Below are 56,013 nucleotides of genomic sequence, written 5' to 3' on the forward strand. Positions count from 1 at the left end.
ATCTGGCGCTCGTGCAGCGGGCCGAAGTGTGGGACCAGGTGCGCATGCGCCACCTGCTGGACTCGATGCTCGCCGGCTATCCGATCGGGGCAATTCTGCTGTGCCGGGTGGAGGGTGAATCTAAGGTCATTCGGGTCGAGGGAGGGCAGCGCCGCGTCGACGACGGTGACCCGAACGCCTGGCAACTGCTCGACGGCCAGCAGCGCATCAACGCGTTTTTCTCGATGCTCACCGGTGAGGGCCAGTACGGGCGGTTCTATCTGCACATGACCATGCGCCGCGAGCCTCCGGGGCCGACGCAGTCCCGCACGGCGAAGGACCGGGCGCTCGGCTACATCGCATGGCGTGCCGACGACTCCGCCGAGCCGCTGGATGACCGCCACCTGCATGTCGACCTGACTCGCTTCGCCGCCTGGGCCGAACAGCACCGGCCGCTCGACTCGCTTCTGGTCGAGGCTGGCAACGTCGCCCGGCTCCTCACCGAGCTGGACCCCGACTTCGACGCCGTGCTCGCCCCGGAGGCGGCTTCGATCGCGGTCGACCGGCTCCAGCGGCTCATGCATGCCTGGCTTGATCCGGTGATTCCCGTGCTGCGGGCCACGGTTCGGGAGGCCAGCGACGTGCTGGAGATTTTCAGCCGCATCAACCTCGGGGGAGTGCAGGTTGAGGGTGCCGACGTCTACTTTGCCGCGGTCAAGACCTTCTGGCATGAAGCCGAATCGCGACTCGATTGGGTGCAGCTCGCCGCCCTCTTTCTGCCGACTCGCATGGATGCGCTGCGCCTCGTGTCGAGGCTGGCCAGCCGGGGGCTCGGCTAGGGCGATTTGCTGCCCCTGCGGGTCGACCGCCTGGCCGGGCGCCAACGCGAGCCCCTCGTGCACGCCCTGCAGGAGCTCACCGCACAGACGTCGGGGGCTCTCGCGCGGGTCGGCACCTGTGCCGCGTGGCTGCGCGACAACTCCGAGCTCGGCTACGGGCTGCGCCTGGTCACCGCAGACCTCTGGGATGAGGTGCTGGGGTGGGCGGCGGCCAGCAGCCGAACCGATGATGCCTGGTATCGCGAGAACCTGTCGCGCATCGACTCCTACCTCGTCGGCGCGACCATCTTTCGCTACCCGGTCGTCATGGGCGACCGATTTCGCCGCGCCGCCCTGCTCGAAGCGCTGGCCGCAGGCAAGGCCGGGGCCCCTTTTCCTATTGAACAGATTCTCGCCGTGGCGCGATCGGGTGGGCTCACCGGGTCAAGGCAGGCGGTTCTTGGCTTGTGTGACGTGGCCGAGCGGGCTCGCATCGCCGACCAAAACGGATGGCTGCTCACCAGTCTCGCGCAACGCCTCCCCTATGCGCTGGCCCGGCCGATTGACTGGGACCACATCTTTCCGCAGGCGCAGGCTTCCAGGATGTGGACGCGCGGAGACGGCCGACGCAAGCACCACCAGGATCGGAAGCTGGTGAACTCCGCCGGCAACTTCTGGGCCCTGGATGCTGCGGTGAACCGCTCCCTGCAAGACGCGGTCGGCGATGCCAAGTTCTTTCGACTCCGAACGTGGCTGGCCGATGCAGACGTGAATTTTCTCGTGCAGGCTGCTGAGGTGTGGTCGCTGACCGAGGAGGACATTGCGCGCCACTGTGAGGTGGATCGACTGCTGACAGGTGATGAAACGAGCATCGATGCGGCGATGGCGATCTTTCGCGAGGTGATCACGAGTCGATCGGCCCGGCTGCTCGATGAGGCGTTACACCGCTTTCCTCTGGCGCGACTATTTGCCAGCGATGCCACCGACGACGGCCAAGTTGAGATTGGTGCCGACCGTCGCGGGTGAACTCGACCTTGGTGACGAGTGGGTCGGTCGCCAGGAATGGCTCAAGGAAGTTGTGCGGGAGGCGGCGAAGCAACTCCAACTCGAACCGTCGGGCCGCGCGTTGCCCATGGGCCCGAGAAGTGGCTTCGACTATGCCCGGTGGATTCTGATCGGGGAACCAGAGCCCGACACGTATTTCGCCTTCGGAATTGCCAGCCGGCGGGCCGACCGTCGCACTCCGATCTGGATGCAGGTCAACTCGGGCACCGGTGGCTGGCCAACCGTTGACGTGCGCGTCACCGCGTCGGCGCTGGCGCAGCGCGAGACCGAACTTCCGGGCCGGGCACACACGCGCCTCTGGATTCCAGTGGATGCTCCGGCCTACCTCGAGTGAGATGCGTTGATCGCGCACGTCGTCGCCCAGGGCCGGGCTTTCAGGGACGTCGTCGCCGGCGCAGAGCCCGGCCGCTGAGCCCGGGCGCCGCGCGTGCCGTGGTCGTGAGGGTGCTCGGCCTGCTGCATCGTGGCAGGCGTCGCCTGCCACGATGCAGTGGGCTACCTGCGATGCCTGGCCGTTCCGCATCCGCTTGTGTGCGCCGGTGGCACTCGGGTCACCGGTGTTGTGCGCACGCTGTTTCCCGCATAGCATGTTGAGTGCGCACTGCTCTTTGAGCGAAGGAGTTCACATGTCCGACACGACGGTTCGTGCCGAAGTTCAAGAGAGCGTGCAGCACCTGATGGAGGTCGCACAGGCGCAAGGCCTGGATGACGAACTCGTGGTCGCCCTCCTTCGCGAGTCAGCCGAGCTGATCAGCCGCCGACAGCCCCGCGGCGGTGCTCTCTCGACGGAGCAGGTAAACTACCTCGTTGAGTCCGGGGCATTTAGCGAGGGCGAGTTCGCCCAAATTGAGGCCGGCGTCGCCAGAGGGGATCTAGTTCAGACAGAGCGTACGACGCGACTCGCGGCAATCACCGAGACCCTGAGCGCCGCCGAGGTGGCGCTACGGCTCGGTCTTAGCGCCTCGAGAATCAGGCACCGTCAGGCTAAGGGAGGGCTGTACGGGTTCCTGTCGGGTGGGAAGCGTCGCTACCCGACCTGGCAGCTCACCAACGACTCGGCGCAGCCTGTGCTCCCCGGCCTCGCGGCCGTGGTCAAGGCGCTCCCCGGAGACATGCACCCCGCAAGTTTTCAGGGCTTTATGACCACGCCGCAGGCAAATCTGTGTGTCAGTGGTGAACCGATGACTCCGGTGGAGTGGCTGCGGAACGGCGGCAATCCGCAGGTGCTCGTGGGCATTCTGAGCAGTGTCCTGCAGTCGTGAAGGTTCCGGCCTTACCCCCCGCTTCGTTCATCCTTGACCCGAGCTCGCACGTGCGCACCTTCTCGGGGTCGCTGTGGCGTGTCTTTCGCACGGAAGGCGCGCACTCGCTGGCGTGGAACGAGCTGCGCCACTATGGCCCGATCCTGAACATGCGATTCGACCCGCAACCACCGCCTACCGGCACGTACTTAGACATCGGGGTTATGTATGCGGCCACTCGGCCCGTCACCGCGCTCGGAGAGGTGTACCAGGCCACCCGCGTGATCGACCGCTCGATGGGCGGGGCGACGATTGCGTCCTGGATTCCGTCTCGCCCGTTAGTGCTGCTCGATCTCACCTCGAACTGGCCGGTGGTCAACGGTGCGGCGGCGGCGATGATGATGAACGAAAAGGCGTCTACGCAAGCGTGGGCTAGGGCGATTTGTGAGCGACACGGTGACGTGCTGGATGGCCTCTATCACCAGTCCACGATCAATAACGAGCCCCTCGTTACCCTATTTAGCCGCACAGAGAGGGTCTCCGCCTTCCCCGATCGCGTTCGTTTCAGCGCACGGCTCAGTGATGCCACGGCCGACGAGATCGTGGCCCAGGCCACGAAGAACCTGGGCTACGTCTCGCTGTAGGTGGGTGCGCCGCCCATCGGTGGGCATCCGTTGAGTCCCAGCCATCCCGCATCCGCTTTACGGGCGCACAGGGCTTTCTGCACGCTTGCGTCGCACGACGGACGTGGTGACGAGGGTCAGCCCGAGCAGGAGCGCGGCGCTTCCGCCCGAAATCGCCAGCACGGAGGCGTCATAGCCCGTGGAGGCGAGCCCGATGTAGCCCACGTAGGCTGGTTTGGAGCCGACATACCCCTCATCCGGGGGCACAACGACACGGGTCACCTTGGGGCTCGGACCGTCACTGGGAACATACGTGACAGCGGATGCCGCGGCCGGCACGGCGAAGACGGCCAGCGTGGCGAGGGCTGTGATTGCAAAGAGTTTCTTGATCATGGGAATTTCCTGTCAGAACGGTCGGCTCGGCACGAATCGAAGCGGGGTATGCCTCGAACGACTCACACCGTAGTGGTCTGCACCGTAGATATCTACGGGTTCATGACAATTTCTCACTGAAGGTTTTCTGCTGTACCATTTCGGGCCGCTCCGCCGAACTGCGCACGAGTTGATGGGTGGTGAAGGTGCCGCTCGCGGCATCCGAAACTGGCTGACAGATCTGCCCCGCACCCGCCTGTAGGGTGGCAAGACCCCCTCGACCGAAAGCCGCGCCATGCCCGACCTCGTTCTGCGCTCCGTCCGGCAGCCCGGCGACACCACGCTCTCCGACGTGCACATCACCGACGGCGTCATCACGCAAATCACGCCCACCACCACAACGCATGCCCCAACCCTCGACGGCCGCACCGTCATCCCCGGTCTCTGGGACGAACACGTACACCTGACCCAGTGGGCGCTCGCCGGAGCCCGGTTCGACCTCTCCACCGCGGTCTCGGCGCGCGAGGCCCTCGAGCTCGTGCGGGCGCAGGTCGCCGCCCCGAACACTCCACTCATCGGAGTGCGGTTCCGCGATGCGGTCTGGGCCGACCTGCCAACCCTGCGCGGTCTCGATGACGTGACGCAGGGGCATCCGACCGCTTTGATCAGCCACGACCTGCACTGTGTCTGGATTAACAGTGCTGCCGCCGAGCAATTCGGTGTGCACGTCGACGAGTCCGGGCTGCTGCGCGAACAGGCCGCGTTCGACCTCACCATCGCGCTCGGCCAGCTGCCCGACGCCGAGGTCGACGCGCTCGCCGCCCAGGCCGGATCCCGGGCCGCCGCCCGCGGAGTCGTCGGCATCGTGGACTTCGAGATGACCTGGAACCGTTCCGTCTGGCAGCGCCGCTTCTTGAACGGTTTCGATGCGTTAAGAGTCGAGGCCGGCATCTATCTCGCCGACTTCGACCGTGCCGTCGCCGAGCGGATGCACACCGACGACCGCATCGCAGACTCCCGCGGCCTGCTCAGCGTGGGGCCACTGAAGCTGCTCATCGACGGATCCCTGAACACCCGCACGGCCTTCTGCGTCGACGAATACCCGGTCGGCGGGCACGGCATGCTCGCCGTGAGCGAAGACGAGCTCACCGAGATTCTCGTGGCCGCGCGGGGCGCCGGGCTGCTGCCCGCGGTACACGCCATCGGAGACGCGGCAAACACCGTTGCCCTGAACGCCTTCGAGCGCGCTGCCTTGCGTGGCCGGGCCGCCCACGAGGAGCAAGCCTTAGGTGCTGTTGCCGCTGCCGCCATGTCCGGTCGAGCCGCCGGCCAGGCCTCCCACGAGGTCCCAGCCTCCCAAGCTGCAGCCCGGGCGGACCGGCGTGGCCGTGAGCGTCAGGCATCCGTTCGCGGTCGCATCGAGCACGCCCAGTTCCTGCAGCCCGCGGACTTCGCCCGTTTCGCCAGCCTTGGCGTCATCGCGAGCGTGCAGCCGGAGCACGCGCTCGACGACCGTGACGCGGTCGAACTCAACTGGTCCGCCGGCGCCGATCGCGTCTTCGCTCTGCGCTCCCTGCTCAATGCCGGAGCCACTCTCGCGTTCGGATCCGACGCCCCTGTCGCGCCGCTCGACCCGTTCACTGCCATGAGCGCTGCCACATCGCGGGCCCGCAGCGACGGCCGCGAACCCTGGCGCCCCGACCAGGTGATCTCCCGCGCCGAGGCCCTCGCGGCATCCGCCCGCGGACGCACCCGCCTGCACGTCGGCGACGTTGCCGACATTGCCATACTCGACGGCGACCCGCTCACCGTCTCCGACGCCACCTTCGAACGGATGCCCGTGGCCGCCACGCTGCTGGCCGGTCGCGCCACCCACGGCGCCGCCCTCCTGGCCCCGTAGCTATCTATGGACGGGGCTCAGTGGACAACTTTGGTGGGTGCAGGTGGGTCTTCACCCACCAAAGTTGTCCACTGAGTCGATGCCGTCGCGCGTGAACGCGACAAATCCAGTGCGACCTAGCCGAACCGACCCGACACGTAGTCCTCCGTGGCCTGAACGCTGGGGTTTGAGAACATCGTGGTCGTGTCGTCGTACTCAATGAGCTTGCCCGGCTTGCCGGTGCCCGCAATGTTGAAGAACGCCGTGCGGTCCGACACCCGCGAGGCCTGCTGCATGTTGTGCGTCACGATCACGATCGTGTATTCCTGCTTCATCTCTTCGATGAGGTCCTCAATGGCCAGCGTCGAGATCGGGTCGAGCGCCGAGCACGGCTCGTCCATCAGAATCACGTCGGGCTCGACCGCAATCGCCCGAGCGATGCAGAGGCGCTGCTGCTGCCCGCCCGACAACCCCGATCCGGGCCGCGCCAGGCGATCCTTCACCTCGTTCCACAGGTTGGCGCCGCGGAGGGCCTTTTCGGTGAGGTCGTCGGCATCCGTTTTGCTCATGCGACGGTTGTTGAGCTTCACGCCGGCCAGCACGTTGTCCTGAATCGACATGGTCGGAAACGGGTTGGGCCGCTGAAAGACCATGCCCACCTGGCGGCGCACGAGCACCGGGTCAACGCCCGGGCCGTAGAGGTTGTTGCCGTCGATGAGCACTTCGCCCTCAACGCGCGCACCGGGGATGACCTCGTGCATGCGGTTAAGCGTGCGAATGAACGTGGATTTTCCGCAACCGCTGGGCCCGATGAACGCGGTCACCGTGCGGGGCTCAATAACAATCGAGACACCCTCGACGGCGAGAAAATTGCTGTAGTACACGTTGAGGTCGTTGACTTCGATGCGCTTAGACATTTAAGTCCTTTCTAAGAAGAGTTAGCGGCCCAGCTTGGGCGAGAACCAGTGGGCGATGAGGCGGGCGAGACCGTTGAGCAGCATCACGATCAGAATCAGGGTGAGCGCCCCGGCCCAGGCCCGGTCGATGTAGGCCTGCGAATCGGCGCCCTGGTTGGCGTACTGGGTGTACACGAACACCGGGAGTGTCATCATCCGCTCGCTGAACAGGTCGTAGTTCATGCTCGACGTGAACCCGGCAATGATGAGTAGCGGCGCCGTCTCACCGATCACGCGAGCGATCGACAGCATGACTCCGGTCACGATTCCGGCAATGGATGTCGGCAGCACCACCTTAAGAATGGTCAGCCATTTCGGCACGCCCAGTGCAAAAGCGGCCTCGCGCAGTTCGTTCGGAACGAGCTTGAGCATCTCTTCGCTCGAGCGCACTACCACCGGAATCATCAGCACCGACAGCGCGATCGACCCGCCGAAGCCGAAGCGCACACCTGGGTCGTTGAACAGCAGCGCGAACAGTGCGAACGCAAATAGGCCGGCCACGATCGAGGGGATGCCGGTCATCACATCGACGAAGAAGGTAATCGATCTCGCGAGCCGGCCGCGGCCGTATTCCACCAAGTAGATCGAGGTCAACAGACCGATCGGCACCGAAATCAGTGTCGCCACGCCGGTGACCAGCAGCGTGCCGGTGATCGCGTGCAGCACGCCGCCGCCGGCACCGACCACGTTGCGCTGCGAGGAGGTGAAGAACGTCGGCGTCAAAAACGCGGGCAGCCCGTTCACAACCGTCGTGTAGATGATCGAGATCAGCGGCAGCAGGGCGATCACGAACGCGGCCGTCACGAGCGCCGTCATCAGCCGGTCTTTAGCCTTGCGCGAGCCCTCGACCAGCCGGGACAGTACGTAGATGGCCACGCAGTAGAGCACGGTGCCGAACACGGCCGTGCCCACAATGTTGAAGCCGTCGACGGCGCCCGAGAGGTAGAGCATGGTGAAAAAGGCGGCCGACACGGCCCAGCTGGCCAGCAGCACCCAGAGCGACGAACGGCGGGGCAGCTTGCCGGCGGTGAGGGAGTTGGTCAGCGGCGCGGCTTCCAAAACGGATGACATCAGTTGGCTCCCGAAAATGCCTTACGGCTGTTGATAATGACCCGGGCCAGCATGTTCACGAGCAGCGTCACGACGAACAGGATGAGGCCGGTCGCGAGCAGAATGTTCACGCCAACGCCGTGCGCCTCGGGAAAGTTCAGCGCGATATTGGCGGCGATCGTGTTGGAGTTCTGCGCGGTCAGCAGTTGAAAGATCACCTCGGGGCTGGGGGAGAGCACCATGGCCACGGCCATGGTCTCGCCGAGGGCTCGGCCGAGGCCGAGCATCGAGGCGGAGATGATGCCCGGCAGGCCGAACGGCAGCACGGCCATGCGAATCATTTCCCAGCGGGTGGCACCGAGGGCCAGAGCGGCTTCCTCGTGCAGCAGCGGCGTCTGCAGAAAAATCTCACGACAGATGGCGGTGATGATGGGCAGAATCATCACGGCGAGCACAATCGAGACGGTGAAGATAGTGCGCCCGGTGCCCGAGACCGGGCCAGCGAAGGGGGTGAACCAGCCGAACCACTCCACGATGGTGGTGTAGAACGGCTGCACGAGCGGGGCCAGCACGCCGATGCCCCAGAGCCCGAACACCACTGAGGGAACGGCGGCGAGCAGGTCTACGAGGTAGCCGAGGCCCTGCGCGAGCTTGCGCGGGGCGAAGTGCGAAATGAACAGGGCGATGCCGATGGCTACCGGCACGGCCATGAGCAGCGCCAGTATGGCCGAGTAGATCGTGCCGAACACGAGCGGGCCTACGTAGGACCAGAAGTTGGTCACGTCTCCGCTGAAATCCTCGGGCGCCGCGACAAACGCGGGCAGGCTTTCGACGAGAAGGAAGATGGCCACGGCGGCGAGCATGGCGAGGATCAGGCTGCCGGAGATCACGGTGGCCGAGGAGAAGATGCGGTCGCCCGGGCGTTGCCTGGCCTTGATGGTCGTGGCGGCAGCGGTGGTCATGCCGGTCTCCTAAGTAGCGTCGTGCTGGTGAAATTATGTGAAACGGGGGTGCCATGCGGCTGGACGCAACTGGCCGTACACCCCAGTCTGCCCGATCCGTCCTCGCAGATGTGCGAGAAAGGACCGGGCAGGTAGGTAAACGTTGTTACTTGACGGTCGCGAGAACCGCGGCGACCTTGGTTTCAAGTTCGCTCGTCAGTGGTGCAACACCGGCGGCTCCCTCAGCAACGGTCTGGCCGGCAGCGCTGGCGATGTACTCGATGTATGCCTTGACGAGCTCACCCTTGGCCGGGTCAGCGTACTCGTTGCAGACGATCGCGTAGCTCACCAGAACCAGCGGGTACTCGGCCGGGTTGGTGGTCTTGCGGTTCAGGTCGAGCGCGAGGTCATCGGCTGCGCGGTCGGGCACGAGGGGCGATCCGGCGACAACCTCGGCCGCAGCCTCGGGGGTGTAAGCCACGAAGTCGGTGCCGACCATGAGCTTGGCGGTGCTGAGCTTGCCGGCCTGCGAAGCGTCGGCGTAGCCGATGGTTCCCACGCCGTTGGTGACGGCGTCAACCACACCGGAGGTGCCCTTAGCACCCTCGCCGGGGAAGGGGAACGTGTCAGAGGCCTTTTCGGTCCACACGTCAGAGGCGGCCTTGCCGAGGTAGTCGGTGAAGTTCTTCGTGGTGCCCGAGTCGTCCGAGCGGTGCACGGCGGCGATGGCCGTGGCCGGCAGGGTCGCGTCGGGGTTCAGCTTGGCGATGGCAGCGTCGTCCCAGCTGGTGATCGCGCCGGAGAAAATCTTGGCGAGCGTGTCAGCATCGATGTTGAGGTCGGTGAGGCCGTCGACGTTGAAGATCACGGCGATGGGGGAGATGTAGACCGGCAGGTCAACGGCCTTGCTGTCGGGAGCGCAGGACTTGAAAGTGCCGGCGAGTTCGTCGGCACTCATGTAGGAGTCGCTGCCGGCGAAGTCGGTGCCGCCGGCGATGAATGCTTCGCGTCCGCCGCCCGAGCCGGAGGGCTCGTAGTTGATCGTGACGGCGGGGTTAGCGGTCTGAAAGCCGGCGATCCAGGCCTGCTGGGCGGCATCCATTGAGCTGGCGCCCGCGCCGTTGAGGGTGCCGGTGAGCGTCGAGGCCGACGCTTCGTCGGACGCCGGTGCGGCGCCTTCGTTTGCTGCACAGGACGAGAGTGCGAGGCCTGCGGCAATGGCGATGACCGCGGGACGGCCGAAACGCTTGAAGTTCACGTGTGTTCCCTTTCAGGGTTTTGACAAGACTGTGTTTGCTGATGCAAGCCGGTGCTGGCCCGTGAACGAGGCTAGAGATCTGAAGTAACCGCCGACCATCCTGAAGGTAAACAGAAGGTGAACGAGAGATAACGCTTGCTGCCCTGCGGCTCAGGCAGTCGCGGGGTATGTCTCCACGGCCAGAATGCCCGCGGCCGGGTTCTCCGACGACAGGTGCACGATCGAGAACCCTCCGGTGTCCAAATGCGCCGCGTCCGACAGCGCCGCAGACGGCTGCGAGCCCGTCGCCAGCGCGATCTCCCGCAAAATCTCCGGCAGCACCGGCCCGTGGCTGCACAAAACCGCCGTCTTGCGGGCCCGCACCCGCTTGCCGACGACGGTGCGAACATCCGCTTCGCCGGTTTCGAGGGCGTCCTGGCTGATCAGCTCGGATTGCTTGATCGGGATGCCGGTGAACGCAGCCAGCGGAGCCACCGTCGTGACACACCGCGTTGCGGTGCTCGAGAGAATGCGCAGCGGGCGCCAGGCCGTGATCGTGTCGACCAGGCTCGCGGCCTGCTTTACGCCGCGCGCGGTCAGCGGGCGACGCGCGTCGGGACCGTCGCCAGTGCGCGCCGCCGCCTTACCGTGGCGCAGCGCGATCAGCGCGAACGTGCGAGTCACGCCAGCGTCGACCAGCGCAGAGAACGTCTCGAGAATCTCCACATCGGCCGGGTAAGTCAGGTAGGTGCGAGCCTTCTTAATCGTGACCCACTCGATGGCAGCGACCTCGCCGTTCGGCACGAACGTCGATTTCGCGATGGCCTCCGGCGTAATTTCGGCGGCCCAGTAGTGCACGATCTTGGTGCGGCCGTCGGGCATATCGTAGTGCGAGACCCCGAGCGGAACACCGAGCGCGACGGCCAGCCCGGTCTCTTCCTCGACCTCGCGCACCGCGGTGCGGGGCAGAGTCTCGCCCGGGTCAACCTTGCCCTTGGGGATGGTCACGTCACCGTGCACTGTGCGGTGAATGAGCAGCACGTGCATGCGGCCGTCAATCAGGCGCCAGCAGACCGCTCCGGCGGCGTAAACGTCGGTCGATTTCACAGCCACTAGCGACGCCCGGACGGCCGCTTGCGCGCGCTGATCTGCTGCATCAACTTGTTCTGCATGTCGTCCAGGTGTACGCCGTTCTCGTCGACGTCGTGGCGGGTCCACTGGCCGGTTGCGTCGAGCCACCAGCTCGACGTGCGCGGATCCATCGCCCGTTCGAACAGCGCATCGATCTCGACCAGGTGCTCGGGGTCGACCAGCCGCACGAGGGCTTCGACCCGGCGGTCGAGGTTGCGGTGCATCATGTCGGCGCTGCCGATGTACACCTGCGTACCGCCGAGGCTGTGAAAGCTGAAGATGCGCGAGTGTTCGAGATACCGGCCGAGGATCGACCGCACCTGAATGTTCTCGCTCATGCCTACGACGCCCGGCCGCAGGCTGCAGATGCCGCGCACCCAGACGTCGACCTGCACGCCGGCCTGACTGGCCCGGTACAGCGCGTCGATGATGTCCTCATCGACCATCGAGTTCACCTTGATCCGGATGCCGCTGGTCTTACCGGCGAGCGCGTTCTCGGTCTCGATCGCGATGTGCTTCAGCAAAGCCTTCCGCAGGTGCAGTGGAGCCACCAGCAACCGCTTGAACTTCTTCTCAATGGCGTAACCCGACAACTCGTTGAACAGACGGGTGAGGTCTTTGCCGACCTGGGCATCCGCTGTCAGCAGTCCGAGATCTTCGTAGATGCGACTGGTCTTGGGGTTGTAGTTTCCGGTGCCGATGTGGCTGTAGTGCCGCAGCACACCCTTCTCGTAGCGCACCACGAGGGCGAGCTTGCAGTGGGTTTTCAGTCCGACCAGGCCGTAGACCACGTGCACGCCGGCCTTTTCGAGCTTGCGCGCCCAGGTGATGTTGGCCTGCTCGTCGAAGCGCGCCTTGATCTCCACCAGCGCGAGCACCTGCTTGCCGCTGTCGGCGGCGGCGATGAGGGCCTCGACGATGGGGCTGTCGCCGCTCGTGCGGTACAGCGTCTGCTTGATGGCGAGCACGTTCGGGTCGGCCGCGGCCTGCTCCAGAAAGGCCTGCACGCTCGTCGCAAAGGACTCGTAGGGGTGGTGCAGCAGCACGTCCTGCTTGGCGACCGCGGCGAAGATGTCCTGCTCGGCGTTGGGCTCGCTCGGCAACAGTTGCGCCGCCGTGGTCGGCACGTGCTTGGCGAAGTGCAGGTCGGGCCGGTCGATGCGCAGGTCGAACAGGCCGCCGAGGTCGAGCGGCGCGGGCAGGTGGTAGACCTCCTGCTCGGTCACGTCGAGCTCGCGCACGAGCAGGCCGAGGGTGACCTCGTCCATGTCCTCGGTGATCTCGAGCCGAATGGGCGGGCCGAACCGGCGACGCAGCAGCTCCTTCTCGAGCGCCTTGATCAGGTTCTCGGTTTCGTCTTCGTCGATCTCGACGTCTTCGTTGCGGGTGACCCGAAACACGTGGTGCTCGAGAATCTCCATGCCCGGGAACAGATCGCCGAGCTGGTTGGCGATCAGGTCTTCCAGGGCGATATAGCGGATGCGGTCAACCGACTCCCGGCGGTCGACCCGCACGAAGCGTGGCAGCATGGGTGGCACCTTGAGCCGGGCGAACTCCTGCTTGCCGGTCTTGGAGTTGCGCACCCGCACGGCCAGGTTGAGCGACAGGCCCGAAATATAAGGAAATGGATGCGCCGGATCAACCGCGAGAGGCATCAGCACCGGAAAAATCTGGTTAGAAAAATAGGTACGGAGCGAACGACGATCGGAGTCATCGAGGCTCTGCCAGTCGACGACTTCAATCCCGGCCTCGGCGAGGGCGGGGCGCACGAGGCTCTGGAAGGCGAGGGCGTGGCGATCCTGCAGGGCGTGGGCGGCGGCCGAGATGTCACTGAGCACGTCCTGGGCAGCGCGCCCCACGTTGGTTGGCACCGCCAGCCCGGTGAGGATGCGGCGCTTCAGGCCGGCGACGCGCACCATGAAGAACTCGTCGAGGTTGCTGGCGAAGATGGCGAGAAAGTTGGTGCGCTCCAGTACCGGCAGGCTCTCATCTTCGGCCAGTTCCAGAACCCGCTGGTTGAAGGCGAGCCAGCTCAGCTCGCGGTCGAGGTAGCGGTCGTCCGGCAGCGTGGGGTCGACTTTTTCGATGAGTGGGTCAAAGTCGTCATCGAAGTCTGTGAGTCCCGAGTCTGCTTGGGTGATTTCGCCGTCCATCTGACCATCCTGACACCGTTGGTCGCGCCGTCGCGACGAACCGGGTGAACGTCACGCGAAATTATGCCGGGGCCGTTGACTTTGCGGCGTGTCGGGTACCCAGTGTTACGTCGCGCGGTGTCAGTCGGTGGTGCCTCAGCCGGCGAGGCGGCGGTATTGCACGTCGACGGTGTGGTCGGTGAAGCCGAGCGCCCGATACAGGTGCACCGGGCCGAGGCTGTCGGCCTCGACATAGAGCGCGGCGCTCGTGCAACCGGCGTCAGCCAGGCGCTGCAGGCCGGCCTGCATGAGCACCCGGCCGAGCCCGCGGCCAGCGGCATCCGGATGCACCCCCACCACGTAAATTTCGCCGATCGCCCCGTCAACCTTGAGCCAGTTATAGCCGATCATGCGGCCGTCGGCGTCGCGCAGAATCAGAAAGTCGTCGGCATCGAACCAGTCCTCGGCCTGCCGCGCGGCCAGGTCGGCCTCGGTGATCGCACCCTGCTCCGGGTGGCTCGTGAACACCAACGCGTTGAGCGCGACCCATTCGGCGTCGTCAACTCCCACCCGAAATCCCGAAATACTCGCATCGCCCAAAACGGATGCCCCCGCCCCGCTCGCCGAGGCAGCCTCAGCTTCGCCCGCCACCTCGGCTTCCGGCGCAGCGTCAGATGCGCCTGCCCCGGCTTCAGCCGAAAAGAGTGGCTTGCGCAATTCCAGCAGTGTGCGGGCGGCGACGAACCGCAGTTCGATCGCGAGGGCGCGAGCAGCCGGATGATCACCGTGCGACCAGGCGGTCAGCCCGTTGGGCTCGGTCGCTGCGAGTTCACGAAAGGCCGTTCGGCCAAACCCGCGTCGCCGATATTCCGGACTGATCACCAGGTCAATCTCCCCGCGTCCGCCCAGCGCTGCTCCCACGACGATCGTCGCCGCGGCGCCGACGTGACCGTCTCCGTTGGTCGAGCCCGTCAAGGCCGCCATATCGGGCACGTGACCTGTCTCGAATTCGTGGCCGGCAACGCGCACCAAATAGGCGGTCCGAAGACCAGCCTGCAGGTCATACAACGCCTGCTCATTGAACGGCGCGTACCCGTCGAAGGCAAGCGCCCCCGCGGCGACCCGGCGAAAGGTAGCCAGGCCAGCGGCATCCGCTGTACTAAGCGCGAACAGAATTTGGAACTCGTTCATCGTTCTCTTCGTGCACGTTGAACCGGTAGCCGACGTTGCGCACCGTGCCGATGATCGACTCCTGGTCGCCGAGCTTGGCGCGTAGGCGCCGCACGTGCACGTCGACCGTGCGGGTGCCGCCGAAATAGTCGTAGCCCCAGACTTCGCTCAGCAGTTGTTCGCGGGTGAACACCCGTGACGGGTGCGCCGCCAGAAACCGCAGCAGCTCGAACTCCTTATAGGTGAGGTCGAGCGGTTTGCCGTGCACCTTTGCCGAATAGCTCGCCTCGTCGATGACGACGCCGGCGGCGCGAATCGTGTTCGACGGCGAGGTTTGGGCGAGGCGGCCTGCGGTCAGGCGGATGCGGGCATCCGCTTCGGCCGGGCCGGCTGTGTCGAGGATGACGTCGTCGACGCCCCAATCGGGGCTGACGGCGGCGAGGCCGCCCTCGGTGATCACGAGCAGCAGGGGAGTGGAGCTGCCCATCGTGCGCAGTATCTGGCAGAGCGACTTGGCCGCGGCCAGATTGGTGCGGGCGTCGACCAGAATGAGGTCAGAGTCGGGCGCGTTGATGAGCTGGTCCGCTTGGGCGGGAATCAGCCGTGCGCTGTGCGACAGCAACGCCAGGGCGGGGAGTACATCATTGTTGGCCGCCGAGGTCAGGATCAACAACTGCGCCACTCGCGCCCTCCAAGTATCTCGAATTTCATACTAGCGTGCCATGGAACGCGGGCGGTCAGGCACAATAGAGACGTGAGCTGGCACTGGAAAACGATCGCGACCGTGTGGGTATTGGCGATTGTAGGCGCTGTGCTCACCGCGATTCTCGCCACGCCCGCCTCAGCGATCGGCTGGATCGGCCTCACCCTCGCCCTCTGCACGCTCGTCACGCTGGGCCTGCAGATCGCCACCGGCACCAAAGAGGGCTACGTCAAACGGGTCACCATGAGCATCACCGGGGCCATCGTCATTCTCGTGGTGGCGACAATCGTCGTCTCGCTCTGATGCGCCCCCCACTAGACTCGCAGCATGGATCTGTTAGCGCTAGAACTTTTCTTCCTGGGCCTCCTGGGGCTCGCCAGCTTGTCGATCGCCTGGGTGTCCGGCATGGTTGTTTACAAGCTGTACCGGGGGCAGCGGTAAGTACGTATGTTTGACCTTCCGGTCGGTTTGCCGTCCGAACTTGTTCCGCTCTCCTGGTTGATCGGAGTCTGGGAAGGCTCCGGCGTGCTCGAATACAAAATCGGCGAGGAGTCGGTCAGCCGCACCTTCGGCCACCGCATCAGCTTCAGCCACGACGGCCTGCCGCACCTGAACTACAGCTCCTACACCTGGCTCGAGCCCGAATCCGCAACGGATGCCGCCGCTCGCGCGGCAGCGTCTGAAATGGATGCCGCCGCTCGCGCCGCCGCGTCTGAAACGGATGCCGCCGTGCCCGCTGAAACGGAGGCCGCCGTGCCCGCTGAAACGCCCGCGTCCTCCGAAGCGGGCGCGGCCGCATCCGCTGAAACGCGCGCCGTGAACTTGCCGCCCGAGCTGATGTCGGACGAAAGAACCCCGCTGGTCACCGAAACCGGATACTGGCGGCTCAGTCGCCATCAGGGCGACGGCGACCCCGGACCCGGCATGCTGCCCCGCACCGGGGAGCGTCCATTCACGTCGGCTGCGGCCGTGGAAACGTTGCGCAACCGTGATGGTGGCTTCGACATCGAGGTCACCCTCGTGCACCCCGGCGGCGTCGCCGAGCTCTACCTCGGGCAGGTCAAGGGTCCGCGCATCGACCTCGCAACGGATGCCGTGCTCCGCACCGCGGGCGCCAAACCCTACGCGGCCGCCACCCGCCTCTACGGCCTCGTCGACAATCACCTGCTCTGGGCCTGGGACATCGCCGCCCTCGGCCAGGACCTCCGCACCCACGCCTCCGGCCGCCTGGCTCGCGTCCAGTAGCCCTCCCCTTTGGGGACGGGGCCCAGGCCCCGTCCACGGGCCCAGTTTATAAACTGGGCCCATGGTCATAAGGTGGGCCCGGTCGCCCGCGGACACGCCTGCCGGGCGCGTTCCGAGGTATGCGCGCGCGTTCCACGGGACCGGCACATCGTGCACGTACCGCCCATTTTCTGGACGGGGCCCATGCCCCGTCCCCGGGCCCAGTTTATAAACTGGGCCCGGGGTCATAAGGTGGGCCCGTTCGCCCGAGCAGTCGCCCCACCCCGAATAAATCACGCACCCGTACTGTTGATACGGATGGAACCCCCAGCCGCCGTCAACCCGGCCGGCAGAATTGAGCGACATGACAGCCCCGGTAACAACCGTCTCCCCGCTGCTGACCCTGCCCGGCGCGGTGCAGTCCGAAGGAATCGACACCGGCGTCGCCGCCCACTATGGCAACCCCATGATCGAGCAGCGCACCCTCGCTGCCGGCCGCGCCATTGTCGACCTCTCGCACCGCGGCGTGCTCTCCGTCGCCGGCCCCGACCGCCTCACCTGGCTCAACTCGATCGCCAGCCAGGAGCTGAAAGCCCTGAAACCCGGCGAATCCACCGAGATGCTGCTGCTCGACCCCACCGGACGCCTCGAATTCGCCATCCGCGTGCTCGACGACGGCGTCGAAACCTGGCTCCTCCTCGAAGCCGCCGAACTGCCCGCCCTGCACACCTTCCTCGACCGCATGAAGTTCATGCTGCGCGTTCAGGTCGTCGACCACACCCTCGCCTACGCCACGATCGGCGCCATGACGGATGCCCCCGCCACCGTCGGCCTCGCCGCCGCCGCACCCAACGACGTGCCCCTGACCTGGCTGGACCCCTGGGCCTCCGTCACCCGCGGCGGCCACCAGTACGCCGAGACCCCCGTACATCCCGGAACCCTCTGGACCTACACCGAAACCCTCGTACCGCGCGCGAGCCTGCCAGCCCTGCGCGATGCCCTCGCCGCCGGAACCCTGACGGTAACGCCCGCCCTCGCCGCCGCGCCCGCCGAAACACCCGCGCTCGGCACGCCCGACACCCGGACCGCGCCGGCCCGCGAGACCAGCGCCGCAACATCCGCTTCACCAGTGAAACCCGCCGGACTCCTCGCCCTCGAAGCCCTGCGCATCGCCGCCTGGCGCCCGCGCCGGGCCCGCGAGGTCGATGAGAAGAGCATCCCACACGAGCTGGACTGGCTGCGTACCGCCGTGCACCTGAGCAAGGGCTGCTACCGCGGGCAAGAGACCGTGGCGAAGGTGCACAACCTCGGCCACCCGCCCCGCCGCCTCGTCATGCTGCACCTCGACGGCTCAGAGGGAGTGCTTCCCGCCCCGGGCGACCCCGTGCAGGCCGATCGCGTCCGGCCCGAGCAAGAAGCCGAGCGGGTCACCGTCGGCGCCATAACTTCGAGCGCGATCCACTACGAGCTTGGCCCGATCGCCCTCGCCGTGATCAAGCGCACCATTCCGGCCGCGTCGACGCTGTACGTCGAGTCCGAGGGAATCAGCATCTCGGCCGCCCAGGAAATCATCGTGCCGCAGTCCGCCGGATCCGTCGCCGACATCCCGCGCCTGCCCCGCCTCGGAGTGCGCACCGCGCACTAGCCTGCGGTTGCCTCAAATTCAGGCTACGGACTATATTTTCGCGCCTTCGGCGAGAGCTTGACGTAGACGGGTATCGGCGGCACCGTTCAAAACTGCGGAGATTCTCGTTCGCAGCCCCTGATGAAACATGGCAGATTGGGCCTGATCCCTCCGAAATCTCCGCAGTTTTGTCAGCCAACACGACGAGGGTGGTGCCGCGCGCGCAATCACGCGGGTGGCGGCATCCGTTGTGGCCGCACGTACTGCTGCAGCCAACGCCTGCCCGCACGAACACCGACCGCCCTCGATAGAGTGGGCACATGTCTGCCCCCTACACACTCGTCCTCCTCCGTCACGGCCAAAGCACCTGGAACCAGCAGAACCTGTTCACCGGCTGGGTGGACGTTCGCCTCAGCGAGCAAGGCGCCACCGAGGCCGCGCGCGCCGGCGTGCTGCTGAAGGACGCCGGCTTGCTGCCCGACGTGCTGCACACCAGCCTGCTGTCCCGCGCCATCCAGACCGCGAACCTCGCGCTCGAGGAAGCCGACCGCATGTGGATCCCCGTGAAGCGCTCCTGGCGCCTCAACGAACGCCACTACGGCGGGCTGCAGGGCCTCGACAAGGCCGCCACCCAGGCCAAGTTCGGCCAGGACCAGTTCATGCTGTGGCGCCGTTCCTACGACACCCCGCCGCCCGTGCTCGACGACTCCAGCGAATTCTCGCAGGCGCACGACGCCCGCTACGCCGGCCTCGGCCCCGACCTGCCCCGCACCGAATGCCTCAAAGACGTCGTCGAGCGGATGCTGCCCTACTGGCAGTCCGACATCGTTCCCGACCTGCAGGCGGGCAAGACCGTGCTGGTCACCGCGCACGGCAACTCGCTGCGGGCCCTGGTCAAGCACCTCGACGGAATCAGTGACGCGGACATCGCCGAGCTGAACATTCCCACCGGAATCCCGCTCGTCTACCAGCTCGGCGAAGACCTCATGCCGCTGGCGCCGGGGCAGTACCTCGACCCCGAGGCGGCAGCCGCCGGAGCGGCCGCAGTAGCAGCCCAAGGCAACAAGAAGTAGCCGGCATAGAAGGCCCCGGAGTAGGACCTCCGGGGCCTTTTGTGTGCCCGCAGGTTATGAGCGCGCCCGAAACTGGTGCGAGCTACGCCCGTTACCGTAGCGGCCACCGATATCGGGCGCGGTCATGCGTGCCGCGCCGCCAGGGTGAGGGCACCCATATCGGGCGCCCTCACCCGTGCCGCAACCGGGCGGGAGCATCCGTTTCACGCGAAAGGCCCCGCGAGCGGATGCTCCGGGGCCTCTCGCGTGCCAGAAATCAGACGTTGTCGTCCTGGTGCCAGGCCCCGGTGCCGAGGTACTGCACCTTCTTGGCGATGGACACCGCGTGGTCCGCGAAACGTTCGTGGTATCGGCTGGCCAGGGTCGCGTCGACGGTGTCGGCCGCGAGTCCCTTCCAGGTCTCGCCGAGCACGGCGTCGAACACGCTCAGGTGCAGGGCGTCGACCTTGTCATCCTCGTTGCGAATGGTGTCGGCGAGGTGCATGTCCTGGTGGGTGAGCAGCTCGGTGAGCATGTTCGCGATGACCACGTCGAGGGCGCCCATCTCGGCGAAGGTGCCGCGCAGCCCCTTGGGGATGACCTTGTCGGGAAAACGGTACCGGGCTAGCTGGGCGATGTGGGTGGCGAGGTCGCCCATCCGCTCGAGGGAGGCGCTGATGCGCAGGGCGCTGACCACGATGCGCAGGTCGCGGGCGACCGGCTGCTGGCGCGCGAGAATGGTGATGGCGAGCTCGTCAAGCTCGACCGTGAGCTCGTCGATCTTCTCGTCTTCGGTGATGGCCTCTTCGGCCAAACCCACGTCGCTTTCGTTGAAAGCGCGAGTGGCCTTGTCCATGGAGATCGCGACGAGGCGCGAAATTTCCACGAGTCGCTGCTGAACTTCGGCGAGTTCTTGTTGAAATACATCGCGCATGGGGGTGTTCCTTCCTTGCCGCGCGAACACGCACGATCGGTTTATGATGTCGAATTCAGGTTAACGGCAGGTGCCGCAGACTTGAACACTTTCTAAAGTACAGGCTCCCGCACACCCACGCTGCGAACGACGGCCGAAGACTGTCAGTAATCTGTAGAGATGGAATCGACGTGGCTGGTGTTGCTGTCGCTGGCACTCGGACTCGGTGTTGGCGCCGGGTTCGTGTCGCTCGTGCACGTCGCCGAGCGTCACGGTCGCCGCGCCTCTGAGGTAGTGAACCCAGCGGTACCGGACGGTATCGATCAGGTGCTCGACGCCCTCGAGACTGCCGGGGTCGTTCTCGACCCGTCGAACAACGTGATCAAGACCAGCCCGGGAGCCCTCACCCTCGGGCTGGTCTGGAACCAGCAGCTCGTGCACCCCGAACTGCTCGAACTGGCCCGCCGGGTACGGCTGACCGGCGAGCCGATCAGTGAAGACCTCGTGCTCTCCCGCGGCCCGTTCGGCGACGCGAGCATGCGCTTTCGGGTGCGCTTGGCCCGACTCGGCACACGCTACGTGCTGCTTCTGGCCGAGGACCGCACCGAAGCGTTTCGCCTCGACGAGGTGCGCCGCGACTTCGTGGCCAACATCAGCCACGAGCTGAAAACCCCCATCGCCTCCGTCGGGCTGCTCGCCGAGGCGCTCGACAAGGCAGCGGATGAACCGGAGCAGGTTCGCCGGTTCGCCAACCGGTTAACGACAGAGTCGGCCAGGCTCGGCCGCCTCACCCAGGAGATCATCGAACTCTCCAGGCTGCAGGCGCAGGACGCCCTTGCCGAACCGGAGATTCTCAAGGTCGACGACATCGTCGCCGCCGCGGTCGACCAAAGCCGGGTGGTCGCCGAGGCCGAGCGCATCACGATCGTCATCGGCAAGAAGTCCGGCGCCCTGGTCTTCGGTGATGAGGCACTGCTCACCGTGGCCGTGCACAATCTGGTCGCGAACGCGGTGAACTATTCCCTCGAGGGGTCCCGGGTGGGCGTCGGCGTGCGCCTGCAGAAGGGCATCGTCGAGATCACCGTGACCGACCAGGGCGTCGGAATTGCCGAGGCCGACCTCGATCGGGTGTTTGAACGCTTTTTCCGAGTCGACCAGGCCCGGTCCCGGCACACCGGCGGTACCGGCCTCGGCCTGTCCATCGTCAAGCACGTCGTGCAGAACCACGGCGGCGACATTCGAGTCTGGTCGCAGCCCGGCAGCGGATCCACCTTCACCATTCGCCTTCCAGAGGCGGCGAAGCCCGTCGACACTATCCAACCGAAACGAGCCGTCCGTGCGGCGGCAGGAGACACACTATGACCCGCATCCTCTTGGTTGAAGACGAGAGCGCACTGAGCGAGCCGCTCAGCTTTCTGCTCGAGCGTGAGGGCTACGAGGTCGTCGTAGCCGAAGACGGCCCGAGCGCGATCAGCGAGTTCGACCAGAACGGCACCGACCTGATTCTGCTCGACCTGATGCTGCCCGGCATTCCGGGTACCGAGGTGTGCCGGGAGATTCGTACCCGGTCGACCGTGCCGATCATCATGCTCACGGCGAAGGATTCCGAAATTGACATCGTCGTCGGGCTCGAGCTCGGCGCCGACGATTATGTCACGAAGCCGTATTCCACCCGCGAACTGGTCGCCCGCATTCGCGCGGTGCTGCGACGGCACGAAGACCAGAGCACGGCCGATGTGGACACCATGCTCACGGCCGGCACGGTGCGCATGGACGTGGAGCGGCACGCCGTCACCGTCTCCGGCGAGCTCGTCAACATGCCGTTGAAGGAATTCGAACTGCTCGAATTTCTGCTGCGCAACGCCGGCCGGGTGCTTACCCGCGGCCAGCTCATCGATCGGGTCTGGGGCACCGACTACTTCGGTGACACCAAGACGCTCGACGTGCACATCAAACGCATTCGCTCGCGCATCGAAACTGCGCCCTCCGAGCCGGTGATGCTCGTCACCGTTCGCGGGCTGGGTTACCGGTTCGAAGCGTAGCCCGAAAGACAGCTCAGGCCGCCGACCCGCAGGGGGGCGACGGCCTGAGCTAGAAGAACGTTACGCGGCGGGCGTGGCCGTCGGTGTTGGTGTTTCGGTGGGAGTCTCGGTCGGTGCGAGCGTGGGCATCAGGGTCGAATACTCGCCCTGAGTGCCAGAAAGAACGGGCAGCAGCAGTTCGATGCCGGTCTCTTCGCCGTACTGGAAGAACACCGGAAACAGCGAGCCGGGCTGGCTGCCCATGTTTTCCAGCACCACCGAGGGGGCGCCGTCGGTGCCGAACGTCACGGTGGTGTTGGCCTCGACTGGGATGTCCTGCGACACCGTGCCGGTGCTGGACTTGTACTGCACGAGCACCTGCTGCAGGGTGTCCGTCGGATTAACAACGGAGACGATGAGGTTGGCCAGTTCGCCGTCGGCGGAGACCAGTAGGGCGTTGCGAACGTGGATTTCGCCGACGTCTCCGCTCACGCCGTCACTCGCGTTGTACTGAATCGAGGTGGCCTGCGGTGCGAAAAATCCGCACGCGCTCGTGCCCAACAGAATGCCAGCCGCCAAGACGACGGATGCAGCGATGCGCGCTCTCACAAGACCTCCACTTACTGAAAGCAGCGCGCGACAGTGGCCGACGCTGCAAAATTCTCTTTGTCACTAGCTTAGCGGCGTGTGTGAGCGCACGATTGTCGGCCGGTGCCTCGCGGGGGCGCGCGTACTGTAGCACCTCGAAGCTGTGGTATCTTAGAAGTTGCTGAAGGGATCACATCCATGCTGTTTCAGGTTGGCGAAACCGTCGTATATCCCCACCATGGTGCCGCAATGATCACCGAGGTGAAGACCCGCATCATCAAGGGCGAAGAGAAGCTGTACCTCAAGCTGAATGTCACCCAGGGTGATCTCACCATCGAAGTTCCCGCCGAAAACGTCGACCTCGTCGGCGTTCGCGATGTGATCGGCCAGGACGGCCTCGACAAGGTGTTCGAAGTGCTACGCGCACCGTTCACCGAAGAGCCCACCAATTGGTCCCGCCGGTACAAGGCCAATCTCGAAAAGCTGGCAAGCGGCGATGTGATCAAGGTGTCAGAGGTCGTGCGCGACCTGTGGCGCCGCGACCAGGACCGTGGTCTATCTGCCGGCGAGAAGCGCATGCTGGCCAAGGCTCGCCAAATCCTGATCAGCGAGCTGGCCCTGGCCGAAAAGACCGACGAAGAGAAAGCGTCCACCGTTCTCGATGAGGTCCTTGCTTCCTGACTATTCTTTCGTGAGGGGCGGCGCCGTGAGGCGCCGCCTTTTGCATGTTCCCTCGCACTTCACCAGATAGATACCCTCCAGATATGACTGTTTCCACCGATTCGCCGGCAGAGCCCCTCCGCGGCGCTCGACCCGAACCCGCCTCCGCTGTCGCCGCGACGCCCACGGTCGCGGTCATTGTGGTCGCTGCCGGCAGCGGAACCCGCCTCGGCCACGCCGAACCCAAAGCATTCGTGCTGCTGCATATGCGCCCGCTGCTCGACCATGCCTTAGATTCCATTTTCGGCATGAACGAGCCGGTGCAGATCATCGTGGTCGCCCCCGTCGATCGGGTAGCGGATGCCCGCGCCATCGCCGTCCGCGCCGCCGCCCGCCACGAGGCGCCCACCGGGTTCGTGACCGTGGTCGCCGGGGGACGCACCCGTCAGGACTCCGTGGACCAGGGCATGAACGCCCTGCTGCCGAGCGTCGACGTGGTGCTCGTACACGACGCCGCCCGCGCACTCACCCCTGCCGCACTGTGCGACGAGGTCGTCGCCGCTGTGCGCGCCACCGGGCACGGCGTCATTCCGGGCCAGCCCGTGGTCGACACCATCAAGCGTGTCGCCGAATCCGGTGCCATTCTTGGAACCGTCGATCGGTCGGAACTCTCCGCAGTGCAGACCCCGCAAGGGTTTCCCCGCGCCATGCTCGAGGCCGCCCGCGCCTGGGCCGTGCAGAACGGCCGGTTCGAAGCGCTCACCGACGACGCAGCGCTCGTGGCCGACGCCGGGAATCCGGTGAGCGTGATCGGTGGGCATCCGCTGGCCTTCAAGATCACGACGCCCGAAGACCTCGAGCGCGCCGATCTGATTCTGCAGGCTGCCGCCCCGCAGCCCACACTGCTTCCGCGCATCGGCACCGGCGTCGATGTGCACGCCTTCGCGGCCGACGACACGACGGAACTCTGGCTGGCCGGATTATATTGGCCGGGGGAGAGCGGACTCAGCGGACACAGCGACGGCGATGTCGCGGCCCACGCCATCTGCGATGCCCTTCTTGGAGCCGCCGGACTCGGCGACATTGGCAGCGTATTCGGCACGGCCGATCCGCGCTTCAGCGGTGCCCACGGCCACGTTTTTCTCGAGGAAACCGTGCGCCTGGTTGCGGCCGCCGGCTACCGGGTCGGCAACGTTTCGGTGCAGATCATCGGCAACCGCCCCAAGTTCTCACCGCGTCGGGCCGAAGCCGAAACGCGGCTCTCCGGCATCCTCTCTGCACCGGTCAATATCGCCGCGACCACCACGGATGCGCTCGGCTTCACCGGACGCGGGGAAGGTATCGCCGCGACGGCAACCGCGCTGCTCTACGCTGCCCCCGAGCCGGGTCAGACCCCTGACCTAAACTGGGAGGCGTGACCATGCAACTGTACGATTCGAAGGCGCAAGCCTTGCGCGACTTTGTCCCCCTCGAAGCGGGCCAGGTCTCGATGTACGTGTGTGGCCCCACCGTGCAGTCCAGCCCGCACATCGGTCATCTGCGCAGCGCCTTGGTCTACGACCAGTTGCGTCGCTGGCTCAGCTACCGCGGCATGAATGTCACCTTCGTGCGCAACGTCACCGACATCGACGACAAGATCCTGATCAACGCGAAGGGCTCGAGCGAGCAGTGGTGGGCGCTCGCGTACCGCTACGAACTCGAGTTCACCGCTGGCTACCAGCGCCTCGGCATTCTCGCCCCCACCTACGAGCCGCGCGCGACGGCGAGCATCACCGAGATGCAGACCCTCATATCCACCCTGATCGAGCGCGGCCACGCGTATGCTGCCCCCGACGCGTCCGGCGACGTCTACTTCGACAGTGCCAGCTGGGCGGCCTATGGCGCGCTCACGCACCAGTCGCCCGGCAATATGGAAGCGGCAGCGGATCCCTCCCCGCGCGCCAAGCGCGACCCCCGCGACTTCGCCCTGTGGAAGGGCTCCAAGGTCGGCGAACCCGACTCCGCAGCCTGGTCGTCGCCGTGGGGCCAGGGGCGTCCGGGCTGGCACATCGAGTGCTCGGCCATGGCCGCGCGCTACCTCGGCGACCACTTCGACATTCACGGCGGCGGACTGGATCTGCGGTTTCCGCACCACGAGAACGAACTGGCCCAATCGAACGCGGCCGGCAGCGACTTCGCGAACTACTGGGTGCACAACGGTCTGGTCAACGTGAACGGGCAGAAGATGAGCAAGTCGCTCGGCAACTCGGTGTTCGCGGCCGAACTGCTCGAACAGGCCCGCGCCATCGTCGTGCGCTACTTTCTGGGCGCTGCCCACTACCGATCCACCATCGACTACAACGAGGGCTCGCTGGCCGAGGCCGAAGCCGCCCTCGAACGGGTCGAGAGTTTTCTCGACCGCGCCGATCGTCGGCTGGCCGGAACCCGGTTCGCCGGCACTGGCGTCGAGGTCGTGCCCGATGATTTCGCCGCGGCGATGGACGACGACCTCGCCGTTCCGCAAGCGCTCGGCGTGCTGCACGACACCGTGCGCGCCGGTAACGCCGCGCTGGATGCCGAAGACCTTCACGCTGCGGCATCCGCTCGCAGTGAAGTACTCGCGATGAGCGAAGTGCTGGGAATCAACCCTTTGTCGCCCGGCTGGGCCGTGGCAACAGACGAACCGGCCATGGTGGCCCTGAGTGCGTTGGTCGAGCGACTGCTCGGCGACCGCAACGACGCCCGCGAAAACCGCGACTATGCGGCCGCAGACCGAATCCGGGACGAACTCGTCGCCGCCGGAATTACCATCGAAGACACCCCGTCGGGTGCCCATTGGAGCTTTGACTGATGAAGAATCTTGACCGCAAATCGCGCACTGGATCGGTGCGCAAGGGCAGCCGCGGAGCCCAGGTCGGCTCCGGCGGCCAGGGCCGTCAGGCGCTCGAGGGCAAAAAGCCCACCCCCAAGGCCGAAGACCGTCCGTACCACCCCGCCGGTAAGCGCAAGGCGGCCGCCGAGCGGTTCACTGCTGCCGGTGGCTTCAACTCGCGCCCCGCAGCGGATGCCTCCGCCAACCGTGGCGGCTCGCGCGGCGGCACCCCGGCTCGCGGCAGCGCCCCCCGCGGTGGTGCCCGCGGCGCGTCGCAGGGTGCACCCCAGCGCGGCACCGGCAACACCGGCGGTGGCGGATCCTCGACGCGTCGCGCCAAGCAGATCGACGAGCACGAGATTGTCACCGGTCGTAACTCGGTGCTCGAGGCGCTGCGCGCCAAGATCCCGGCGCTGACCCTCTACATTGCCGCGCGCATCGAAATGGATGAGCGGGTCAAAGAGGTTCTGCTCATGGCGACCAGCCGCAATATCCCCATCCTCGAAGTCATGCGCCCCGAACTCGACCGTCTCGCCGGTCGCGACGCCGTGCACCAGGGCCTCGCCCTCAAGGTTCCCGCGTATGAGTATGCGCACCCGATGGAGCTGCTCGAACTCACGATCAGCCGCGGCCACAAGCCGTTGTTCGTGGCCCTCGACGGCATCACCGACCCGCGCAACCTGGGCGCGATCATCCGCTCGACCGCTGCGTTCGGCGGCCACGGAATCATCGTGCCGCAGCGTCGCTCGGTCGGCGTCACGGCCTCAGCCTGGAAGACCAGCGCCGGCGCCGCGGCGCGCACGCCCGTCGCCATGGCGAGCAACCTCACCCAGACGCTGAAGGCGCTCAAGGCGCAGGGCGTGTTCGTGCTCGGACTCGACGGTGGCGGCGACGTGTCGCTGCCCGACCTCGGCATCGGCTTCGCCGAACGCCCGATCGTGATCGTCGTCGGCAGCGAGGGCAAAGGCCTGTCTCGCCTCGTCACCGACACCTGCGACGCGATCGTCTCGATTCCGATCAGCGCGGCGACCGAGTCGCTCAATGCCGGAATCGCCGTCGGCGTCACCCTCTACGAGGTGGCCCGTCTCCGCGCCCAAATCAAGCAGGCCAAGCAGGCTGCCAAGCTCTCCTAGTCCCCGCCGCGTGGTCGGGGCCCAGGCCCCGTCCACGGGCCCAGTCTATAAACTGGGCCTGTGGTCATAACGTGGGCCCGATGACCACCGCGATGGCGTGAACGTCCCGACCGGTGCTTGTCCTCCACAGCGGATGTTTTGCCCCACTGTGCACAGATCAGTCGCTGTCCCAGCGTCCACCTCCTGACAATGGTGACACTGAATCATGCTTGACATTCTGGATGTCCCCAATGCCCACAACGACGGTCTGATTCTCGCCGAGTCCCTCTGGGCAGCGGGCCTGAACACGCGCGCCGTGCGCGCATTGCTTGCGAATGGTGAGCTGGTGCGCATCCGGCGCGGTGTCTACACTCTGGGCGCCACGTGGCGCGGCGCCGAGAGCGACGACCGGTATCGACTATTCGTTCGCGCGACTGTGGCCACGGCCGAGCAGCCGCTCCTCCTCTCGCACCTCTCGGCGGCAGCGCTGCACAATCTGCCGATCATCGGTCCGTGGCCGAACGTCGTGCACGCCATCAACAACGAAACCGCCGGGGGCAGTAGCGCCCGGTTCACAACGAGCCATCGGAGCGTGGTGGAGCCCGAACAGGTGGTGATCGACGGATGCGCCGCCACCACACTCGCGCGCACCCTCATCGATGTCGCAGCCACCTCGAGCTTTCTCGTCGGCGTCACGATGATGGACCACGCCCTGCGCGTCGAGGCGGAGCGCGCCGAGAACGAACGCCGAATGGGCATCCCCGGTGCTGCGGCCCTCGCCAAGGAGGATCTCTACGCCGAACTGATGATGGTGAATCCGAGACGTGGAGGCCCGAAGGTGCGTCGGATCATAGACTTCTCGAATTTGCTTTCCGCTAACCCTGGCGAGTCGATGAGCCGGGTGCGCATGGCCGAGCTGGGCTTCGAGATACCCGAACTGCAGGTGCGCTTCGTAGTGCACGGGCGGGAGTACTGGGTCGACTTCTATTGGCCTAGAGTGCGCAAGATCGGTGAGTTCGACGGCAAAATCAAATACACGCGGGGCGCAATATTGGGCGACCGCCACCCCGGCGAGGTGGTCGTCGTCGAAAAGAATCGAGAGAATCTCCTGCGCCCAGAAGTCAACAGCTTCGACCGTTGGGACTGGGACACGGCCTACTCGCCCCGCCTATTCTACGAATTCCTGATTCAGCACAACGTTCCGCGCGCGTAATCAGGCAGCGGATGCGCCCCGCGCGCAACCGGGACATCGCGCGTCCTCGTCGTCACGGCGTTCGGGTCCACCTTGTGGACCGGTTCATGAACCGGGCCCGTTGATGGGGCCCGGGCCCCGTCCGCACAGACTGCGGCCCGGGCCCCGCGGGGGTGAATGCCCGTGTGCGCACCGACCGCGCGCGCCTGCACCTCTGTGGGCCCAGCTTGTGGCCCGGGGCCCAGTTTATAAACTGGGCCCCTGGACGGGGCCCGGGCCCCGTCCAGGATGGCGAGGCTAGACCTTGAGCATCCAGTCGTCGGCATCGTCGGGGTCAGAAGACGTGTCGTCGCCGAGCTGCGTGCGAATCGGCAGGGTGATGGCCTCGGTGACGGGGTCCATCACGGTGGCCTCGTCCCGGCGGTGGCGCAGCACATCCTGCACGTAGGACGTGACAGCCTCGGCGAGCGGGATGTCCCGGGATTGGTTCTGCGCCATGTACCAACGGTGATCGAGCAGCTGGTGAAACACCTGCGCCCGCTCGAGCTTGCCCTGCAGCTCCTCGGGAATGGCCCGCACCACCGGCTCGAACACCCGTACCAGCCACTCGTGGGCGACCATCTCCTCGTCCGCGGCCGGCGAACCGTAGGCGGCCCGGTACGAATCCAGGTCGTTCAGCAGTCGGCGGGCCTGGTTCTCTTCGGCGTCGAGGCCGGTCAAGCGCAGCAGCCGGCGCTGGTGGTGGCCGGCGTCGACGACCTTCGGCTGAATCCGCACGCTCGAGCCAGCGCTGTCGGTCTTGATCGCCAGTTCCTCGATGTCGAAACCGAGGTCGTTCAGGCGTTGCACGCGCTGGGTGATGCGCCAGCGTTCGGAGTTGGAGAATGACTCCGAGCCGGTGAGCTCTCTCCAGAGCAGTCGGTAGGCGGCGACGATTCCGTTGCTGACCCGAATCGGGTCGAGCTCGTCGGCGACCCGGCCACCGGCTTCGAGGTCCATGAGCTCCCCGGCGATGTTCACCCGAGCAATTTCGAGGTCGTTTTCGCGCTGGCCGTTCGACAACCCGCCCGAATACAACTGCCCGGTTTCGGCATCGACGAGATAGGCGGCAAAGGCACCGGCATCGCGGCGAAACAGGGTGTTCGAGAGCGACACGTCGCCCCAGAAGAACCCGATCATGTGCAGCCGCACGAGCAGCACGGCGAGGGCGTCGACCAGCCGGGTAGCGGTATCCGGTCGCAGGGCGTTCGAATACAGGGCGCGGTAGGGGAGTGAGAACTTGAGGTGACGCGTGACCAAAACCGAATTCAGCGGGTCGAGGTCGGCATCCGTTCTGTTGGTGATGACGGCGACCGGCTCGACGCAGGGGATCTCGAGGTTGGCCAGGGTGCGCAACATGTCGTACTCGCGCTTGGCCATCTCGCTCGTGGTCTCTTTGATGGCGACCACCCGCCCACTCAGGTGGGCGAAGCGCACGAGGTGGCGCGAAATGCCCTTGGGCAGCGAGGCGATGTTCTCATTCGGCCAGGCATCGAGGGGCAACTGCCACGGCAGGTCGAGCAGGGCAGGGTCGGCAGTGGCCGCGATGATATTGAGGGAACCGCTCATGGTTGGAGCCTAACCGGCGGGAGGGAGCGAGCCCCTCCCGCCGTTCATGGAGACTAGTCGGTGACGGCGCCGCCGAGGCGCAGGCCGCTTTCCGCGTCGAACACGTGCAGGTGGTTCGGGGTAGCCGTGAGGTACACCGTCTCGCCGGCGTTCGGGTGCGAGCGGCCGTCGACGCGAGCGACGATGTCGGTGCGCTTGCCCTCGATGGTGGAGTGGCCGTAGAGGTAGCCGTCGGCGCCGAGTTCTTCAACCAGGTCGACCTCGATCTGCAGTCCGTCGCCAGCGGTGGACGACATCTGGATGTCCTCCGGGCGAATTCCCACGGTGACCTTCTTGCCGGTCGAGCTGGCGAGCGTCTCGCGCTGCACCGGAACGGTCGCGGTGCCGAACTTGATGCCGCCATCGACGGTGTCGGCGAGGAACAGGTTCATCGCGGGGCTGCCGATGAAGCCGGCCACGAACACGTTCTGCGGCTTCGCGTACAGGTCGCGGGGCGAACCGACCTGCTGCAGGATGCCGTCCTTCAGTACCGCAATCCGGTCACCCATGGTCAGGGCCTCGGTCTGGTCGTGGGTCACGTAGACGGTCGTGACTCCGAGGCGGCGCTGCAGTGACGCGATCTGCGTACGCGTCTGCACGCGCAGCTTGGCGTCAAGGTTGGAGAGCGGCTCGTCCATCAGGAACACCTGAGGCTGACGAACGATCGCGCGGCCCATGGCAACGCGCTGGCGCTGGCCACCAGAAAGTGCCTTCGGCTTGCGGCTAAGGTAGGGCTCGAGGTCGAGCAGCTTGGCGGCTTCGAGCACGCGGGCGGCGCGCTCGTCCTTGTTGATGCCGGCGATCTTGAGCGCGAAGCCCATGTTCTCGGCGACGGTCATGTGCGGGTACAGCGCGTAGTTCTGAAAGACCATGGCGATGTCGCGGTCTTTTGGCGGGACATCGGTCACGTTGCGGTCACCGATAAGAATGTTGCCATCGTTGACCTCTTCGAGGCCGGCGAGCATTCGCAGTGAAGTGGACTTGCCGCAGCCGGACGGGCCGACCAAAACCAGGAATTCGCCATCGGCGACCTGCAGGTCGAGCTGGTCAACAGCCGGCCTCGTGGAACCAGGGTAGAGCCGGGTTGCCTTGTCAAAGGTCACTGAAGCCATGATTATTACTCCTTCACCGGCAGGAACGTGCCGGACGATCCGTTGTGAATAGGATTTGTGCGTCGCGCGCCAAAGAGCGCGACATTTCCATTATTACACGACGGATGCCCCGGCGCCGGTCCGCCCCCCGTTTGGTCGTTTCCCAGTCAGGGGATCTACTATTCCAGAGGTGCCTTCACGTGCGCCCCTACTTCTCGAAAGCGAATTTTTATGACTATTGGCGGACCAAGCGACAGCAGTCCCTCAAAAAACCGGCGGCGTGACGCCGCCCGGGTCAAGGCAAAGCAGCTACGAGTCAGCCAAAAGAAGAAGGACCGCCGCAACAAACTGTTCTTGCAGGGCGGCATCGCTATCGCCGCCGTTGCCATCGTCGTTCTGGTCTCCGTCATCATCGTGAATTCGATCAAACCGTCAGGTCCGGGCCCGAAAAATATGGCCAGTGACGGCGCTCTTATCGGCGAGGGCATGGTCACCGCGCTGACGCCCGCGCTGCAGCCCGACGCGAACCTGCGGGCATCCGAACCGGATACCTCCGGCGCCGTCGCCAACATTCGCATCTATGTCGACTACCTCTGCCCGCTCTGTGGCGACTTCGAAGACGCCAACAACGAACAGGTCGCCAACTGGGTCGATTCTGGAGCTGCGACCGTTGAAATTCACCCGGTGGCCATTCTCACGAGCAAGTCCGCCGGCACCAAGTACTCCCTGCGGGCGGCGAACGCTGCAGCCTGCGTCGCCAACTACTCGCCAGATGATTTCTTCGCCTTCAGCTCGGCCCTGTTCGTTGACCAGCCGGAAGAGACGTCGCCCGGCCGCAGCAACGACGAGATTAAGGCCGTCGTGAAGGATTCCGGCGTGAGCACGGCGGTCTCCAACATCAACTCCTGCATCGATGACGGCACCTATGAATCGTGGGTCAAGGCGGCAACCAATCGCGCGCTCGACGGCCCCATACCCAATTCCTCGATCAAGGCGATCACGAGCGCCCCCACCGTGCTCGTCAATGGCAAGCCGTACACCGGGTCGATCGAAGACCCGAAGGAGTTCGCGTCCTTCGTGCAGGTGGCCCTCGGTGAGACGTACTCCACCTCGACGCCGACGCCCGAACCAACACCCGGCGGGTAGTTACCAGCGGATGCCCCACGCGCATCCGTTTGGCTGTTGCCCGTGGCGGCCCCGAAATCATTTAGGATGGTCTTTCGAGGCTTTGGCCTCATGCCGGCCTGGCGCAATTGGTAGCGCACCACTCTTGTAAAGTGGGGGTTACGGGTTCAAGTCCCGTGGCCGGCCCCACAAACCCCTACTCCCAACTGGGAAGTAGGGGTTTTTGTCTGCCGGTTCGACGCTCTCTCCCCAGGGCCGCACACGGCCTCCACGTACACTGATGGCTGGGGTTTTAAGAGCGCATGCCCGCCCCCGCGCACCCGCGCCCCGAAAGGAAATACGCATGAGCCTGATCCGGCTGAACGACGTCAGCATCCGCTTTGAGAACACGCAGATTCTGCGCGAAGCGTTCTTTCGCCTCGAACCCGGTGACCGGGTCGGCCTGATCGGCAAGAACGGCTCCGGCAAGTCCACCATTCTCAAGCTGATTCTCGACCAGGTCTCGCCCGATACCGGCGAGGTGACGCTCGAGGACGGCATCAAGGTCGGCTACTTCTCGCAGTTCTCCGAACTCAACGGCGCGCAGACCATCACCGAGGTGCTCGACGAATTGTTTGTGGCGGTGAAGGCGGTCGAGGCTGAACTCGCCTCCATCGACGCGGCAATCGCCCTGGACTCCTCGGCCAGCTATGACCTCGACCGGCTGATCACCCGCCAGGGCGAACTTTTCGAAGAGATGGACCGCCTGGACGGCTGGGACTACAAGCGCCACATCGACACCGCCCTGACCACCCTCGGATTCGACGAGGCACACCGCGTCTGCTCGATCGACGAGCTCTCCGGCGGCTGGCGCAACCGGGCGGCCCTGGCCAAGATCGTGCTCGAGGCGCCCGACGTGCTGCTTCTCGACGAGCCCACCAACTACCTCGACGTGGCCGGCGTGGAGTGGCTCGAAGCCTGGTTCAAGAGCTTCAAGGGTGCCGCGATCGTGGTCTCGCACGACCGCAAATTTCTGGACGCCGTCGTCACCCGCATCATCGAGGTCGAGAACTATCACCTGCACGAGTATCCAGGCAACTTCGGCGAGTACATTGTGCAGAAGCAGTTTCGGCTGAAGACCCTCGAGGCCCAGTTCGTGCACGAATCCGAGCTGCTCGCTTTTGAAGCCGAGGGAATCGCGGACCGGCGCGAAGCAGCCAAAGCCGAGAGCCGTCAGCTCGGCAACCAGCTCGCCCACATCAAGAAGTCGCGCACGCCGCGCCCGGTCGACCAGATCATCACTGAGATCTACGGCAACCTGCACGTCAAGGACGTGCTCTGCCGGGTCGACGGTCTCGCCAAGAGCTATGGCGACAAAGTGTTGTTCGAGAACCTCAGCTTCGAAGTGCGTCGCGGTAACCGCATCGTCGTGCTCGGCAGCAACGGCAGCGGCAAAACCACCCTGCTGCGCGTGCTCACCGGCGAAGAGACGGCCGACCGGGGTGACGTCGCCTGGGCCAGCGGCGCCGGCGTCGTCTCCTACAACCAGATTCTCGACGAACTCGACCCGAGCGACACGGTCAGTCACGCCGTGAATGCCATGCCCGGCAGCCTCGCGTTGACCGCAACGAAGAAGTCCGTCAACCGCTTTCTGACCATGTTCCAGTTCAGCGAGGCCGACCTCAAGCAGAAGATCGGCGCCCTCTCCGGCGGGCAGCGCGCGCGAGTAGCGATGGCCCAGTGCCTGCTCTCCGGAGCGTCGGTGCTGCTGCTTGACGAACCGACCAACCACCTCGACATGTCGAGCACTCAGGTGATGGAACGCGCGCTCGTGCACTTTCCCGGTGCCGTTGTGGTGGTCAGCCACGACCGGTTCTTCACGGACAAGATCGCCAACCGCCGCCTCGTTTTCGGCAGCGACGGAGCCGCTCCCGGCGAGATCGAGGTCCGCGCAGCCTGACCCGCGCTGTCTACACTTCCCGGGCCCGGGCCCGGAAACTGAGCCCACGATAGATCATGGGCCCGGTGTCCGAAGGTGGGCCCGGCGGAACTCAGCGCCCGGCACCTCGTAGTATTACCAGGTGACCCAGGCCCGCGCGCAGACCCGAACGGATTCCTCGGTCGCGCCAGCATCCGCTGTGCCGGTCTGGCTGGCCCTGGTTTTCTCGGTGCTGATCGGGGCGCTGTACGCGGTGCAATCGCGGGTGAACGGCGAACTCGGGCACCAGATCGGCGACGGATTCACCGCAGCCGTCATCTCCTTCGGCTCTGGCCTGGTCATTCTGAGCCTCGGCCTCGTCGTGTTTCGTAGCGGGCGCCGCGGCCTGCAACTGGTCGCCCGCGGTGTGAAAACGAAGCACCTCTCCTGGTGGCATCTGCTCGGCGGCCTGGCCGGTGCCCTGTTCGTGCTGTCCCAGGGCCTCGTCGCCGCGCCGCTCGGCATCGCCCTGTTCACGGTGGCCGTCGTGGCCGGCCAGACCGTGAGCGGCGTGCTCATGGACCGTTTCGGCATCGGCCCCGGTGGGCGTCGAACCCTGCACGCGTCCAAAATCGTCGGTGCCGGGCTCGCCCTGGTGGCTGTCGCGTTCACGGTGAGCGGCGAACTGCACAGCAGCGGCGCGCTCTGGTTGCTCGCACTGCCGCTGATCGCTGGCATCGGGCAGGGCTGGCAGCAAGCCGTGAACGGTCAGGTGCGGGTCACCGCGCAAAGCGCCCTCACAGCGACCTTTCTGAATTTTCTCAGTGGCACCATTGCCCTCGTGCTCGCCGCGCTCGTGCACGGCCTGCTGGTCGGCTTCGCGCTCGACCTGCCGAGCAACCCGTGGCTCTATACCGGCGGACTGATCGGCTGCATCTTCATCGCCGGGGCCGCGCTCGTCGTGCGTACCACCGGGGTGCTCATTCTGGGACTCTGCATCGTCGCCGGGCAGCTGCTCTGCGCCCTCGCGCTGGATTTGCTGGCGCCGTCGGCGGGACATCCGCTTGGCCTGACGACCATTGCCGGCACGGCTCTCGCCCTGGTGGCCGTCGTTATCGCCGCAGTGCGCTGGCACCGCCCCGGCCACGCACGGGGCACGGCGCGAACACCGGGCCATTCTGACGAACCAAGCGAACGGCTGTGACTGTGAAACGAATTTTAGTGGTCGAACACGAGGCTAATGCTGGTGTGGGGCTGGTCGGGGAGCGAATCCTCGCGGCCGGCATCGACCTGGTTCGGGTCGGCCCGGATGCCGGGGCCCCGATCCCCGGTCGTGCCGACGGCTTCGATGGTGTCGTCGTACTCGGCGGAACGACCGGGCCGACGGACGACGAACGAGCAGCCTGGCTGCCCCGGGTTCGTGAACTCATCGCCGACTGTCTCCAGAGCGAGGTCCCGCTCCTCGGGATCTGCCTGGGAGCCCAGATGCTCGCCGTCGTAGCCGGTGGAACGGTCGGACGGGCGCGGCGCGGCGCCGAGATCGGCCTCAGCGGTCTCGAGCTGACCGACAGTGCCGCCGCGGATCCCTTGCTTCATGACCTGCCGTCGCCGCTCCGGGCGCTGCAGTGGCATTCGCTCGAAGTACACGACCTGCCGGCGAACTCCGTGTCGCTATGCACCAGCGATCGCTGCCCCAACCAGGCTTTTCGTGTCGGCCCCGCGGCCTGGGGGCTACAATTCCACCTGGAGGCTTCGGCGGCGACCGCCGAAGCATGGGCTGAAAGTGACAGCGACGATTTGCGTGCCGCCGGCTACCTGCCGGAACACGTCATCGACCCCATGCGCGAGAACGAAGACGACCTTCGGCGGGTCTGGTCAGAAGTCGCCGATCGATGGATAGGCCTGGTCTGACTCACAGAACCCCGAGAAACTCCTCGGGGTCGATCGACAGCCGCACGCCCGGCTTCGAATCCTCAGGAATGCCGCCGACATAGAGCCAGCCGAGCAGCTCCTCGTTGTCGCCGAGGCCGTGCAAGACCCGCACCGGGCCGGTGCGCACGAGTGGGCCGGTGCGCCACATCGCGCACCACCCCGCGTCATCGAGAAGCAGCGACAGCAGGTGCGCGACCCCCGCCGCAGCAGCATCCTGTTCCCAGTCGGTCACCTTGAAACTGGCCCGACGCGACGCGACGACCGCGATCAACAGGGGCGCCCGCAGCGGCTTAGCCGCCAGCTTGAGCGCATCACTACCCTCACAAGCGCATGCCGCCACAAACGCCGCCCCCAACCGCTCGCGGGCGTCGCCGCGCAGCTCCAACAGCCGCCACGGACGCAGCGCGCCGTGATCGGCCACCCGCGCCGCCGCGGCAACGAGGGGCAGCAGCTCGGCTCGGGTCGGTGCCAAGGCGCTCACTTTTGAGTAGCTGCGCCGATGATTGACGGCCCGAAAGACAACCGAGGTGGCAGCATCTGTTGTCGACAGCACCGCTCTACTCAGCGGGCGTGAAGTTGAGCGAGATCGAGTTCATGCAGTACCGGTCGCCGGTCGGCGTGCCGAATCCGTCGGGAAAAACGTGTCCCAGGTGTGAGCCGCAGTTCGCGCAGCGCACCTCGGTGCGCACGCTGCCCAGGGAACGGTCTTCGAGCAATTCGACCGCTTCGGGCCGTACCGACTCGTAGAAGCTTGGCCAGCCGCAGCCGGAGTCAAACTTGGTGCCGCTCTTGAACAGCTCGGCGTTACACGCACCGCAGGTGTAGGTGCCGGAGCGCTCTTCGTCGAGCAGTTCGCCGGTTCCGGGGCGTTCGGTTCCGGCTTCACGCAAAACCTTGAACTTCTCCGGGCCCAGCTCGGAGCGCCACTCGTCGTTTGACTTCTTGATTGTGTAGTCCATGGTGGATGTCCCTTCGATCTGGCCGTCCGCACCCGGACAACCTCTACCCAGCCTAAACTCGTGCAGCGAAACGCGCATTCCTGGCCGATAGGTTTCGCAGCGTTTGCACGGCGACCGGTCGTTGGACTGGGCCGTTCCGGGCGTGCCGGAGGCAACATCCAGCCGCCCGCAAATAGGATGAGCCCGTCGGATAACCCGTCGAAACTGCCCCGGGGGAGAGATAGATCAATGAGTGAGAGCACACCGGCCCCCGCGCAGCGCACCACTCTGCCCGCCGGCAGCGCCCCGATTTCGACCCAGCTCAGCGAGCGCGACGAAGCCGTGCTCGCCTTTGAACGGCAATGGTGGCGGCACGTCGGCGCCAAAGAAGAGGCCATCCGCGCCACATTCGGCCTCTCGGCCGCCCGGTACTATCAGCTATTGGGGGCACTGGTCGATTCACCGTTGGCGCTGGCCTTCGACCCGATGCTCGTGAACCGACTGCAGCGGATGCGTTCCGCACGATCCGAGGCGCGCGCCAGTCGTTCGCTGCCCACCCACGACTAGTACCTGACCGCTTTCCGCCAGAACCGGGCCGTTACACATCGCTCGATTCCGGCCTGGCTGGCCAACCAAGGATTCAATCACCATGGCGCGAAAATTTGCGAAAGACCGTTTCGACACCCACACGCATGCCCTCGACCGGGTGGGTGCTCACCGTGCTCCCGGTAAGAAGGGCCGCGGCTGGATCGGGTTCTGGTGGGCGCTCGGCGCCACCGTGCTGTTGATCGCGGTTGGCGTGGTCGGAATCTTCGCGATCAACAATCGCCTCGACTTCTCCAATATTCCGGGTCTGTCCTCGGCCAGCTCGACTCCGATCCCCACCGAGACCGTCATTCCAACGGCTGAAGCCACCGTCGACCCGGCGCTGACCGTGAATGTGCTGAACGGCTCCGCGGCGAACGGTGTCGCAGCATCCGTCAGCGACACGCTCACCGCCGCCGGCTGGGTAGTCAGTGGCACCGGCAACGCGAGCACAGACACCGAACCGACCACCGTCATCTACTACGCCGATGCCAGCCTGGAAGGCGCCGCCCGCGGCATCGCAGCCTCACTGCCCGGCTCGACGATCGTCGTTTCGTCCAATTTTGTTGACACAGGTGCCAGCCTGACCGTCGTCGTCGGCAACGACTACGTCATTCCTGCGGGCTGATCTTAACTCGAAACTGCCGACGTACTGGGCGTTACCTGATTCGTCAAGCCCCTTTTCTTCTGCGGCCACTTCAGTATTATCTGGTTTTGGTCAAACATTTTGTTCGGGCAATACCCGCCCGGATCAAGAACGCTCGCCCAAGGTAACTTGCACCAGTAGGTAACTTGCAACAGAAGACTTGCTCTCGGGGATTTGCTGCTCGTTCAGAATGAACGCAGTCTCTGCGGCAGGGCCCGGAACAGCCAATGGGCCGTGCCGTCGAAATTGAGCAAGGAGTAACACATGGCGAACGGAACCGTTAAATGGTTCAACGCTGAAAAGGGTTTCGGCTTCATCACTGTCGATGGGGGTGGGCAGGACGTCTTCGTTCACTACTCCGCCATTGACATGAGCGGGTACAAGGTGCTCGAAGAAGGCCAGCAGGTCGTCTTTGAGGTCGGTGCCGGAGCGAAAGGCCCCCAGGCTGAATCGGTTCGACCGGCCTGACCCACCCCCTAAACGGGGTCTGTCCCCCACCTAACGCCGCCCGCTGCAACGGGCGGCGTTAGTGTTTACCGGTGACCAAGAAAAAGACAGCCCGCACAATTCGACCGCTGAAGACCGCGGGTCTGCTCGCTCTGATCGTTCCAGCATTGCTGCTGAGCGGATGCACCGGCAGTAGCGCGACGCTGACCAAGACGCAGACGGCCGAAGCGTGGACGTCGAACTATGTCGCCCCCGCCGCTACGGAAATCGCCCCGCTCAGCGGCCTGACCGTTGCGGTCGGGTCGTCGGCACGTCCCTCCCTCGCGGCCAAGATCGACAACCACGTGGCCGCTCGCCCGCAGGTCGCGATCGACCGTACCGACCTGGTGTTCGAAGAGCTGGTCGAGGGTGGTATCACCCGATACGTCGCCGTGTGGCAGTCCAGCATTCCCGACCAGGTCGGCCCGGTGCGCTCGATCCGTCCGATGGATCCCGACATCATTGCGCCGTTCGGCGGCCTCGTAGCGTTTTCGGGCGGGCAGCAACGATTCGTCGACGCGATGAACGCGACCGGTCAAATCAGTGCCATCTTCGACTACGACACGACCGGGCTATTTTCTCGTTCCAAGGCTACAGCGGCCCCGCACAACGTTATCCTCGCGGCCTCCGAATTCGTCAACCGAAACGCGACCGTCGCACCGCCCACCCAGCAGTACGGCTATGCGCCCGCGCTCGCCGGGGCATCCGCCGTCGTGGACGGCACCCCGATCTCGGTGATCAACACCCGATTCTCCAACTCCAGTGCCCGCAGCTGGACCTGGAACGCCGAAGCCGCCGCATACCTGCGCGCGCAGGACGGCGCGCCCGATCTGACTCCGGAAGGCGCGCAACTGAAGGCAACGAACGTCGTCGTGGTGCGGGTGAATGTGACCGTCGACCAGAGCATCCCCAAGACCGAGCTGATCGCGTCGGGGGAAGCGTCGATCTCCAGCGGCGGAAAGACCATCGCGGCCACCTGGAGCAAGGACTCCCAGAGCATGCCGATCCGCCTCGTCGATGCCAATGGAGTGACAATTCGGCTGGCACCGGGCAATACCTGGTTTCAGCTCGTACCCAACGGCACCGGCTCGGTCGACCTCGTTCCCTGAGGGTCTGCAGATAGCCCGGCGTCGCCCCCGATGCTCGCTTGCACTCTCGACCCCAGAGTGCCAGAATCGTTTTAGCACTCTCGTCATCTGAGTGCTAACCCCATCATCGTTTGGAACGTCCGGGAGGGACGAGTTACACATATGGCAAAAATCATTGCATTCAATGAAGAGGCCCGTCGTGGGCTTGAGCGCGGCCTGAACATTCTGGCCGACACCGTCAAGGTCACCCTCGGCCCGCGCGGACGCAACGTCGTTCTGGAGAAGAAGTGGGGCGCCCCCACGATCACCAACGACGGCGTGTCAATCGCCAAGGAGATCGAGCTCGACGACCCGTACGAGAAGATCGGTGCGGAGCTCGTCAAAGAGGTCGCCAAGAAGACGGATGACGTAGCCGGCGACGGCACGACCACCGCAACCGTTCTCGCCCAGGCCCTGGTTCGCGAAGGCCTGCGCAACGTCGCTGCCGGCGCCGACCCGATCAGCCTGAAGCGCGGCATCGAGAAGGCTACGGCCGCTGTCATCGCCGAGCTCGTCGCCAGCGCCAAGGAAATCGAAACCAAGGAAGAGATCGCCGCAACCGCGTCCATCTCCGCCGGAGACACCGAGATCGGCGCGATCATCGCCGAGGCCATCGACAAGGTCGGCAAGGAAGGTGTTGTCACCGTCGAGGAGTCGAACACCTTCGGCACCGAGCTCGAGCTCACCGAGGGCATGCGCTTCGACAAGGGCTTCCTGTCGGCGTACTTCGTCACCGACCCCGACCGTCAGGAAGCGGTCTTCGAAGACCCCTACATCCTGATCGTCAACTCCAAGGTCTCCAACATCAAGGACCTGCTCCCCATCGTGGACAAGGTCATCCAGACTGGCAAGCAGCTCCTCATCATTGCGGAAGACGTCGATGGGGAGGCACTGGCCACGCTCGTTGTGAACAAGATCCGTGGCATCTTCAAGTCCGTCGCCGTCAAGGCTCCGGGCTTCGGCGACCGTCGCAAGGCTCAGCTGCAGGACATCGCCATCCTCACCGGTGGACAGGTCATCTCGGAAGAGGTCGGCCTCAAGCTTGAGAACGTCACCCTCGACCTGCTTGGTAGCGCCCGCAAGGTCGTCATCACCAAGGACGAGACCACGATCGTTGAGGGTGCCGGCGACGTCGAAGCCATCGCCGGTCGCGTCTCGCAGATCCGTGCCGAGATCGAGAACACCGACAGCGACTACGACCGCGAGAAGCTCCAGGAGCGCCTCGCCAAGCTTGCTGGCGGCGTTGCTGTCATCAAGGCTGGAGCCGCAACGGAGGTTGAGCTCAAGGAGCGCAAGCACCGCATCGAAGATGCAGTGCGTAACGCCAAGGCTGCCGTCGAAGAGGGTATCGTTGCCGGTGGTGGCGTTGCACTGATTCAGGCCGGCAAGACCGCATTCGAGGGCAAGGCAATCCTTGACCTCGTTGGTGACGAGGCGACCGGCGCGAACATCGTGCGCGTTGCCATCGACGCCCCGCTCAAGCAGATCGCACTCAACGCCGGCATGGAGCCGGGCGTTGTCGCCGACAAGGTGCGCAACCTGCCCGTCGGATGGGGCCTCAACGCCGCCACCGGCGAGTACGTCGACATGATCGCTGCCGGAATCAATGACCCGGTGAAGGTCACCCGCTCCGCGCTGCTGAACGCATCGTCGATCGCCGGACTGTTCCTCACCACCGAGGCCGTCGTCGCCGACAAGCCCGAGAAGAACTCGGCTCCGGCCGGCGACCCCTCGGGTGGCATGGACTTCTAAGTCCCGCCAGCAGTACACGAAAGTGGGCGTCTTCTTCGGGAGGCGCCCATTTTTTGTGCGTTCCGCGTCGAGCCATGAGTTCGGTCCACCCGACAGAGTCATCCTTGCGAGGTAGCACGTAGCGACTCGGAACGGACGACCGCCCGGTAGTGACCCAGCAGGCTGGAGATGTGAAAATGATCCAGCTCCTCCCCGTTCTCGCCGCCGCAGCGCTGACCGCCCTCGCCCTCACCGGGTGTTCGAGCATCATCGAACAGGTCCAGCGCGAGAAGTCGCTCGAATTCGCGTCTGTGCCGATCCTCACCGAGGAATGGGACCAGCCTGCGGACTGGCTGCCCGCCGATGCGACCCAAATCACGATCCGGGAGGAGGCGGCCGGCGGCGGTCCGGCCATCCTGGCGGTGACAACCAACTCGGATCTCGACCCCATGCAGTGTGCGGAGACCGACCGGCAGTCGGCACCGACCTACGCCGAAGACTGGTCACCGGATGACGTGTACGTGGATCGTGTCTTCGCCTGCGCCAACTGGGCCGTAATCAAGATCGCCGACGGCTGGTACGGCTGGACGCCGAACGACCCAGACGAGATGGCTGTGTCCCCCGCGCAATGACCACCGGTCATTCACCGTCTACGGTTGAGTCATGATCCGCAGCCTCTCCCGCCCGCAACTCCTGGTGGATGCCGTGATGGCCGTGATCGCGCTCCTCGCGCGTACAGTGCTCGGCTACGACGGGGTCGTGGCGTTCTGGATGACTGTCGGTATGGCCGGTGCCCTGTTCCTGAGACGGCTCAGTCCGGGTATCGCGCTCGGGCTGGTGTGGTGCACTGTAGCCGTTCAACTCTCCGCGTCGTTGCCTCCCGATATCGCGAACGCGGCCGTTCTTCCCGTGCTGTTTGCCACGGCTGCCTACGGTTCCCGAACCGTCAGGTGGGCCGGTCTCGCATCGGTGCCCATCGGTGCGCTGATCGCGACCGTGTACGTGCTATTCCTTCAGTCCGGCGGCTTCGACGGGCTCACCAGTCTCGTTCTGCAGATACGAACGGGCGAGGCCTTCCAGGCTGGAGCCCCAGGGGTGATCGGTTTCGTCTCTGCCGCGGCGTTGTTCGGGCTGAGCTGGGTTCTCGGGTTGCTCGTGGCTACCTGGCGAACCGCGCGGGACGGCAGGGCTGCTCTCCGTTCGGCGGCGGCTGAGCAGGCCGACGCCCGGCGCGAAGTGGCGGTGGAGCAGGAGCGAACCCGCATCGCCCGCGACATGCACGATGTGGTGGCGCATTCCCTCGCCGTTGTAATCGCTCAGGCCGACGGCGGACGCTACGCGCGTGCCGCCGACCCCGAAGCAGCGGATGAGGCCTTCCGCACCATCGCAAGCACGGCCCGGTCAGCCCTGGCCGACGTGCGAGTACTGCTGGGCCAGTTGCGCGCCAACGATGATGCCGATCCCGGTAGCGACCGGTCAGACCGGTCCGTCGTGGCCGCACCACAGCCTACCCTCGACGATCTCGACCGGCTCATCGACCAGTTGCGCGCTTCGGGCCTCATGATTGAGCGCATCGCTTCCGGGCCGGCTGCTGCGCTCGGACCGGGGCAACAGCTCGTGATTTACCGAATCGTGCAGGAATCACTGACCAACGTGCTTCGTCACGGCGACTCCGCAATAGGCGTCCGCATCGGCTTCAGCTGGGAGGCACATGCCGTCATCCTCACCGTGGACAGCGGGCTGCGGGGGTCACGGCCGGTCGGTGCCGCGCCGCACGGGCACGGCCTCGACGGCATGCGCGAGCGCGCGGTTCTGGCCGGAGGCTCCTTCGAGGCCGGCGAGGTGGGCGATCGTTTCGTCGTGTGCTTGACACTGCCGACGCTGACAGCGTCGCTTCCGCACACCAGAGGGGCGATGCCCGCATGACCACTCCGATTCGCGTTGCCCTCGTCGACGACCAGGCACTGTTCCGTGCCGGACTCCGACTGCTGATCTCGTCGCAGGTTGACCTCGAGTGCGTGGGCGAAGCTGCAAACGGGGCCGACGGCATCCGCCTGGTCGAGTCGGCCAGCCCCGACGTGGTGCTCATGGACATACGCATGCCGGTCATGGACGGCATCGAAGCAACCTCTCACATCGTGAACGCGTCGAGAGCGGCCGGTGGGGGTGGCCCCCGCATCATCGTGCTAACCACCTTCGACCTCGACGAAGCCGCAGCGCGCGCGATTCGTGGGGGCGCGAGCGGTTTCGTGCTGAAAGACGCCGATCCGGAGTTTCTGCTCGCCGCAATCCGCACCGTGCACGCGGGCTCGTCTGTCATCGCCGCCGCGCAGATCATCGAGCTGTTCGAGCACTTCGACCAGAAACGGATGCCGCCGGCCCCGCCGGTCGCCTACACCCGTCTCACCCCGCGCGAGCAGGAGATCTTCGCGCTCGCGGCCCGGGGGCTCAGCAACGCCGAAATCGCGGCGACGGAGTTTCTCAGTGAGGCGACAGTGAAGACACACATCAGTCGAACCCTGGCCAAGCTTGAACTGCGCGATCGCGTGCAACTGGTGGTCTACGCCTACGAAAACTCGCTCATCGCCTAACTCCCAGTCATCCCTGCGATGTAGCAGCACCATCCTGGGGTCGGACGCGCGGATTGGGGCGGTTCTCCAGACTGGAAGACATGAAAACTACAACGACTGACCTCGGCCTCGTCGCCCGGGTGACCCAGCTGCATAAGTATTACGGGGCCACGAACACTCGGGTGAATGCCCTCACCGACGTGAGCGTCGGAATTCGCCGTGGCGAGTTCACGGCCATCATGGGCCCGAGCGGGTCGGGCAAATCAACCCTGATGCACATCATGGCCGGCCTCGACACCGCGAGCAGCGGATCGGTGTGGCTCGGCGACAGCGATATCTCCCGCCTCGATGATTCGAGCCTGACCGTTCTGCGGCGGCGGCGGGTCGGCTTCATCTTTCAATCCTTCAACCTGGTGCCCACGCTCGACATCAGCGGAAATATTCTGTTGCCCTTCGAACTCGACGGACGAGCGCCCTCGATCGACGAACGGGCGTGGATCGACCGGCTCGTGGCGGTGCTCGGGCTCAGCGATCGACTGCGGCACCGCCCGCACGAACTGTCGGGCGGCCAGCAGCAGCGCGTGGCGATCGCTCGCGCTCTGGCGACGCGGCCGGACCTGGTGTTCGCAGATGAGCCGACCGGCAACCTCGATTCCCGCACCTCGCGGGAAGTGCTCACCCTCCTTCAAACCGCGAGCCGAGAGTACGGGCAGAGCATCGCCATGGTGACGCACGATCCGGTCGCTGCCAGCTACGCCGATCGCATCATCGTTTTGAACGACGGCCGCGTGGTCGACGATCGTGGTCGTTCCACCCCCGAACAGATCAGCTCGATCATGCTCGGCATGGAAGCCCTCTCATGAATCTCACCGTGCACACAGTGCGCGAACACGCTCCGAGCATCCTGGTGGCAGGCCTGTCGACGGCGTTCGGCGTCAGCCTGATCTCCATCACCGGTGTTCTCACCCAGGTCATCCGCGATTCCGGCGTTGACAGCGCCACACTCACCTTCATCCTCTCGTTCATCGCCGTCGTGTTCGTCGTCATCGCCCTCTACGTGGGCGCCTTGGTCACGGCGAACACCTTTGCTACCATCATCGCCGGTCGGGTGCGTACGATTGCCCTGCTGCGGCTCATCGGCTCGAGCGCAGCCAGGCAGCGCCTCGCCGTCGCCCGGGAAGGGCTCACCGTCGGGGTGGTCGGGGCCTTGATGGGGGGAATCGCTGGCGTGCTGTTTTCCCTCCTCGTCGTCTATGCCGGGGTGCGGTCCGGCGCGCTCCCAGCCGGGAACTACAGTTACCTCACGGCCACGATGCTGCTGCCGGTCCTGGCCGTCGCCCTCACCACGACCGCGGCCTCGTGGGCAGGATCGCGGCGCGTACTGTCAGTCTCGCCGATGGATGCCCTCGGTGCGGCCGGTGAGTCATCATTCAGCGAGCAGACCGCCCGGCGAGTTCGCAACAGGGTTGCCCTCGCTGTGTTTGTCAGCGGCGACCTGATTCTGGTTGCGGGCGTGCTGGTCGGCCTCGTGGATCCGCTCGGCGTGCTCATCGGACTCGTCGGCGGAATATTTTCGTTTACCGGCGTTGTGCTGGGAGCCTCTGTCATCATGCCGCGCGCCCTGCGCCTCATCGGCCGGGCGTTCGGAACCAGCGCCACGGCCCGCCTCGCTCGCGAGAACGCGGTGCGCTACCCCGAGCGGAGCGCTCGCACCACGATTGGGCTCGTCATCGGAGTCACCCTGATCACGACGTTCGCCGTGACGGTGGCGAGCTACCAAAGCCTCATCGAGGCGGCTCAAGAGTCAATGCCCGGGGTCTACGCGGGCGTCGACCCGCTGCTGGCCATTACGGTGACAGTGTTCTCGGTACTGATGGGGTTCAGCGCCCTGATCGCTGCCATCGGAATGGTGAACAACTTCTCCCTCAACGTGCTGCAGCGCACCCGGGAACTGGGCCTGCTGCGCGCGCTAGGGTTCACAGCGCGTCAGATCCGCCGCATGATTCTCATCGAGAGCGCGCAACTCAGCGCCGCGGCGGTGGTCGTCGGCCTTGTGCTCGGTACGTTCTACGGCTGGGCCGGGGCGCAGTCGCTCATCGGCGGTATCCAGGGCTCACCGGGCATCGTGGTGCCGACGGTGCCGCTCGTGCTGCTCGCGGTTATCGTTGTCGCGGCGGTTGCCCTCACCGCGGTGGCGTCGCTGGTGCCCTCCCGCCGGGCAACCCGCATCACCCCGGTCGTGGCCCTCGCGACCGAGTAGGCGTAGCTGGCCGAGCAGGTGCAGGCGTTCGCCTCATCGTGCGAACAGTCGGGTGTTGGCCTGCTCGGTCTCGGCGTACTGCTGCCCGGCCACGCTCAGCGCCTGGTTGAGCACGGTCAGGCTTTCCTCCAGCTGCTGGTGCATGCCACGCCACTCGGCGAAGGCGCTCTGAAAGGCGGCGGAGGCCTGGCCGGTCCAGAACCCTTCGAGACTGGTCAGCTGAGCGTTGAGATCGCCCACATCGGCCTGCACTCGCGCGATGGTGCCGCGGGCGGTGCTCGCGGTGCTCTGCACCGCATCGCTGTCGACCTGAAAGCTCGTCATGGTGTGCCCTTCTCCTACATAACAGTGGTTGGTGACTGTGAGAGTAGAAGAGGAGCGGCAGCATCCGCTTGTCAGGCCCGGATCTGTGAGCGGATGTCGCCACCCGTACCCTGGGGAGGAGCCCCTACGGGATGACGGGCTGGGCGTGCTGCGGGGCGCTCGGCGTTCCGGCGAGGGGCAGCGAGATACGGAAGGTGGCGCCGCCGCCGGGAGTGTCGACGACATCGACGGTGCCGTTATGGCTCGCGACGATCGCGGCGACGATGGCGAGTCCGAGGCCGCTGCCGCCGGTTTCGCGAGCGCGAGACGAGTCGGCGCGCCAGAATCGCTGGAAGATCTTCTCCCGAATCTGCGGCGGAATTCCCTCGCCGTGGTCGATCACGGCGATGGAAGCTCGCTGGGCGTGCGAGTCGACCATCACCTCGAGCTCGATCGGGCTGTCCGAGGCGGTGAAGCGCATCGCATTGCCCATCAGGTTGGTGATGACTTGCCGAATCTTGTTCTCTTCGGCCATGACGATCGGCGGCAGTTGCGGCTCCACCGGCAGTACAGTCAGGTCAGCCTCGGGCAGAACGACGGTTCCTCGACGCGGTTTGCGGGTGCGCAGCCGGGCCAGGGTGGCGCCGGCGAAGGCGATGGCTCCGGTCGGCGTGCCGGTTCCGGACGGCCGGGTGATGGCGCCGGTGGTGACGCTCTCCGACGAGTCGTTTTCGAACGGCACAATTTTGCCGGAGTCGCCGTCAACGTGCCCGTCGAGATCGCCATCGAGCGGCCCGACAACAGCCGGGGGAGTGAGTACGGTGACCTGGCGGCCCGGGGAGCTCGCCATGGCATCGAGGGCGGCGTCACGGGCCAGGGGAACGAGGTCGACCGGGGTCAGCGCGAGCGGCTTGGTCTCGTCGAGGCGAGCGAGTTCGAGCAGGTCCTCGACCAGGCCGCCCATGCGAATGGCCTCTTTCTCGATGCGTTCCATGGCCTGAGCAACATCTTCGGGGGTTTGCAGCGCGCCCATGCGGTACAGCTCGGCGTAACCGCGCACCGAGACGAGAGGGGTGCGCAGCTCGTGGCTGGCATCGCCGACGAAGCGGCGCATCTGGTCGATGGTGCGGGCTCGGTCTTTGAAGGCGCGGTCGATGCGGCTGAGCATGATGTTGAGCGAGCGGTTGAGGCGACCGACCTCGGTGTTTGGGGTGGCCCCGCCGAGCCGCTGGCTGAAGTCGCCGTCGGCGATGGCCGCGGCGGTCTGTTCCGCCTCACGCAACGGCACGAAGGTGGTCGTGACGAGCACCCGGGTGAGCATGGCACCAATCAACACGACCCCGGCGCCGAAGCCCAGAAAGATCGTGAGATAGGTGGCCATGGTGTTCTCGGTCGGCCGCAGCGAAACGGCCATGACGAGGGTGCCGTAGGTGCCGGTGGGGCTGATCACCACGGGCACCATGATGGCGTGAAACTCGGTGTCGTGGGCAGCGTCCCAGAGTGTCTGAATCTGCCCGTCGAGCTGCGACACCCGCTTCAGGTCGAGCGGCATACCCACCACAGGCAGCTCAGCGTGGTCGCGTTCCTGCCAGGTGCGGGTGATCAGGGCGCCGTCCTGGTCATACAGTGCCACGAAGTAGTCCGACGCGACGCCCTCGGTGTCACCCTGCGAGAACACGCTCGACGAGTAGCCGCTGAGCGCGGTCTGCGTGTCGACCTGCAGCTGCGTGTCGACCTGGGTCACCACATACTGCTTGAGCATGGCCATGGTGCCGATGCCCGAAACGAGCAGGCCGAGCGTGAGCATCAGCACCGTGACACCGGTGATCTTGGAACGGAGGGAGATGCTGCTCCACCGCCTGGACAGGGTTTCGTGCATAAGTGAATTTAGTCTACGAAAGCTCGCTGTGCCTAAGCCCCATGGATCATGCCTTGGCAGCCTTGAGCATGTAGCCGAAGCCACGCTTGGTCTGGATGAGCGGTTCGCTCGAGTGCACGTCGACCTTGCGGCGCAGGTAGGAGATGTAGCTCTCCACGATTCCGGCGTCACCATTGAAGTCGTACTCCCAGACGTGGTCGAGGATCTGCGCCTTTGACAGCACCCGGTTGGGGTTCAGCATGAGGTAGCGCAGCAGCTTGAACTCGGTCGGGCTCAGCTCGATGGCCTCGGTGCCCACGAGAACCTCGTGGGTGTCCTGGTCCATGGTGAGCTCGCCGGCGCGGATCACGGCATCCTCGTCGGCGTGCATGGTGCGGCGCAGAATGGCCTTGATGCGCGCGACGATCTCGTCGAGGCTGAACGGCTTGGTCACGTAGTCATCGCCGCCGACCGTTAGTCCGGTGATCTTGTCCTCGGTGTCGTCTTTTGCCGTGAGGAAGAGGATCGGTGCGGTGTAGCCGGCCGAACGCAGGCGCTTGGTGACCCCGAAGCCGTTCATGTCGGGGAGCATGACGTCGAGAATGATGAGGTCGGGTTCCTCCTCGAGCACGGCGGAGATGGCCTGTGCACCATTGCCAACGGCGCGCACGGCGAAGCCGGCGAAACGGAGGCTGGTGGTGAGGAGATCGCGGATATTGGGTTCGTCATCGACGATAAGGATGCGGGGGCCGTCAGTCATGCCACTAGTATCTGCGCGTTAGCTGGAGCTTTGCTGAGAGTGGGCGGTACGTGGTGGGATCGGCGGGCGGTGATCCGTCGTGCGGCACGAATTACCGACATGATGGGAGGAACGATCGACGTGTTTCAACCTGAGGACCGATATGACCCGCACCAGAATCAGTTCGGCCCCGGCCTTGACGCTGCCACAACTGGATGCCCCGCGCCGGCTGATCGGCGGCCGCACCTTCGACTTCGATCGTGAGGTGGCCGTGATGGCCATCATCAATCGCACGCCGGACTCGTTCTATGACCAGGGCGCAACGTTCGCTCTCGACGCATCCGTTCTGGCGGCCCGTCAGGCTATTGCCGACGGGGCCGACTGGATCGATATCGGCGGTGCGAAGTTCGCGCCCGGGCCGGCCGTGCCGATCGAGCAGGAGATCGACCGGGTGGTTCCGGTGGTCGAGGCCCTGCGCGGTTCCGGGGTCGTCATCTCGGTCGACACCTTTCACCCCGCCGTGGCCGCCGCGAGCATCGCCGCCGGCGCGCACGTGATCAACGACACGACCGGGGTGCATGACCCCGCGATGGCCGATGTCGTTGCAAACAGCGATGCCACCCTGGTGATCACGCACAGCCTCGCGGCGCCGCGAATGCCGTACCCGGCGCCGCACTACGACGATGTCGTGGCCGAGGTGAGCGCGTTTCTGCTCGCCAGGGTCGACCGTGCGGTCGGGCGCGGGGTGCCGCCCGAACGCCTCATCATCGACCCTGGCCATGACCTCAACAAGACCACCCGGCACTCGCTCGAACTGACCCGTCGGCTCGGTGAGATCGCCGGCCTCGGCCTGCCCACCCTGGTGGCCGTGTCGAACAAGGATTTCGTGGGGGAGAGCCTTGACCGTGAGCGCGGCGAACGGGTCGAGGGGTCGCTGGCCGCCATGACGGTCTGCATTCTGCAGGGCGCCCGCATCGTGCGCATGCACAACGTGCGGGCCGCCGTCGACGCCGTGCGCATGACCGAGGCCATCCTCGGGTTTCGCGAGCCTGCCTACGAGCGTCACAACCTCGCCTGATGGGTGCCGAAGTGCCCTCGCGGGCTGAGTCGTCGGTGCGGGCCGAACTACCTCCGAGCTCTGAGTCTTCCGTACGCGCCGAACTGCCGCCACGGGCCGAATTGATCGAGCGTTACCGGGTGGCTGACCGCTCGGTGCCGTGGGTGCGCGTGAATTTTATCGCGAGCCTCGATGGCGCCGCCACGGTTGACGGCCTCAGCGGTGGCCTGAATAACGCCGACGACAAGCTGGTCTTCGACACCATGCGGCTGCTCACCGACGTGATTCTGGTCGGCGCCGGAACCGTGCGGGCCGAGGGCTACGGCGGCATTCTCCTGTCAGAGGATGACGCGGCCTGGCGCGTGCAAGCGGGCCTGGCCTCCCAGCCCCCCGTTGCGATTGTGTCGGGGCGGCTGGATCTTGAGCCGGGGCATCCGGTTTTCGTTGATGCGGCGACCCGGCCGATCGTGCTGACCCATGCTGCCGCACCGGCCGACCGCCGGGCCGCGCTCGCCGCAGTGGCCGACGTCGTCATCTGCGGCGACGAGGCGATTGACCCACGCCGGTTGGTGGCGGAGCTCGCGGCGCGGGGCCTGCCGCAGATTCTGTGCGAGGGCGGTCCGCACCTGTTCGGCGATCTGGTCGCGGCGGACCAGGTCGACGAGCTCTGCCTGAGCCTCGCCCCGGTCCTCGTCGGAGGTTCCGCCGGGCGTATCGCGGTCGGGGAGGCCGCGGCGACCCGAGCCATGGAACTGCTGCACGTGCTGCGCGCCGGCGACATGCTCTTTTTGCGCTACCTGCGCCCCGCCGGCTGAGCGGGGGCGGCTGAGCGCGCGGGCTGATCGCGTGCTGGTGGGCGGCCTGCGCCGGGCCGCACTGGCTGGGCCCACCTTATAACCCTGGGCCCAGTTTATAAACTGGGCCTGTGGACGGGGCCTGGGCCCCGTCCACAGCCACCGGGGGACGCGGGTGTGCGCGGGGCTGGGGGGGGTGATCCGCTCGGCGAGAGGTGAGTTGGGGGCGGGCCGCTCACCGAGCCGTGAGTTTGGGGGCGGGTCGGCGCAGGAAACTCACGGGTCGGCGAGGCCGCTGGACAAAACTGCCCGCGGGTCAGACAGCGAGGGGGGCCGTGAGGCTCTGGGCGTCGAGGATCGTGTAGCTGTAGCCCTGTTCGGCCAGAAAACGCTGGCGATTCTGCGCAAAATCCTGGTCGACCGTGTCGCGGGCGACCAGCGTGTAGAAGTTCGCCGACAAGCCGGACTCCTTGGGTCGCAGCAGCCGGCCGAGGCGCTGGGCTTCCTCCTGGCGGGAGCCGAACGAGCCCGACACCTGGATGGCCACGGTCGCTTCGGGGAGGTCGACCGAGAAATTCGCGACTTTCGAGACGACGAGCACCTTCACCTCGCCCACCCGGAACGCTTGGTACAGCCGCTCGCGTTCGTCGATCGGCGTGGCGCCGGTGAGCTGCGGGGCGTTCAAGACCTCGGCGAGTTCGTCGATCTGGTCGAGGTATTGGCCGATCACGAGGATGCGTTCGCCTTCGTGCTTCGCGATCAGCGCCTGCACCACGCCGAGCTTGGCCGGTGCGGTCGCGGCCAGGCGATAGCGCTCGTCGTCGGCGGCAGCGGCGTAGCTGAGCCGCTCGGACTGCGGCAGGTCGATGCGCACCTCGTAGCAGTTGGCCGGGGAGATGAAGCCCTGGGCCTCGATCTCTTTCCACGGGGCGTCGAAGCGCTTCGGGCCGATCAGGCTGAACACGTCGCCCTCCCGGCCATCCTCCCGCACGAGCGTGGCGGTGAGGCCGAGGCGGCGACGCGCCTGCAGCTCAGCGGTGAGCTTGAACACGGGCGCGGGCAGCAGGTGCACCTCGTCGTAGATCACGAGGCCCCAGTCCATCGCGTCGAGCAGTTCAAGGTGCGCGTACTCGCCCTTGCGCTTCGCGGTGAGAATTTGATAGGTCGCAATGGTGACCGGCTTGACCTCTTTCACCTGGCCGGAATACTCGCCGATCTCCTCTGCGGTCAGGGTGGTGCGCTTGAGTAACTCGTCCCGCCACTGGCGCGCGGAAACCGTGTTGGTCACCAAAATGAGCGTGTTCGTCTTCGCGGTCGCCATGGCTCCGGCTCCGACGAGGGTCTTGCCCGCGCCACAGGGCAGCACGACCACGCCGCTACCGCCGTCGAAGAAGCTCGCGACGGCCTTGTTCTGGTAGTCGCGCAGCGCCCAGCCGTCTTTCAACAGGGCGATGTCGTGCGGAGTTCCGGGCGTGTACCCGGCGAGGTCTTCGGCCGGCCAGCCGAGTTTGACCAGCTCCTGCTTGAGCTGTCCGCGTGCCCACGCCTCCACCAGGTATGTCTCCGGTGACGGATGCCCGATCAACAGTGGCGCGATTCGCTTGGCTCCGGCGATTTCGGTGAGCACGGCCTGGTCGCTGCTGTGCAGCACGAGGGCGCCCTCGGAATCGCGCTCGATGACGAGCCGGCCGTAACGCCCGACGGTCTCGGTGATGTCCACGCTGACCGTTTGCGGTATGGCGAATTTGGAATATTTCTCGAGCGTTGCGAGCATATCCGACGCATCGTGCCCGGCCGCACGGGCATTCCACAGGCCGAGCCGCGTGATGCGGTAGGTGTGGATGTGTTCGGGCGCGCGTTCCAGCTCGGCGAAAACGGCGAGGTCGTGACGAGCATCCTCGGCAAGAGGGTGGGCGACTTCGAGCAACACCGTGCGGTCACTTTGGACAATCAGGGGGCCATCAGACATAGCGCCCAATCCTACTCTCGTCAGTGCGCGGTCCTGTCCAGGGGCTGGTCATTGCGCACGCATTCATGACTCTCGTCAGTGCGCGGTCCTGTCCAGGGGCTGGTCATTGCGCTCTCACTCTCGTCCGGTCGTCGGTCGCGTCCAGCGGATGCCCGCGCGCAGGCCGGTCAGGGCGCCGGTGTGATGCTGAGGATGCTCTTGAGCGGTAGGGTGCGCTCGATATCGGCACGGCGGTCCCGGGCCCGAAAGCGTCCGTTGCTGACGCTGGCCGGTTCGAGCAGGTAGTCCACCACAGCGCCGCCGGGCATCGCAATGCTCACCAGGATGGTCTGCTTGGCCTTGATGGCGGTGTCGAGCTGGCGGGTGAGCCAGGCATCCGCTACCGAAATACCACTTTCGGCGCCGAGTCGTAGCTTCTCGACCAGGTTGTGGGTGGTATCAACCGTCGGCGTCAGCGTGACGTGGGCGATCTGGTGGCGGCGCAGGTGCACGATCTCACCGAGGTCGTCTTCGGCGGCGACCGGATAGCGCGCATCACTGAGTGCCCAGAACACGGCATCACCGGCGAAGCGGCTGAGCAAGTGTTCGCTGTCGCCGGCGCGCACGAGAGTGAGTGGCGCCAGAGTTTGGTCGACGGCGATCGTGCCGAGCAGCGCGGCATCCGCTGAGCAGACGTAGCTCAGAAAAACGGTCTCATCGCCGACCGGAGCGACCGGAGCGACCGGGGCGCCGGTGAGACTTCCCACTCGCACCCGACCGTACCGCGAAGCCGACTCCTTGATGAGGTAATCGACCGGCTGCGGAATGCCGGTGAGCGAGATCGACGCGAGAAAAGCCAGCAGCGAGTCGGCGTTCTCGCCCGCGGCCAAGGCGCGATTGACGGATGCCGCGGTGATGCGATAGCTCGACGCCAGCTCGCGGCTCTCCACGTCGGCCATCCCGCGCAGGCGGGAGTCGATGGACGGTGCGAGCGGTCCGGGCGCGACGATCGAGAGGTCGTGCTGCAGATACACCGCGCCGACCTCGGTCGGGAGCGCGATCGCCATGGTGTCCACGGCCGCCTCGAGGTCGCCGCGCAGTACGCTCGCGCCGGCCGTGCTGGTGGTGTCGTGGGCGGTGATACCGAGCAACTCGGCGTCGCGGGCGAACTCGGTGAGCTGTGCGAGCATCCACTCGCCGCCGGCCGGGTACAGCCAGGCGATGAACGTGGTGAGGCCGTCTCCCCAGAGCAGCCCGGCCTGACGCGGCAGGATATCGGCCACGATCGGCGGGAGCGCCGACTGCCAGGCCGCGGCCAGCGCCGCCCAGCGCGCGGTCGTGCGTTCGAGCAGCCAGCCTTCGCCCGCCTCGGTCTCCATCCAATAACCGTCGGAGCGGGCGAGCAGGTCGGCCCGCGATGCCAGGGCCAGGATCGGGGCCACCAGATCGACGTCGACGGACATCACGGCGGACAGTCGCTTGGTGTCGGGCAGGCCTAGCCCGCCCCGGCTGAGCTGCCGGGCAGGCTCGCGGCTGAGCTCGTTGACCAGCTCGGCGATCGATGACACGACCGCGAAGGCGCGTTCGGCGGCCAGCTGGTCGATGAACGCGACCTCGGTTTCGGGGACAGCGGTGAGGGATGCCGGGGGCAGAGCGACAGCGAGGTCGGCGGCACCCGGCAGGCCCTGGGCCGGCCAGCGCGCCAGGTGAGCCGACACGGCGTCGTAAGGAATGCAGCATCCGTCGGCGTGATCGGCGAGGAGCTGGGCGTGCAGGGTGTCGACCCGACTGGTTACCTCGGTCAGCGTGACCTCGGTCGACCCCAATTCGCGCAACCGGTTCGTCACCGCTTGGAGGGTGGGAACGGAATTGTTGCTCGTGAGCTGCCCGGCTACCGCCAGAACAGCGATCGTCGAACGGTCGAGGTGGCTCAAGGCCAGTTGCACATTGCCCGGGTCAAGCAGGGCCTCGGCCAGATCGAAGAAGTCATGGATGCCGCTCGCAGAAATGCCGCGCACCCCGATAACGCGCCGCAGCTCGGCATCGGGCAGGACCCGAAGTCTCGATGCGAGGCCGAGCATTACTCGCGGTCTCGTCGAGCTTCGCGGCTGCGGCGAACTCCCACAGAGATCATGAGCGCGATGATGAGCACGAAGCCGAAGGGCAGTCCGTAGAGCGGAAGGATGAAGATTGGTGGCCAGATACCACGGCTGAATCCGTCATTGGCGCCGACGCCCATCGCCGTTGCGATGATCACCATGACGAACGCCAGAATCGACAGCCCCACCACGCTCGCCACCATGTAAGCGAGAACGCGCTCAAGCCGGCTAACGGGGTGTGGAGTTTGATTGGTCACCTGCTAAGGATACGGGCACGCCGGTGCCATAACCGAATATGCTTGGTTCACACCCCGCGCACTTCTGTGCGCCCAAAACTCAGTGAGGTTCAGATGCCCACCGGCAAGGTCAAGTTTTACGACGAGGAGAAAGGCTTTGGCTTCATCACATCCGATGACGGTCAAGAAGTCTTTCTCCACGCTTCCGCCCTGCCCTCCGGCGTAACCGTCAAGGCCGGCGCGAAGCTCGAATTCGGCATCGCCGACGGCAAACGCGGCGCCCAGGCGCTCTCGGTACGAGTGATCGAGGCGCCGCCGAGCCTGAGCAAGTTCAACCGCAAGCCAGCCGACGATATGGCCATCATTGTGGAAGACCTCGTGAAGCTGCTCGACGGTATCGGCACCAACCT

The 56,013-nt window shown here is 65.7% G+C and carries 54 protein-coding genes, 1 tRNA gene and 2 pseudogenes (2 of these 57 running past the window's edge); 36 read left to right on the top strand and 21 right to left on the bottom strand.

Features of this window, described 5'->3' with window-relative positions; translation table 11 throughout:
- The 5 genes from CXY78_RS09280 to CXY78_RS09300 form a co-directional block, all read left to right on the top strand.
- Positions 1-818 carry the 3' portion of a DUF262 domain-containing protein gene (locus tag CXY78_RS09280; RefSeq protein ID WP_104089117.1) on the top strand. The gene continues 73 nt to the left of window position 1, outside the view, so 818 of the gene's 891 nt are visible here — the last part of the coding sequence; its start codon lies off the left edge, out of view; it ends in the stop codon at positions 816-818.
- A 6-nt stretch (positions 819-824) separates the two neighbouring features.
- A complete protein-coding gene (locus CXY78_RS09285; protein WP_104089118.1) occupies positions 825-1,823 on the top strand; it encodes a DUF1524 domain-containing protein in 999 nt (332 codons plus the stop codon).
- A complete protein-coding gene (locus CXY78_RS09290; RefSeq protein WP_104089119.1) occupies positions 1,804-2,196 on the top strand; it encodes a hypothetical protein in 393 nt (130 codons plus the stop codon). The genes CXY78_RS09285 and CXY78_RS09290 overlap by 20 nt, the downstream gene beginning before the upstream one ends.
- A 292-nt stretch (positions 2,197-2,488) precedes the next feature.
- Complete coding sequence (locus CXY78_RS09295) at positions 2,489-3,124, top strand: hypothetical protein (protein ID WP_104089120.1); 636 nt, start codon at positions 2,489-2,491, stop codon at positions 3,122-3,124.
- Entirely contained in the window at positions 3,121-3,747 is a 627-nt protein-coding gene (locus tag CXY78_RS09300) for an RES family NAD+ phosphorylase (RefSeq protein ID WP_158253303.1), read from the top strand. The genes CXY78_RS09295 and CXY78_RS09300 overlap by 4 nt, the downstream gene beginning before the upstream one ends.
- Positions 3,748-3,804: 57 nt before the next feature.
- On the opposite strand, the gene CXY78_RS09305 is transcribed toward CXY78_RS09300, so the two are convergent.
- A complete protein-coding gene (locus CXY78_RS09305; RefSeq protein ID WP_104089124.1) occupies positions 3,805-4,119 on the bottom strand; it encodes a hypothetical protein in 315 nt (104 codons plus the stop codon).
- A gap of 274 nt (positions 4,120-4,393) precedes the next feature.
- Between CXY78_RS09305 and CXY78_RS09310 the strand changes: the two genes are divergently transcribed.
- The gene (locus CXY78_RS09310; RefSeq protein WP_092341816.1) at positions 4,394-5,998 is read left to right on the top strand and encodes an amidohydrolase; all 1,605 of its coding nucleotides are present in this window, start codon (positions 4,394-4,396) and stop codon (positions 5,996-5,998) included.
- A gap of 116 nt (positions 5,999-6,114) precedes the next feature.
- Here CXY78_RS09310 and pstB read toward each other — a convergent pair whose 3' ends face one another.
- The 8 genes from pstB to CXY78_RS09350 all read right to left on the bottom strand — a co-directional run bounded on the left by pstB (position 6,115) and on the right by CXY78_RS09350 (position 15,276).
- On the bottom strand, positions 6,115-6,894 hold the full coding sequence (gene pstB, locus CXY78_RS09315) for a phosphate ABC transporter ATP-binding protein PstB (RefSeq protein ID WP_092341817.1): 780 nt from the start codon (positions 6,892-6,894) through the stop codon (positions 6,115-6,117).
- Positions 6,895-6,915: 21 nt separating this feature from the next.
- On the bottom strand, positions 6,916-8,004 hold the full coding sequence (pstA, locus tag CXY78_RS09320) for a phosphate ABC transporter permease PstA (RefSeq protein ID WP_092341818.1): 1,089 nt from the start codon (positions 8,002-8,004) through the stop codon (positions 6,916-6,918).
- Positions 8,004-8,945 (bottom strand): phosphate ABC transporter permease subunit PstC, encoded by a 942-nt coding sequence (gene pstC / locus CXY78_RS09325; protein ID WP_092341819.1) that lies wholly within the window; start codon positions 8,943-8,945, stop codon positions 8,004-8,006. Before pstC ends, pstA begins: the two co-directional genes overlap by 1 nt.
- Positions 8,946-9,090: 145 nt before the next feature.
- Positions 9,091-10,182 carry a phosphate ABC transporter substrate-binding protein PstS gene (gene pstS, locus CXY78_RS09330; protein ID WP_092341820.1) on the bottom strand — a complete coding sequence of 364 codons (1,092 nt, stop codon included), beginning with the start codon at positions 10,180-10,182 and terminating at the stop codon, positions 9,091-9,093.
- 150 nt (positions 10,183-10,332) lie between these two features.
- Positions 10,333-11,268, bottom strand: coding sequence for an NUDIX hydrolase (locus CXY78_RS09335; protein ID WP_104089212.1), 936 nt, complete (start codon positions 11,266-11,268; stop codon positions 10,333-10,335).
- A 5-nt stretch (positions 11,269-11,273) separates the two neighbouring features.
- Positions 11,274-13,445 carry an RNA degradosome polyphosphate kinase gene (locus CXY78_RS09340; RefSeq protein WP_104089125.1) on the bottom strand — a complete coding sequence of 724 codons (2,172 nt, stop codon included), beginning with the start codon at positions 13,443-13,445 and terminating at the stop codon, positions 11,274-11,276.
- 135 nt (positions 13,446-13,580) lie between these two features.
- Complete coding sequence (mshD, locus tag CXY78_RS09345; protein ID WP_104089127.1) at positions 13,581-14,615, bottom strand: mycothiol synthase; 1,035 nt, start codon at positions 14,613-14,615, stop codon at positions 13,581-13,583.
- Positions 14,584-15,276, bottom strand: coding sequence for a response regulator transcription factor (locus CXY78_RS09350; protein ID WP_092341823.1), 693 nt, complete (start codon positions 15,274-15,276; stop codon positions 14,584-14,586). Before CXY78_RS09350 ends, mshD begins: the two co-directional genes overlap by 32 nt.
- Before the next feature lie 72 nt (positions 15,277-15,348).
- On the opposite strand from CXY78_RS09350, the gene CXY78_RS09355 reads away from it, so the two are divergent.
- The 5 genes and pseudogenes from CXY78_RS09355 to CXY78_RS09370 all read left to right on the top strand — a co-directional run bounded on the left by CXY78_RS09355 (position 15,349) and on the right by CXY78_RS09370 (position 19,218).
- Positions 15,349-15,600: a hypothetical protein gene (locus tag CXY78_RS09355; RefSeq protein ID WP_092341824.1), complete on the top strand. Its 252-nt coding sequence runs from the start codon at positions 15,349-15,351 to the stop codon at positions 15,598-15,600.
- A gap of 144 nt (positions 15,601-15,744) precedes the next feature.
- A pseudogene (locus CXY78_RS22115) lies at positions 15,745-15,942 on the top strand (FABP family protein); the annotation flags it as partial.
- A 198-nt stretch (positions 15,943-16,140) separates the two neighbouring features.
- Positions 16,141-16,542 (top strand): annotated as a pseudogene (locus CXY78_RS22120) (FABP family protein); the annotation flags it as partial.
- A gap of 343 nt (positions 16,543-16,885) precedes the next feature.
- Complete coding sequence (locus CXY78_RS09365; protein WP_233206139.1) at positions 16,886-18,166, top strand: folate-binding protein YgfZ; 1,281 nt, start codon at positions 16,886-16,888, stop codon at positions 18,164-18,166.
- Between the two features lie 299 nt (positions 18,167-18,465).
- On the top strand, positions 18,466-19,218 hold the full coding sequence (locus CXY78_RS09370; protein ID WP_092341827.1) for a phosphoglyceromutase: 753 nt from the start codon (positions 18,466-18,468) through the stop codon (positions 19,216-19,218).
- A 256-nt stretch (positions 19,219-19,474) separates the two neighbouring features.
- On the opposite strand, the gene phoU is transcribed toward CXY78_RS09370, so the two are convergent.
- Complete coding sequence (gene phoU, locus CXY78_RS09375) at positions 19,475-20,131, bottom strand: phosphate signaling complex protein PhoU (RefSeq protein WP_092341828.1); 657 nt, start codon at positions 20,129-20,131, stop codon at positions 19,475-19,477.
- A gap of 159 nt (positions 20,132-20,290) precedes the next feature.
- Here phoU and CXY78_RS09380 point away from each other — a divergent pair, with 159 nt between their 5' ends.
- Both CXY78_RS09380 and CXY78_RS09385 read left to right on the top strand, forming a co-directional pair.
- The gene (locus CXY78_RS09380) at positions 20,291-21,472 is read left to right on the top strand and encodes a cell wall metabolism sensor histidine kinase WalK (protein WP_092341829.1); all 1,182 of its coding nucleotides are present in this window, start codon (positions 20,291-20,293) and stop codon (positions 21,470-21,472) included.
- Positions 21,469-22,152: a response regulator transcription factor gene (locus tag CXY78_RS09385; protein WP_092341830.1), complete on the top strand. Its 684-nt coding sequence runs from the start codon at positions 21,469-21,471 to the stop codon at positions 22,150-22,152. Before CXY78_RS09380 ends, CXY78_RS09385 begins: the two co-directional genes overlap by 4 nt.
- Before the next feature lie 60 nt (positions 22,153-22,212).
- On the opposite strand, the gene CXY78_RS09390 is transcribed toward CXY78_RS09385, so the two are convergent.
- Positions 22,213-22,740 (bottom strand): hypothetical protein, encoded by a 528-nt coding sequence (locus CXY78_RS09390; RefSeq protein ID WP_092341831.1) that lies wholly within the window; start codon positions 22,738-22,740, stop codon positions 22,213-22,215.
- A 177-nt stretch (positions 22,741-22,917) separates the two neighbouring features.
- Here CXY78_RS09390 and CXY78_RS09395 point away from each other — a divergent pair, with 177 nt between their 5' ends.
- From CXY78_RS09395 to CXY78_RS09415, 5 genes are all read left to right on the top strand, one after another.
- Complete coding sequence (locus CXY78_RS09395) at positions 22,918-23,400, top strand: CarD family transcriptional regulator (protein WP_092341832.1); 483 nt, start codon at positions 22,918-22,920, stop codon at positions 23,398-23,400.
- An 83-nt stretch (positions 23,401-23,483) separates the two neighbouring features.
- Positions 23,484-24,797: a 2-C-methyl-D-erythritol 4-phosphate cytidylyltransferase gene (gene ispD / locus CXY78_RS09400; protein WP_104089130.1), complete on the top strand. Its 1,314-nt coding sequence runs from the start codon at positions 23,484-23,486 to the stop codon at positions 24,795-24,797.
- Positions 24,794-26,209: a cysteine--tRNA ligase gene (cysS, locus tag CXY78_RS09405; RefSeq protein ID WP_092341834.1), complete on the top strand. Its 1,416-nt coding sequence runs from the start codon at positions 24,794-24,796 to the stop codon at positions 26,207-26,209. The genes ispD and cysS overlap by 4 nt, the downstream gene beginning before the upstream one ends.
- Entirely contained in the window at positions 26,209-27,363 is a 1,155-nt protein-coding gene (rlmB, locus tag CXY78_RS09410; protein ID WP_104089131.1) for a 23S rRNA (guanosine(2251)-2'-O)-methyltransferase RlmB, read from the top strand. The genes cysS and rlmB overlap by 1 nt, the downstream gene beginning before the upstream one ends.
- Positions 27,364-27,568: 205 nt before the next feature.
- Entirely contained in the window at positions 27,569-28,555 is a 987-nt protein-coding gene (locus CXY78_RS09415) for a type IV toxin-antitoxin system AbiEi family antitoxin domain-containing protein (RefSeq protein WP_092341836.1), read from the top strand.
- A gap of 276 nt (positions 28,556-28,831) precedes the next feature.
- On the opposite strand, the gene CXY78_RS09420 is transcribed toward CXY78_RS09415, so the two are convergent.
- Positions 28,832-30,142, bottom strand: a complete 1,311-nt coding sequence (locus tag CXY78_RS09420; RefSeq protein ID WP_104089133.1) for a DUF4032 domain-containing protein — start codon at positions 30,140-30,142, stop codon at positions 28,832-28,834.
- Between the two features lie 53 nt (positions 30,143-30,195).
- A complete protein-coding gene (locus CXY78_RS09425) occupies positions 30,196-31,293 on the bottom strand; it encodes an ABC transporter ATP-binding protein (RefSeq protein WP_092341838.1) in 1,098 nt (365 codons plus the stop codon).
- Positions 31,294-31,503: 210 nt separating this feature from the next.
- On the opposite strand from CXY78_RS09425, the gene CXY78_RS09430 reads away from it, so the two are divergent.
- From CXY78_RS09430 to CXY78_RS09450, 5 genes are all read left to right on the top strand, one after another.
- Entirely contained in the window at positions 31,504-32,418 is a 915-nt protein-coding gene (locus tag CXY78_RS09430) for a thioredoxin domain-containing protein (RefSeq protein ID WP_104089134.1), read from the top strand.
- A gap of 92 nt (positions 32,419-32,510) precedes the next feature.
- Positions 32,511-32,586: transfer RNA gene (locus CXY78_RS09435), tRNA-Thr, on the top strand.
- Between the two features lie 154 nt (positions 32,587-32,740).
- Positions 32,741-34,336, top strand: coding sequence for an ABC-F family ATP-binding cassette domain-containing protein (locus CXY78_RS09440; protein WP_104089136.1), 1,596 nt, complete (start codon positions 32,741-32,743; stop codon positions 34,334-34,336).
- Between the two features lie 121 nt (positions 34,337-34,457).
- Complete coding sequence (locus CXY78_RS09445; protein WP_233206140.1) at positions 34,458-35,498, top strand: DMT family transporter; 1,041 nt, start codon at positions 34,458-34,460, stop codon at positions 35,496-35,498.
- 2 nt (positions 35,499-35,500) lie between these two features.
- Positions 35,501-36,205, top strand: a complete 705-nt coding sequence (locus tag CXY78_RS09450) for a type 1 glutamine amidotransferase (RefSeq protein ID WP_158253304.1) — start codon at positions 35,501-35,503, stop codon at positions 36,203-36,205.
- A gap of 1 nt (position 36,206) precedes the next feature.
- Here the strand turns inward: CXY78_RS09450 and CXY78_RS09455 are convergent, their stop codons facing one another.
- Together CXY78_RS09455 and msrB are read right to left on the bottom strand one after the other, a co-directional pair.
- The gene (locus CXY78_RS09455; protein WP_104089138.1) at positions 36,207-36,779 is read right to left on the bottom strand and encodes a nitroreductase family protein; all 573 of its coding nucleotides are present in this window, start codon (positions 36,777-36,779) and stop codon (positions 36,207-36,209) included.
- A gap of 4 nt (positions 36,780-36,783) precedes the next feature.
- A complete protein-coding gene (msrB, locus tag CXY78_RS09460) occupies positions 36,784-37,185 on the bottom strand; it encodes a peptide-methionine (R)-S-oxide reductase MsrB (RefSeq protein WP_104089140.1) in 402 nt (133 codons plus the stop codon).
- A 228-nt stretch (positions 37,186-37,413) separates the two neighbouring features.
- Here msrB and CXY78_RS09465 point away from each other — a divergent pair, with 228 nt between their 5' ends.
- From CXY78_RS09465 to CXY78_RS09510, 10 genes are all read left to right on the top strand, one after another.
- Positions 37,414-37,731, top strand: a complete 318-nt coding sequence (locus tag CXY78_RS09465) for a DUF3263 domain-containing protein (protein ID WP_092341845.1) — start codon at positions 37,414-37,416, stop codon at positions 37,729-37,731.
- 82 nt (positions 37,732-37,813) lie between these two features.
- Positions 37,814-38,377, top strand: a complete 564-nt coding sequence (locus CXY78_RS09470) for a LytR C-terminal domain-containing protein (RefSeq protein ID WP_092341846.1) — start codon at positions 37,814-37,816, stop codon at positions 38,375-38,377.
- A gap of 282 nt (positions 38,378-38,659) precedes the next feature.
- The gene (locus CXY78_RS09475) at positions 38,660-38,863 is read left to right on the top strand and encodes a cold-shock protein (protein WP_035834941.1); all 204 of its coding nucleotides are present in this window, start codon (positions 38,660-38,662) and stop codon (positions 38,861-38,863) included.
- A 71-nt stretch (positions 38,864-38,934) separates the two neighbouring features.
- The gene (locus tag CXY78_RS09480; protein WP_092341847.1) at positions 38,935-39,990 is read left to right on the top strand and encodes a DUF3048 domain-containing protein; all 1,056 of its coding nucleotides are present in this window, start codon (positions 38,935-38,937) and stop codon (positions 39,988-39,990) included.
- A gap of 141 nt (positions 39,991-40,131) precedes the next feature.
- Positions 40,132-41,760: a chaperonin GroEL gene (gene groL, locus CXY78_RS09485; RefSeq protein WP_092341848.1), complete on the top strand. Its 1,629-nt coding sequence runs from the start codon at positions 40,132-40,134 to the stop codon at positions 41,758-41,760.
- A 176-nt stretch (positions 41,761-41,936) separates the two neighbouring features.
- Positions 41,937-42,371: a hypothetical protein gene (locus tag CXY78_RS09490; RefSeq protein ID WP_104089141.1), complete on the top strand. Its 435-nt coding sequence runs from the start codon at positions 41,937-41,939 to the stop codon at positions 42,369-42,371.
- 31 nt (positions 42,372-42,402) lie between these two features.
- Positions 42,403-43,665: a sensor histidine kinase gene (locus CXY78_RS09495; RefSeq protein WP_104089143.1), complete on the top strand. Its 1,263-nt coding sequence runs from the start codon at positions 42,403-42,405 to the stop codon at positions 43,663-43,665.
- The gene (locus tag CXY78_RS09500) at positions 43,662-44,330 is read left to right on the top strand and encodes a response regulator transcription factor (RefSeq protein ID WP_092341851.1); all 669 of its coding nucleotides are present in this window, start codon (positions 43,662-43,664) and stop codon (positions 44,328-44,330) included. The genes CXY78_RS09495 and CXY78_RS09500 overlap by 4 nt, the downstream gene beginning before the upstream one ends.
- Positions 44,331-44,410: 80 nt before the next feature.
- Positions 44,411-45,172 carry an ABC transporter ATP-binding protein gene (locus tag CXY78_RS09505; protein WP_092341852.1) on the top strand — a complete coding sequence of 254 codons (762 nt, stop codon included), beginning with the start codon at positions 44,411-44,413 and terminating at the stop codon, positions 45,170-45,172.
- Positions 45,169-46,569: an ABC transporter permease gene (locus tag CXY78_RS09510; RefSeq protein ID WP_104089145.1), complete on the top strand. Its 1,401-nt coding sequence runs from the start codon at positions 45,169-45,171 to the stop codon at positions 46,567-46,569. The genes CXY78_RS09505 and CXY78_RS09510 overlap by 4 nt, the downstream gene beginning before the upstream one ends.
- A gap of 33 nt (positions 46,570-46,602) precedes the next feature.
- Here CXY78_RS09510 and CXY78_RS09515 read toward each other — a convergent pair whose 3' ends face one another.
- From CXY78_RS09515 to CXY78_RS09525, 3 genes are all read right to left on the bottom strand, one after another.
- Positions 46,603-46,893 (bottom strand): WXG100 family type VII secretion target, encoded by a 291-nt coding sequence (locus tag CXY78_RS09515; protein ID WP_092341854.1) that lies wholly within the window; start codon positions 46,891-46,893, stop codon positions 46,603-46,605.
- A gap of 124 nt (positions 46,894-47,017) precedes the next feature.
- Entirely contained in the window at positions 47,018-48,751 is a 1,734-nt protein-coding gene (locus tag CXY78_RS09520; RefSeq protein WP_104089146.1) for a HAMP domain-containing sensor histidine kinase, read from the bottom strand.
- A 46-nt stretch (positions 48,752-48,797) separates the two neighbouring features.
- Positions 48,798-49,490, bottom strand: a complete 693-nt coding sequence (locus CXY78_RS09525; RefSeq protein ID WP_092112483.1) for a response regulator transcription factor — start codon at positions 49,488-49,490, stop codon at positions 48,798-48,800.
- Positions 49,491-49,632: 142 nt separating this feature from the next.
- Here CXY78_RS09525 and folP point away from each other — a divergent pair, with 142 nt between their 5' ends.
- A complete protein-coding gene (gene folP, locus CXY78_RS09530; protein ID WP_104089148.1) occupies positions 49,633-50,547 on the top strand; it encodes a dihydropteroate synthase in 915 nt (304 codons plus the stop codon).
- A complete protein-coding gene (locus CXY78_RS09535) occupies positions 50,547-51,341 on the top strand; it encodes a pyrimidine reductase family protein (protein ID WP_092341857.1) in 795 nt (264 codons plus the stop codon). The genes folP and CXY78_RS09535 overlap by 1 nt, the downstream gene beginning before the upstream one ends.
- A gap of 295 nt (positions 51,342-51,636) precedes the next feature.
- Here CXY78_RS09535 and CXY78_RS09540 read toward each other — a convergent pair whose 3' ends face one another.
- From CXY78_RS09540 to CXY78_RS09550, 3 genes are all read right to left on the bottom strand, one after another.
- Complete coding sequence (locus CXY78_RS09540) at positions 51,637-53,289, bottom strand: DNA repair helicase XPB (RefSeq protein ID WP_104089149.1); 1,653 nt, start codon at positions 53,287-53,289, stop codon at positions 51,637-51,639.
- A gap of 167 nt (positions 53,290-53,456) precedes the next feature.
- Positions 53,457-55,349 (bottom strand): helicase-associated domain-containing protein, encoded by a 1,893-nt coding sequence (locus CXY78_RS09545; protein ID WP_104089151.1) that lies wholly within the window; start codon positions 55,347-55,349, stop codon positions 53,457-53,459.
- Entirely contained in the window at positions 55,349-55,624 is a 276-nt protein-coding gene (locus CXY78_RS09550) for a hypothetical protein (protein ID WP_134505257.1), read from the bottom strand. Before CXY78_RS09550 ends, CXY78_RS09545 begins: the two co-directional genes overlap by 1 nt.
- A 93-nt stretch (positions 55,625-55,717) precedes the next feature.
- Between CXY78_RS09550 and CXY78_RS09555 the strand changes: the two genes are divergently transcribed.
- Positions 55,718-56,013, top strand: partial view of a cold-shock protein gene (locus CXY78_RS09555; RefSeq protein WP_092112494.1) — the 5' portion only. The gene runs 85 nt beyond the window's last position; the window shows 296 of its 381 coding nt (coding positions 1-296); its start codon is at positions 55,718-55,720; the stop codon falls past the right edge of the window.

It is taken from the genome of Cryobacterium sp. N19 (assembly GCF_002929595.1).
GTDB lineage: Bacteria > Actinomycetota > Actinomycetes > Actinomycetales > Microbacteriaceae > Cryobacterium > Cryobacterium flavum.

What these genes read in the sequence shown, in the direction of transcription:
- CXY78_RS09295 (WP_104089120.1), top strand. Translation starts at nt 2,489, where the DNA reads ATGTCCGACACGACGGTTCGTGCCGAAGTTCAAGAGAGCGTGCAGCAC.
- CXY78_RS09305 (WP_104089124.1), bottom strand. Translation starts at nt 4,119, where the DNA reads ATGATCAAGAAACTCTTTGCAATCACAGCCCTCGCCACGCTGGCCGTC.
- CXY78_RS09310 (WP_092341816.1), top strand. Translation starts at nt 4,394, where the DNA reads ATGCCCGACCTCGTTCTGCGCTCCGTCCGGCAGCCCGGCGACACCACG.
- pstB (WP_092341817.1), bottom strand. Translation starts at nt 6,894, where the DNA reads ATGTCTAAGCGCATCGAAGTCAACGACCTCAACGTGTACTACAGCAAT.
- pstA (WP_092341818.1), bottom strand. Translation starts at nt 8,004, where the DNA reads ATGTCATCCGTTTTGGAAGCCGCGCCGCTGACCAACTCCCTCACCGCC.
- pstC (WP_092341819.1), bottom strand. Translation starts at nt 8,945, where the DNA reads ATGACCACCGCTGCCGCCACGACCATCAAGGCCAGGCAACGCCCGGGC.
- CXY78_RS09340 (WP_104089125.1), bottom strand. Translation starts at nt 13,445, where the DNA reads ATGGACGGCGAAATCACCCAAGCAGACTCGGGACTCACAGACTTCGAT.
- mshD (WP_104089127.1), bottom strand. Translation starts at nt 14,615, where the DNA reads ATGAACGAGTTCCAAATTCTGTTCGCGCTTAGTACAGCGGATGCCGCT.
- CXY78_RS09365 (WP_233206139.1), top strand. Translation starts at nt 16,886, where the DNA reads ATGACAGCCCCGGTAACAACCGTCTCCCCGCTGCTGACCCTGCCCGGC.
- CXY78_RS09370 (WP_092341827.1), top strand. Translation starts at nt 18,466, where the DNA reads ATGTCTGCCCCCTACACACTCGTCCTCCTCCGTCACGGCCAAAGCACC.
- phoU (WP_092341828.1), bottom strand. Translation starts at nt 20,131, where the DNA reads ATGCGCGATGTATTTCAACAAGAACTCGCCGAAGTTCAGCAGCGACTC.
- CXY78_RS09380 (WP_092341829.1), top strand. Translation starts at nt 20,291, where the DNA reads ATGGAATCGACGTGGCTGGTGTTGCTGTCGCTGGCACTCGGACTCGGT.
- CXY78_RS09385 (WP_092341830.1), top strand. Translation starts at nt 21,469, where the DNA reads ATGACCCGCATCCTCTTGGTTGAAGACGAGAGCGCACTGAGCGAGCCG.
- CXY78_RS09395 (WP_092341832.1), top strand. Translation starts at nt 22,918, where the DNA reads ATGCTGTTTCAGGTTGGCGAAACCGTCGTATATCCCCACCATGGTGCC.
- ispD (WP_104089130.1), top strand. Translation starts at nt 23,484, where the DNA reads ATGACTGTTTCCACCGATTCGCCGGCAGAGCCCCTCCGCGGCGCTCGA.
- rlmB (WP_104089131.1), top strand. Translation starts at nt 26,209, where the DNA reads ATGAAGAATCTTGACCGCAAATCGCGCACTGGATCGGTGCGCAAGGGC.
- CXY78_RS09415 (WP_092341836.1), top strand. Translation starts at nt 27,569, where the DNA reads ATGCTTGACATTCTGGATGTCCCCAATGCCCACAACGACGGTCTGATT.
- CXY78_RS09420 (WP_104089133.1), bottom strand. Translation starts at nt 30,142, where the DNA reads ATGAGCGGTTCCCTCAATATCATCGCGGCCACTGCCGACCCTGCCCTG.
- CXY78_RS09425 (WP_092341838.1), bottom strand. Translation starts at nt 31,293, where the DNA reads ATGGCTTCAGTGACCTTTGACAAGGCAACCCGGCTCTACCCTGGTTCC.
- CXY78_RS09430 (WP_104089134.1), top strand. Translation starts at nt 31,504, where the DNA reads ATGACTATTGGCGGACCAAGCGACAGCAGTCCCTCAAAAAACCGGCGG.
- CXY78_RS09440 (WP_104089136.1), top strand. Translation starts at nt 32,741, where the DNA reads ATGAGCCTGATCCGGCTGAACGACGTCAGCATCCGCTTTGAGAACACG.
- msrB (WP_104089140.1), bottom strand. Translation starts at nt 37,185, where the DNA reads ATGGACTACACAATCAAGAAGTCAAACGACGAGTGGCGCTCCGAGCTG.
- CXY78_RS09465 (WP_092341845.1), top strand. Translation starts at nt 37,414, where the DNA reads ATGAGTGAGAGCACACCGGCCCCCGCGCAGCGCACCACTCTGCCCGCC.
- CXY78_RS09470 (WP_092341846.1), top strand. Translation starts at nt 37,814, where the DNA reads ATGGCGCGAAAATTTGCGAAAGACCGTTTCGACACCCACACGCATGCC.
- CXY78_RS09475 (WP_035834941.1), top strand. Translation starts at nt 38,660, where the DNA reads ATGGCGAACGGAACCGTTAAATGGTTCAACGCTGAAAAGGGTTTCGGC.
- groL (WP_092341848.1), top strand. Translation starts at nt 40,132, where the DNA reads ATGGCAAAAATCATTGCATTCAATGAAGAGGCCCGTCGTGGGCTTGAG.
- CXY78_RS09490 (WP_104089141.1), top strand. Translation starts at nt 41,937, where the DNA reads ATGATCCAGCTCCTCCCCGTTCTCGCCGCCGCAGCGCTGACCGCCCTC.
- CXY78_RS09495 (WP_104089143.1), top strand. Translation starts at nt 42,403, where the DNA reads ATGATCCGCAGCCTCTCCCGCCCGCAACTCCTGGTGGATGCCGTGATG.
- CXY78_RS09500 (WP_092341851.1), top strand. Translation starts at nt 43,662, where the DNA reads ATGACCACTCCGATTCGCGTTGCCCTCGTCGACGACCAGGCACTGTTC.
- CXY78_RS09505 (WP_092341852.1), top strand. Translation starts at nt 44,411, where the DNA reads ATGAAAACTACAACGACTGACCTCGGCCTCGTCGCCCGGGTGACCCAG.
- CXY78_RS09510 (WP_104089145.1), top strand. Translation starts at nt 45,169, where the DNA reads ATGAATCTCACCGTGCACACAGTGCGCGAACACGCTCCGAGCATCCTG.
- CXY78_RS09515 (WP_092341854.1), bottom strand. Translation starts at nt 46,893, where the DNA reads ATGACGAGCTTTCAGGTCGACAGCGATGCGGTGCAGAGCACCGCGAGC.
- CXY78_RS09520 (WP_104089146.1), bottom strand. Translation starts at nt 48,751, where the DNA reads ATGCACGAAACCCTGTCCAGGCGGTGGAGCAGCATCTCCCTCCGTTCC.
- CXY78_RS09525 (WP_092112483.1), bottom strand. Translation starts at nt 49,490, where the DNA reads ATGACTGACGGCCCCCGCATCCTTATCGTCGATGACGAACCCAATATC.
- folP (WP_104089148.1), top strand. Translation starts at nt 49,633, where the DNA reads ATGACCCGCACCAGAATCAGTTCGGCCCCGGCCTTGACGCTGCCACAA.
- CXY78_RS09535 (WP_092341857.1), top strand. Translation starts at nt 50,547, where the DNA reads ATGGGTGCCGAAGTGCCCTCGCGGGCTGAGTCGTCGGTGCGGGCCGAA.
- CXY78_RS09540 (WP_104089149.1), bottom strand. Translation starts at nt 53,289, where the DNA reads ATGTCTGATGGCCCCCTGATTGTCCAAAGTGACCGCACGGTGTTGCTC.
- CXY78_RS09545 (WP_104089151.1), bottom strand. Translation starts at nt 55,349, where the DNA reads ATGCTCGGCCTCGCATCGAGACTTCGGGTCCTGCCCGATGCCGAGCTG.